The organism is Acidimicrobiia bacterium (assembly GCA_041393965.1).
In the GTDB taxonomy this organism is placed as follows: domain Bacteria; phylum Actinomycetota; class Acidimicrobiia; order Spongiisociales; family UBA5794; genus UBA5794.
Genome location: JAWKJB010000001.1, coordinates 513,496 through 569,184, shown reverse-complemented (window position 1 = coordinate 569,184; position 55,689 = coordinate 513,496). Strand labels below are relative to the sequence as shown.

Below are 55,689 nucleotides of genomic sequence, written 5' to 3'. Positions count from 1 at the left end.
AGACACTCGGCGAGGTGTCAGACCGACTGGGTACAGTACTTACGGAAGTGTCATTCGTCGGCAGGAAGGCAGGGCATTGGACCAACTCACAGTCGACCGACTCAAGAGCGAGGCCAAGGACTTTTGTACGCAGTTGACGGGTCGGGCGATCCCCGAGCTCTACGGAGCTACCGACGGCAAGGCGGTCGGAACCTACGTTGAGCATGCGTTCCGAGACCACTTGGCCCGCCAATACGACTTCGAGTTGGGTAGCTCTGCATCCGGCATCGACTTCCCATCGTTGAACGTTGATCTGAAGGTGACCTCCATCAAGCAACCGCAGTCCTCAAGCCCCTTCCTGGACGCTACGCAGAAGGTCTACGGACTCGGCTACCACCTCTTGGTCCTCGTGTACAAGAAGGAGGACGACCAGTCCGCTGAGGCCGCTCGCCTAGACATCCTCCATGCCTTGTTCATCGATGCGAGGCGGACGTCGGACTATCAGACGACAACAGGGATTCTCGGCATTCTCGACCGTGACGGCAACAACGACGATCTGACTGCCTTCTTCGAAGAACGCAACCTTCCATTGGACGAAATAGGCCGTCGCCAGCTTGCTGACCGCGTCCTGAACGAGGCGCCGAACCAGGGCTACCTCACTGTCTCGAATGCACTCCAATGGAGACTCCAGTACGGCCGGGCTATCGGCCTTGCCGCAGACGGAGAAGCAGAAGGCTTACAGGAGCTGCTGTCGTGAGTAGGGACCTTGGCGATTGGCAGACTCCTCCAGAGCTATCAGCGTCTGTGCTCAACTTGCTGGCGCGCCGAGGAATCAAGTGGTCACGTGTTCTCGAGCCCACATGCGGCACCGGAAGCTTCCTCATGGCAGCCCTCAGGGCGTACCCGGAGCCTGACGAGGTGATCGGAATCGACGTCCAGGCTCGCCATCTCGCCGAGGCGAGGGAGGCGTTAGGGAATCCGACTACACAAGTGCAGCTTCTGCAGCGCGACATCTTCAGTACCGATCTCGGGCGGGATCTCGACTGGCGTACAGACGGACCCATGCTGATTGTCGGTAATCCGCCGTGGGTCACCAACGCGGAACTTGGCTCGCTTGGGAGCAACAACCTGCCTCGGAAATCGAACGTCAAAGGCTTGACTGGGCTGGATGCCGTTACAGGCTCCGCGAATTTCGACATCGCGGAGTACATAACACTCAAGCTGATGAACGAGCTTTCCTCTGAACGGCCGACAATCGCGCTGCTTGTGAAAACGATCGTTGCTCGGAACGTTCTCAGGCACTCGAAAGAGATGGGGTGGCCCATCGAGAGCGCATGCATCTACCGCTTCAATGCTCACAGGGCATTCGGCGCGGCTGTAGATGCCTGCTTGCTGGTCATGGAGTGCGGCGGAAGCGATGTGATTCGGGAGATACCCGTCTACGCCTCGCTTGAAACCGACGAGCCATCACATGTCATGGGCTTCTCTAACGGAGATCTGGTGGCGGACATTCATTCATACCGACTGGCACGCCGCATGGATGGAGCGTCACCGCTCACTTGGAGGCAGGGTGTGAAGCACGACGCGGCTCCCGTGATGGAGTTGGAGAGCACACCGAGCGGGCTGCTGCAAAACAAACTCGGCGAGGTTGTGGACGTTGAGGCCGACTTCGTCTTTCCACTTGTGAAGGGCACACAACTCAATAGGGGTGACACTCACGACACGCCGCGATGGGTCATCGTGCCGCAACGACGGCTGAGCGACAACACACTGTGGCTCCAGCACAAGGCCCCCAAGCTATGGGACTACCTCACGAGCCACCGTGATGTGTTCGACGGACGACGATCCAGCATCTATCGCGGCAAGCCGCGATTCGTCATATTCGGTGTTGGCGACTACACGTTCACCGACTTCAAGATCGCCGTGTCTGGACTCCACAAGGAACCGCGGTTCCGACTGCTGGGACCAATCGCGGGCAAGCCGGTGGTACTGGACGACACGTGTTACATCCTGCCTTGCCACGACCGGGATCAGGCCGATCTGCTCTTGCAGATTCTCAACGGTCCTGATGTCAGGCATCTGCTCGAGGCACTGATGTTCCCCGATTCAAAGAGGCCGATCACGAAGCGTCTGCTTCAACGGATCGATCTCGGGGCTGCTCTCGATTGTGCGGGATATCTGACCGCGCGGCCCGATACCGTAGACCGCCTGAAAGAGCGGATACGTGTTCGAGACGAAACGGAGGCATCGCGTGGTCAATTGGCTCTTCACATGGACTGAGTGACCGGCGGGCCTTCGAGCAGGAGCCCAGGAGGCGGGGTCGTTCGCATGCTCGTTGTAAATAGCGGCGTGCAACGCCGTTCGCCACGAGCCGTCAGTCAGACCCCGGGCGACCGAGGACGGCCCGCTAGGGCCGCCCGCAGGCCGGCCTCTTGATTCTGTAGAGAAAGTCCTCACAGGCGGGGTCGCGCCTCGGCTCGATGTGCCGTACGGTGGGAGGCATGGAGCTGAGGACATGGGCGGAGGCTCACGCCGGAGGTCTATTGCGGCCACTGCGACGACGTTGGCGGCATGTGCAGGCGGTGGCCGAGGTGGCACGGGAGATGGCAAGCGGCTTGACGCCGGAGGACGCCGACGTTCTGGTGGCGGCGGCGTATCTCCATGACATCGGCTACGCGCCGGAGCTTGCCGTCACCGGATTCCATCCCCTCGATGGCGCTCGGCATCTGCGGGCGCTCGGACAAGAGCGTCTCGCTGGCTTGGTCGCTCACCACACACGATCGCTACACGAGGCTCGGTTTCAAGGTCTGGAGTCAGCGCTCGCCGACTTCGATGACGAGGACAGCCTCGTTTCGGCGACGCTGGCGTACTGCGACCTGACCACGGGACCGAGCGGACAGCGGATGACGCCGGAGCGGCGACTCATCGACATCGAGGCGCGCTATGACTCAGGGAGCCCGGTGACCCGAGGTCTACGGACGGCGTGGCCTGAGCTGATGGAGGCAGTCGAACGGGTGGAGGCGCTCGCACGAGTCGACGCTGGTGCGGTCGTCTCTCAGCCGAGGTAGGGCTCCGCTCGCTTCTCCAAGAAGTGCTCGATTCGCAGCCGGATCGAGGGGTGGATGTTCAAGTCCTTGAGATCGGCGGGGCTGAAGTAGCCGATTTCGCTGGTCTCGTCGCTCGCCGCCAGTTCACCGCCGACACGTCTGCACGTGAAGCAGACCGAGAACTGCTGGCGCACCTCGCCGTCGGAGTACTCGACGATGTGATTCGGGTTCGAGTAGATCCCGACCAGGGACACAACCTCGACCTCGAGTCCGGTCTCCTCTTTGACTTCTCGGATTGCCGTCTCAGCAATCGATTCGCCCGGCTTCATCGTGCCTCCGGGGATCGTCCAGAGCGAGTTGTCGGTGCGCTTCGCCAACAACAAGCGTCCTTCGTCATCGACGACCACTGCCGAGGCGGCCGGGACAAGCCTGGTCGGGCGAGGAGCGCCGGGGTCGTTGAAGTGGTCGATACGTGTCATGGTGTCGGGATCGGCTCTGAGACCCCCCAGACCCGCTCGAAGTGAGCCCGGAGGCCGTCGAACATGCCATCGTCGGCGAGACGCCGGATGTGGAGCAGGGGCGCGCGGTAGCCCTTCAGACCGTAGAGGTGGGGGGTCACGAGCATCTCATCGTCTCCTCGGAAGACCGAGTTGTACATCCTCGTCTGGTGAAACCGCAGATCGACGCCTTCCACCCCGAACAGCGGCTTGAAGTGGTCGATGGTGGTACGTATCCGATCGGAGAGAGTGCCGCCCAGGCATTCCTCGTCGTCGCGGTCGGCCACGTAGGGGGAGTCAGGGTTGGCGAGGGCAATGCGGATTCGGCATCCGGAATCCGCCTTGTCGATGAGCAGCCGGTCGAGCCGGGTGTGGTCTTCGGGTAGGAACTGCATGGCATAGCCCAGCAGGTCGATGCCGGTCTCTGCTGCCGCGAGCACCGTCCACCAACGCGACTTGGGAGCGTCGGCACGATGTGCCCATACGGCGGCGACCTCCTCGGTCACCTGACGATCCTCTGGGACCGAACCGTTCCGTGTCGTTGCCGGCCACAGGTCGGCCTCCGCGACATTGAGCACGTCCGCGACTCGCGTCTTCAGCCCAATCCGTCGCGGGACGACTCCCTTGTTGGTCCAGCGCCACACGGACTTCGGGTCGACGCCTACAGCCTCAGCCAGGCGGTCGGCCGATACACCGGCCTGCACCATCACCTCACGGAGTCGGTCGTTGCGCTCCACTCGAGCCTCCAAAGACCTAAGGGGCGCGCGGGAAACGCGATCGCGACGCGAACTCGCGTCTGCAGACGTCTCACATCCGCGGTTGTGCCGTCCACTGCACCTGGCGTATCTCGTCGGAAGGCACCGAACATGCGCCGGGAAGGAAGGTGGAGGTGAAACTCCCGATCGACACCGCGGGGATGACGTTCCTCGCGGCCGGACCACCCGAGCCGGTGCTCGACTTCGAGTCGAAGGCACCCAAGGTGGACGAGAGCGGCGCGCCACTGCACTCGGTGCAGGTGGTGGCGCTGAACGACGGCGGGGCCGAGGTGATCGCCGTCAAGGTGGCCGGTCAGCCGAAGGGTGTCACCCAAGGCAGCACGGTGAAGATCACCGGACTGGTGGCGACCCCGTGGACCATGGGCGACCGCAGCGGCGTCGCCTACCGGGCCGACCAGATCGAGCCAGCCCAGGCCGCCAGGTCCGGGTCGTAATCGAAGGTGGCCTCGATGACTCGCCCTCGTGTCACGTATCTCAGAGTTCGCGACCATGCGTAGCCAGGAAGAGGATGTGGCTGAGGAGATCATCGAGGCCTTCCTTCGCGCCCTGTGGGCATTCCGTGTCGAACTGGGTCTCGCTCTCATCGGTGCAGCGCTGTGGTTGGTAACCCGGCACTACAACGGCGAGACGGAAGCATGGATCGCGGATGCCGTCGCCGTGACCCTGGTGCTGGCGGTGCCGCCGATTCGCCGCCATGTCAGACGCCTCTTGCGCCACGCGCGGGTGCGACGACAGTGGGCTCGGGCCGTGCGTTCAGCCCGGATTGCATCCCTCGAGGACCGCGTGCCGACGGTGCGCAGACTGAGAGACATCCCGGCAGGGGAACGGTTCGATGTGCGGGTCCCGGCCGGAAGCAGCGTGCCGGAGCTCGAACGAGCCTCCGAGGTGATCGCCGCGGCCTTGCGTGTCCGTGACCTGCGCGTGCGTCGCCATCTCGGCAACGCCTCCCTCGCCGAGGTCGTGATCGCCCGCCGAGACCCACTCGCCGTGGGGCCTCCACTGCGCTGGCCACATACGGACTTGCCCCAGCCAAGCCTGTGGGAACCCATTCCGGTCGGTGTCGGTGAGAACGGCGAGATCGTGACGGTTCTCCTCCCGGAGCGAAACCTGCTGCTCGGGGGCGAGCCAGGAGCGGGTAAGTCGGTTGCCCTCTCGATGCTGGTCGCGACTGCTGCGCTCGATCCGACATGCCGGCTCTGGCTACTCGACGGGAAGCTCGTCGAACTCGCCATCTGGAGGCGGTGCGCATCGGGGAACGCCGGCGTCAGCTGCGCAGAGGCCATCGAGGTGCTGCACAGCTTGCAGGAGGAAATGGACCATCGGTATGCACGGCTCCTCAGCTCGGGACGACGCAAGGTGTCCCGCGGCGATGGGCTTGCTCTCCACATCGTGGTCATCGACGAGCTGGTCCACTACCTCACCGCTTCGGACCGGAAGGAGCGCTCCGAGTTCGCCGAAGTGCTCCGTGACCTCGTGTCGCGGGGCCGAGCAGCCGGGATCATCGTGCTGGCTGCCACCCAGAAGCCCTCCGCCGACGTCGTTCCGACCTCGATCCGCGACCTCTTCGGGTTCCGCTGGGCGATGCGCTGCTCGACGCCTCAAGCATCGGACACGATCCTCGGGTCCGGTTGGGCGTCGGCGGGCTACTCGGCCGCAGACGTCGACCCTGCAACGCGCGGTGTCGGCTACCTGCTCCACGAGGGAGGCATTCCACAGCGGATCCGCTCCTTCTACCTCGACGACTCTGATCTGGCGGCCCTTTCGAAACGGGCCGAGGCCCTCCGCGCCCACCCATCGATGCCCGAGGAGGCGTGACGTGTCGGCCGGGTCGTCAGGTCTCAACTCGCTCCTCAAGCGGGCAGCCGACCCGGAGTCGTTCGAGCGATGGCTCGAGCTGGCCCGGTCCACCGGCTGGTGCGAACACCCGGTCAGGCTCGCCGGCACCACGCACCAGATCGACCCTGCGACCGGTGAGCTCTACGCCAGCTACTCCACCGACATCGAACCCGACGGTCATCTTCTCAAGGCCTGTGGGACAAGGAGGGCGACGGTGTGTGAGCCGTGCTCAGCGAGGTATCGGGCGGACGCCTGGCACCTCATCGTCGCCGGGCTGCGCGGCGGGAAGGGGGTTCCGGAGGATGCCTCAACGCACCCAATCGTGTTCGTGACCTTCACGGCACCGAGCTTCGGGCCGGTTCACTCACTGCGGATGGGGGATGGCTCGGCCCGGAGGTGTCACCCGAATGGGCGCGAGCGATGCCGCCACGGACATTCGATCCGCTGCCGGGAGATCCACGAACCGGACGATGCTCGTCTCGGTGAGCCGCTCTGTGTCGACTGCTTCGACTACGAAGCGGCGATCCTATGGAACGCCCACGTCACTGAGCTGTGGCGTCGCACCACCATCGGCATCCGCCGCGAGTTGGCCAAGGAGATGGGCATCGGCAGCTCGCGGTTCGCCGATCACGCCCGGGTGTCGTACGCCAAGGTCGTCGAGTACCAGGATCGGGGACTCGTCCACATCCACGTCGTGGTCCGCCTCGACGGGCCGTCCGGACCGATCTGAGCCGCCCCCAGGCGAGCTCAGCATCGGCCACTTCGAGGCCGCGGTCGTCCGCACGACCCGGCGGGTCCAGGTCACCTATCCAACTACGCCGGGGATCAGCGGCACAGCTCGATGGGGCGAGCAGGTCGATGTCCGGAGAGTGGCCCTCGAGTCGACGTCTCCTCGCGCGGTGGCGGCGTATATCGCCAAGTACGCCACCAAGTCGACCGACGCCTTCGGTCGTCTCGACCATCGCCTCCACGAGTCGGACCTGGTGTCGCTCGATCTCCGACCACATCTGAAGCGCCTCGTGACCACGGCATGGGACCTCGGCGTTCGGCCCGAGCTCGAACATCTCAGACTCCGCCAATGGGCACACACCCTCGGGTTCAGAGGCCACTGGCTCACCAAGAGCCAGCGCTACTCGACCACACTTGGAGCCCTCCGCGCCGCCCGTGCCGAATGGGCGAGGACGCGCCGAGCTTCAGCCGATCGGCCCTCGGCGGCAACAGCTATCAAGGACTGGCGCTACCTCGGCCGTGGATGGGATAACCAGGGTGACGCCTGGCTGGCACGGACCGCGGCGGCCGAGGCTGCCGAGGCGCGGAAGCTGGCACGCGACGCGCGACTGGCCGAGAGAGGGCTTCGACGGTGAAGATGGACAAGCTCCTCCTCACCCCCGCCGAAGCCGCCCAGGTGCTTTCGATCAGCCGATCCAAGCTCTACGAGCTGATCGGCCAGGGTCGGCTCGACACCGTGCTCATCGACAGCTGCCGACGTGTCCCGAAGCAGGCGCTCGACAAGTTCGTCGGCCATCTTCAACACCAGGAGGCCAAACGTGAGAGGTGAGCCGCAGAGTCTTCTCGGGACAGGCGCATGTCCAATGCGAGATAACACTTTACACGGTCAAGAGTTAGCGCGTATGCTCCCCTCCATGACCGATCATCTCGTCGGACTCAGCGAGATCGCCTCGATGCTGGGACTCACCCGCCAGCGAGCCAGTCAGCTCGTCCGGGACTACCAGGACTTCCCGCCACCCGTCGCTGAGCTCGCAGCCGGTCGGGTCTGGGAGACGGCAGCCGTGGAGACCTGGGAGAAGGCTCATCCCGAGAGGCCGCCCGGTCGGCGGGTGAAGGAAACGGGATCGTGACGAGGAACCGGCGAGGCTGGGGCGAGGATTCGGTATACCAGGATGGCGATCGGTGGCGGGGAGCAATCTCGCTTGGCCGAACACCTGATGGTCGCCGCCGCCGAGTCAAGGTCTCCGGCAGTACGAAGGCCGAGGTCATCGCCAAGCTGAAGAAAGCGCGCCGCGCCCTCGACGCCGGAGTGGAGAACCCGACCAGTCGCCTCACCGTCGGTGCGTACCTGGATCGATGGATCGAAGGCGTGCCGGCACGAGTCGAACAGTCCACCGCAGCCGACTACGCCGACACCGTTCGCCTCCACCTCAAGCCGGCCCTCGGCTCGAAGATGCTGACCAAGCTGTCCGTCTCCGAACTGAACGCCCTCTGGGCTGCGAAGCGGAAGGCCGGGTACAGCGCCAACAGCATCCGCATCATGCGCACCGTGCTCCGATCGGCGCTCCACCAGGCCGAACGGGAGGGCCTTCTCGTTCGCAATGTGGCCGCGCTGTCAGATCCACCCCAGCTCGACCCACCTGACGGACGATCTCTCACCCTCGCCGAGGCGAAGAGCCTGCTGGGTGCAGCGAAGGGCGACCGTCTCGAATCGCTCTACGCGGTCACATTGACATACGGTCTCCGGCGTGGTGAAGCCCTCGGTATCTCGTGGACCGATGTGGACTTCGAGGCCGGTTCGCTGCACGTGCGACATCAGCTGCGGAGGGAGTGACTCTCGCCGGAGGAGGCGCAGCGGGCGGGCAGGCGAACTCAGCTCGTCCTGCGTCGACTGAAGACCAAGCGATCGCGACGAACGCTCCACATCACACCGGCGCTCGACAGTCTCCTCCGAGCCCATCGAGTACGGCAGGCACAGGAGCGACTCGCCGCAGGACCGGAGTGGGCAGACTCGGATCTCGTCTTCACTACAAAGAAGGGCACGCCCGTCGATCCAGACAACTTCGCCCACTACTTCCACCGCCTCTGTGCCCGCGCCGAGCTCGGACACTGGACCCCGCATGAGCTCAGGCACTCCGCAGCCTCGATCATGCTCGCCCAGGGCACACCGCTGTGGGTCGTCTCCGAGGTGCTCGGGCACGCCTCGCTGGCTCTTACCAAGGACGTTTACGGGCACCTCCTCGGCGAGGAGAAGAAGGGGGCGACGGAGGCGATAACGGACGTGCTGTTCGGCTAACGCGACGCCTCAGCTGCGGCCCGGGCTCAAGGTAGCGACCACATCCTCGAAAAGGGACCTGTCTTGCCCCAGTCCATGAGCAACACCTCGCCGACCGCATTGGTCCAAGAACCAACCAGGACGGCCACCTCCACGGGCGCGGCCAGGAAGAGGTCGGCCCGGTCAATGTCGGATCGATCCGCCAGCGTCACGAGCGTCGCACCGATCTGGTGCGCCCAGGAGTCCGCTGTGTCGGATCCATCGACGGCACTGCGCGAAGGGCCTCCCACCGGCTTGAGTGTCAATCGGTGTCTATACCGGTTGCCCTGCCTGACAAACGCCAGCACTCCCGCCTCCACATCCCGACTGATGGAGGCCTCGAGAGACGCCACTCGCGCCTGGACTGGCCCCTTCAGAGCCTCCTCACGTATCAGATCGTTCTCACTCATGTGAACTGCGCATGCAACCCAGTCATCCCCATCCCGACGGTGGAGCCGGATGGTGCACCCAGTCGGTCGGGCGAAGGCATGGCCCAATGCGACAGCGAGCGGCAGATGTGCTTTGACGGCGAGCGTCACCTCGCAGGGGTTTCGCGCAGCACGCCCGGAGGGACTCGAACCCCCAACCTTCTGATCCGTAGTCAGACGCTCTATCCAAATTGAGCTACGGGCGCCGGTGAACCCATACGGTAACGGTCAACCGCCACAGAAGACAATCGTTTCGAGCGCCATGTGCCACAGAGAACCTTGAGCCAGGGTTTCACATTCCGCTCCGTCGGGTAGACCGAACCATGAACGCTGCACTTCACCAACGCGAACCACTCCGTATGCCCCTTCGCCCCGTGATGCTCATCGTCGGCGCCATTCTGGCCCTGGTCGGGCTGACCGCCTGCACCACCGTTGGTGACACCGAGATCGACGCGGACGATAGCGGTCAACTCCCATCTTGGATCGACGAGGTACGACCCGCCCCAGGTGCCGACATCAGTGCCGCTGACGGTGTCGCGGTGCACTACCGGCTCACCGATCCCGACCACGACGTACGGCTCTTGATCGACGGCGTCGATGTCACGGCCAACAGCGTGGACGCGGCCGGTCTCCTCCGTTACACCGACGACGGTGTCGCGATCGTGATTCTCGGTGTCGGAGAGCACACCGCAGAAGCCCAACTCGTGACACACGAAACAGCAGGGGTCGATGCTGTCATCACCGACTCGTACCTCTGGACCTTCCGAGTCACATGATCGCGATTCAGCCGCGCGCCGACGGCGGGAGCCTCGCGCTCGGGTTCGGAGCCATCGGGCTCTTGATGTCAATCGTCGTCGCCGTCGCGGCCTGGCTCCTCGTCGATGCAGCCATCGACACTATGGCTGAGTCGCTGGATGTGACGGCCGATGTGCTCGTCACGGTGGACGACAGCATCGTTGTCATGTCCGATACCCTCGACCGCTCCCTTGCAACGCTCGATGAGATCGTTCTCCTCTCGGAAGATGTGCGGAACACGATCAAGACGACATCGTCGATTCTCATCTCCGCAGATGTGACAATTTCACAAACCGTGCCGTCCGGCATCGACGCGATCCGAGCGCCTCTTCCCGAACTGCGCTCTGCCCTCGCGAGGGTGGAACAGGTTCTCGGCTCGCTGTCGTTCGTAGGCATCGACTTCACACCTGAGCCGGGCATGACGGAGTCGCTTGATCGGATCGATGACGAGCTCGCGGATCTTGCGGCACAGTTGACGGATCCCGACCTTCGGCTCACTCAACTCGAGCCTGAGCTTGCCGAGATCACGCACCGGCTCGAAGAAGTTGAGACACGCATCGAATCCCTGCGTATCGAAGCGGAAGAAGGCGACAGCTTGTTCGAGGCCTACGAGGACTCCGCATCACGAGCAAGCCTCGTCGTGGAGGACAGCAGACGGGCGATGGATGATCGACGGACGCTTGCAAGGGCGCTGGCTGTTGCGGTCGGGCTCGCCCTCGCGCTCGCTAACGCAGGTGTCGTCCTTTCCAACCGGTAGGGTGCTCGCGGGGGACTCGTGGTGGCTCACCGGTCACTCAAGCACATGTCTGGATCAGCTGACAGACCTGCGTGTCACCCTTCGTAGCCGCTGGCTCTGATCGCTCGACCCTGCTTGTCGGCCTTGGCCTTTGCAGCCTCGCGACTCTTCTGATTGCCCGACTCGTAGTGGTACTTCTTTCCGGAGTCCCCCCACTGGTAATAGGGGCCGTCCTTGTCCTTGCCGCGATGGACCGGCATATCCGACTCCTTTCCGTTCGGAGCGTGTCATGGCGTCAAAGAAGCCCGAGGAACTCGATTCCTGCGCCGGCATGATCCGGTTCAGGTTCAACGGATATCCTCGCTCGTTTACGAGGTCTCAGCCGGGAGATCCCGACTCTCCGAAAGCCCCTCGGGCTTCAACTGATGTCATACCCGCAATCGAGGAGGCCCAAACATGGCTTCTCGGGTATTTGGAGTCTCTTGCTTCTTCTGCGCGACAGAACCCGCCGACGAAATGGCGGGTCCTGTGTCTTGGAACGATCTACCAGTAGTGGCCTCTCGGGCCAACCTGGCGACCCATTGCACCGAGAAGCCACAATATGACACCGACGACGGCGAGCACCGCACCGATGGTGTAGAGGATGCCAATGTTCAACAGTATTCCTAAGACAATGAGAATGACCCCAAGGACGATCATGCGTGTCTCCTTTCATCGATGATCCCCAATGCTCTACCCTCTCGGCCCCGCGTCCAAACAACCATCGGCGCTTGCGGGTCGATGCCTGACTGAGCCGGGAGCCCGGGGATGGGTGAGTACTGCCGAGATCCGATCCAATGATGAGACACATCCTGGGATGCCGATGCCGCCGAGCAGGTGGAAGCCATCCGTCGGATGCGCGAGCTGCTGGCACCGGTCGAACCTGAGATCGTCATCTGGAGCTTCCTGTGGGACCCACTCGCCGTGGTCCCTTTCGACACGATGGGTCTTTTCGACGCCGGGACTGATCCGTCGTCTCCGGCTTGGGACGCCTGGCGCAACCCGCAACCGCCCTGACCCCTTCGCTACCCGCGACCTGTCAACCTGCCAGGACCTCGCCCAGCGACGGCCAGATCACACGGCGGTCCAGCGGATCGCTCGCAGCGTGACGCGGACCGAACCGGACTCCGAGGTGAGCTCAACACCCGCGAACAGGTCCTGGAGGCTGACGGTTCCTCGCAACTCGACCTGTTTGATCGACGCGCCTGCCGAGCAGGGTATGTCAGGGTCCCCGAAGTCGGGTGCTCCGCCCCGATTGATATCGACCACGATGGCCACATCGTTCATCGTCGAACCCACATAGGGCACATGGATGCCCGGCCGAATCCCGTCGTCGGCGTTGGTGATCGACAACGGTCCGGCCGACGGCAGACCGCACGCCCAGGAAACGCCGCCGCATGCACGGGAGAAGACGGACCAGCCGCTCGCTCCGACTTCGGATTGCACCCCGGGCAGTCGCAGCCAATCCACCTCGGTCGAACCAGGGAAGAGGAACCGGCGGGGCGCGTCCGTTCCTGCCAAATCCGGAGTGATCGAAAGGGGGCTCATCCGCAGATGGTGCCAGAACCCGTCCGATGGCGGCGTGACCTCGAGCGTACCGACCATCTCGAGCCGCAGCGCGGGGGTGAGAGCATCGAAGGTGTTGGTCGTCCAGTCTCTCGTCGCAGGATCGAGCAGTCTCGTCGGGCGACCCGCAGCATCTGCTCCGTTCACGACGATTCGGTAGCTCTCGAACAGGCACAGGTCGTGGAAGGTGAAGCTGTGGGTCGTGGCGGGCTCATCAGCGCGGTAGGAGCTCGGCAGACCAACGAAGCAGGCGTCGCCACCTTCAGCGTCCGAGACGATGTCCATGGACAGCGTCACCGGCCGGTCGGCCCTCACCGTCACATCGAGCTTCGCGCTCGCCGGGGCCCCCGTTGTACCATCGCGAACGACCGATGCGGTGGATGACGCGTCGATTCTGGGGTCCTCCGGTACCGGTGGGGGTGTATCCGTGAACCCCTCCGTGTTGCCGATGCTCCAGCGGGTGGCGCCGTTCCCCGGGGTGGCGTCAAAGGAGATCTCGATCAAGGCGTTCCCGGCACTTCGCATCGGGATCTCGTCGTCGCATCCAGAACCCCACCCTGATCCGCACAGTCTCCGTACGGTGGGCACATCCGGCAGCGGAACCAGCGCGATCTCGCTCGAACGGGCGGGACAGGGGGCAGTGACACACGACAGGTTGACCCGGAGACGGTTTCGTCGCTCGAGGCTCCCTCTGCTGACCTCATTGGCGATGGTCGAGATCGGGATGCCGTTGAGGTTCCAGTCGGTGAGCTGTGTCGAACGCTCGCACAGCACGACTGACGGGTCCAGCCGCCGTTCCGACTCGAACCGTCCCTCGAACGCCATGTAGTGGCCGGAACAGTCAAGGTCCCACATGGCCGCCTGTGCACCCTCCACCTCACCGAACAAGTTGACGAATCCGTGCAGCCGGATCGTTGGTCGATACGCTTCGGGCGTCGAGACATACGCAGCTTCTGCCTCCTCGACAGCGACAGGCTCGAAGCTCGGACCGCCGACGGACAGCCAGTACACGCAGACGAGGTAGTCCGTTCCCTCGGTGAGATGCATCTGGGTGAGCACGCTGCGGGAATGCTCTCGGAAATAGGGATACTCGGGATCGGTAAGGACATCGCGAGGGATCTCGTCGTCGGCGATCAGGCGCCCATCGAGCCTGCCTTCTTCCCTCAATCGGAGGCTCGCTGGGTCGCCTCCGGTGTCACACGATTCCGTGCCGTCGCGTTCGTAGGCGGCGACCTGGAGGACCTGATCCGGCTTTCGGGTCGCAGCCACATAGAGCCGATCGATGCCGTATCCGACGAGGGAGACGGGTCGACGTCGGAGGACGCGCACGGCACCGTCGGCATCGGGGACACGGAACCGCATCGGGCTCCTCGTGTACACGATCGTTGGGTCGTACTTGTCGGTGAAGATGAACCGTGCGATGTAATCGCCGGGGGCAAGATCGGAAATCTGCCTGCAGTGGTGGATCCAGTAGCGGGGATCGTCATAGCCTGCGGCTTCGTCCTCGACCCATGCCACCCACGGGGCTTCCGCCGCGGTGGGTGTCATTACCTCGAAGGACTCGATCGGAAGGTCGGGGTGGAATGCGCCCCAACTCGTGAGCCCGTCAGGTGGTGGGGGAAGCAGGTGGGGACTCGTCGGGTGGTATTCGACCCGCGTAGTTGCCGGCCGGTTCGTTGTGATTCCGAGTTGCACGGTGCCGGCCGTGGGAGAGACGGGGGGGCATTCCGGGTAACCGTTGTATGGGGCGGCTCCGGGAGGTGAAGGCTGAAAGACTCCCAGCCCGACAAGGTCGGGGAGTGACCTGATCGCAAGGACGGTTCCGCCCACCCCTTCGGGGCACGACGCCGGGGTTGGGTCCTCCGCACAGCCGTCCTCCATGTGGGTGTCGGCTGGATCGGTGTCACCGGGGGGATGCATCGGGATCCCGCCACCGTCCGGCTCATCGACCGGGCCTCCTGCGGGGTCCCCAGGAGCTGCGGGGTCCGTCGGATCAGGCGGAGTTCCCGAACCCGCGGAGGCAGAACCGGGCGACCCGTCGTGCGCCGGCACGACGGGCTGGGCCACCATGTCGCCTTGTTCGAGGACGACGCCGAGCTCGCTTGCTGCGGTTCGGCTCGCGTCGTCGATCGCCGCCAGCTCGAGACCCGCTTCCCACGGATGGTCCCCAAAGACAGGGGTCGGAACCACGACGAGCTCGTATTCCCCGAACTCCGGAAGGGCCGCGGGAGGTAGAGCGGTTTCGCTTGTGAGGGTGGTCGCGATCCAGAAGGCGAGCGCACCCGCCGCGATCATCGACACCAAGGTGGCTGCGACGGTGACGAGTCGGCGGCTCATATGAAGCATGTCCCGACTTCGGTGACGGTGACCTCGACCTGTGCCGCCGCGGTGTTCCCGACAGCGTCCTTGGCCGTGATCGTGATCGTGACCTGATGCTCAAAACCGGGCTCCCATGGAAACGGGTCCCACGTGTCAGCCTCGTACGGACCGAAGACCGTGGTGCGGGTGACGCCGCCAGCCATAGGCACCGTCTGGGTCCCTGACGGGTCGGTCCACGATGCGGTCACGGATGCGACGGCCACATTGTCGGTGACGGTCGCCGAAATGATCGACTCACGGGGTGTGTTGGGTGGGCAGCTGATGAAGTCCGTGTCCTCTTCCCAGATGACTTCCGGGACCGCGGATGTGTTGCTGATCCGGGGAGCGGTCGTATCGGGCACCGTCGTCGTCGGAGCTGGCACGGTCGTCGTCGGAGCCGGCACGGTCGTCGTCGGAGCCGGAATCGTGGTCGTGTCCGGGATCGTCGTAGTGGTCTCCGGGACGGTGCTCGGCGGGGCCGTGGTGGGAGGCGGCGAGCCGACGACGAGGATGCCGTGATCGTCGCAGTCGCGCTCGGGGAGATGCGCCACATCCGAGTCTTCAACAACATGGCTGGCCCGGATGAACACCGCCTGCCCGGAACCGCGCACATTGCGCACTGATAGCCACGACCCATCCGCCGTGCGGCCCGTGATGAAAATCCGGTCGCCACGGTGGAGCGTGCCGACCTGACCATCTCCAGGGCAGGCGTAGACCGCAACACCGTCAAGACCGACCACCGCCGGTGCAGGTGCACCACCGCGGGCGGACAGGCCGAGGACCGCACCGAGGATCGCAGCCGCTACCACACCGATGGCGATCCACATGCCGGCACCGCCGAGCCCGGGACCGGGGGCGGGCCTCGAAGCAGCCTTGATGATCTCGTCGGCAAGCCCGTCCCGAGGTTTCGCCGGCGGGAACGCGTCGTGGATGGCTTCGCGCAAGCGGTCGTCGAGGTTCATGGTCGTGCCTCCAAACCGAGGGCTTCACCGAGCGTTGCTCGCGCACGGTGGAGTTGGGTCTTGACCGTTCCGCCCGAGATCCCCATCGATGCAGCGATATCGGCGACCGACGCGTCCAGGTAGCAGAAGAGCATGACGATCTCTCGTTGACGATCCGGAAGGTCAGCGATCGCCTTGCGAACATCGGTCGCAACAGCAACCCCTTCGAGGCCCCCATCGGCGGGTTGAGAGGTTCGTGGCGAGACACGGCGTTCGGTGAGTTGGCGGCGCTGCACCCGGCGCACCTCGTTGGTTGCAACAACCGTCACCCACGCAGCGAGATTGTCAGGGTGGTGACCATCGCGAAGCACCTTGACCAGCGCCTCTTGCACCGCGTCTTCGGCGCCGTCGGATCGTCCCGTCGCGGCTCGGACAGCAGACACGACCTTGCCGTACTCGGTGTCGACGAAGGCCCGAATCCGTTCCTCCATGGCGAGACCTCCGATCCGCTCCAACCGTACGCGCCCGAATGCGGGATGGCAATGCGCCGTGATGGTCATACCCCACGATGCACGAAAGGACGCTCCGGGTTGACAGGCATTTGGACGCCAATCGCAAAGGAGACGACTTGTGATCCAATAGGCTGGAACGCGACCGCCACCGGAGGATGAATGAACAACGACCTGCGGGCACTTGCCGACGAGTACTGGGAGTACTTCCTCGAGCGCAACCCCACCGAAGCGCACCTGTTGGGGGACTACCGGTACATCGACCGGATCGAAGATGCTTCGAGGGAAGCCGAGGACCGCGACATCGCTGCCTATCGCCGCATCGCGCACGAAGCGCAAGGCATCGACCCCGGTTCGCTCGATGCGCCAGACCAGGTGACGCGCGAAACGCTCATCTACGAATGCAGCACCGCAGCGGGTGTCACCGAGACGCGCCAGGCGGAGTTCGGTATCGACCCGACATTCGGGCCTCACATCGTCTTTGAGATCCTGATCCCGCAACTGTCGGTCGAGACTCCAGAGCACGCCGAGGCGATGCTCGACAAGTATCGCGCCATCGCAACGATGTTCGACCAGCTGTCGCAGCGACTCCGTGAGGGCATCGCGACTGGTCGCGTCAACGCGAGGTTCGCCGTCGACAAAACCGTTGCGGCCATCGACACGCTCCTCGACACGCCGGTCGCCGACGATGCGTTCCTCAGGGCTGCCATGCCCGACTCGTTCACCGATACCGACATCGCGGCGTGGAAGGAACGGGCTGCTGCCATCGTCACCGACACGGTGCGCCCCGCGCTCGGCAGGTACCGTGATGTCATCCGCGACGAGGTTGGGCCCGTCGCTCGATCCGACGATGAAGCGGGCCTTGCCTACCTCCCCGACGGCGACCTCGTCTACGCACGGCTCCTCGAGAAGTACACCACCATGCCAATGCAGGCAGGGGAGATTCACGAGATCGGCCTTCAGCAGATCGATCGCCTCGCCACCGAGTATCGAGCGATCGCGGGTCCGATCATCGGCACCGACGATCTCGCCGGGATCTTCACCGCGCTCCGTGACGATCCGGCGCTTCACCACACGAGCGGCGCCGATGTCGTCGCCCAATCCGAAGAGGCGTTCGCCGCAGCCAAAGCGGCGATGCCAGACTGGTTCGGGCGTCTCCCACAATCGAACTGCTTCGTGCAAGAAACCCGGCACGGCGCCGTCGCCTTCTACTACCCGCCAGCCGAGGACGGTTCACGCGAAGGCACCTTCTTCATGAACACGGCGGATCCGACCTCGTGGGCGACCTACGAGGTGCAGTCCACGGCGTTCCACGAGGGAATCCCCGGCCACCATCTCCAGATCGCCATCGCGCAGGAACTCGGTGACGCGGTCCCCGCCTTCCAGCGCAACGGGTTCATCTCCGCGTACGGCGAGGGGTGGGGCCTGTACACGGAACGCCTCGCCGACGAGATGGGCCTCTATACGACCGACCTCGACCGCGTCGGGATGCTGTCGGCAGATTCGATGCGAGCGTGCCGGCTCGTCGTCGATACCGGCATGCACGCCCTCGGGTGGTCGCGACAGCGGGCGATCGACTACATGGCCGACAACTCGCCGATGACCATGCATTCGATCATCGAAGAAATCGACCGGTACCTGTCCGACCCCGGCCAAGCCGTGTCCTACATGATCGGTCGGCTCGAGATCCAGCGGATGCGAGCCGAAACGCAACTGGCGATGGGCGAGTCCTTCGACATCAAGGGGTTCCACGACGCGGTGCTCGGGTCGGGGCTTGTCACGCTCCCGACCCTTGACCGTATCGTCACCGAGTGGAGTACCCGCGCCGCGTCACCGTGACGGGATTCAGCCGCCATCCCCAGTGTCGGCGTGGTCGGATGCGGCCACAACCTCCGAGACATCACGCATCCCGAGACCGATCAGGATGAACAGGATCCCGACAAGGATCGCCATGCCAGCCACACCGAAGGCGACGACCGAAGTGAACAGCGACGCCTGGAGGAACGCCGAGTTCATGGCAACCTGGCGGAGCGGATCGTCGCGGTCGAGCTCGGCGTAGGTCTTGCCACCGGTGGACTCGAGGGTGTGGTCGTTGATGACCTTTGCTTGGCAGTAGGCGCTGAACGGTCCGTTGACATCGTCCCCTGCGAGACAGCTCGCATCGTCGGCGACGGTGATTTTCTGATCCGCGAGGGTGTTGCTCACGACGATCCATGTTGCGACGCCCCCGATGATGAGTACGACACCGACAACGATCGACGCGATGAATGCGGTCTTCCTCATGATGACTCCTTTCTCGCGCCAAGTCTACGCGATCGCGGGGCAGGATCCCGTCACAGCACGGGTCGTTGGTCGGCTTTGACTTGTCAGGGACCAACGACGAAGATCGACACCCACCGAGGCCAAATTCTGTCAACTCCCCTGGAGGTAGCGATGGATCGATGCTGCGGTTACTCGCAGACCGCCGGTATCAGGCCAGCGCGCGTCATGGCCGATCAGGCCATGCCACCTTCAGGCGACGATAAGACTGCGAGGTATGTTGGGACGGAGCGGTGCTCGGACGCTGACCAGGAATCCGTTGTGGCAACAACCATCGAACGACAGGTGTACACCGCCGCGATGCGGGCTGACATCAGATCGTTGTCATGAGACGCTGGGTTGTCCTCGCGGTCGTCGTCGCGATGCTCGCGGCTGCGTGCACCCGCACCTCGTCGGTGACCACCACAACCGCACAGCAGGGACCGGGCCCAACGGTCGAGAACCCAGCAAGCAACCCCCCGCCGCCGCCAGCCGAGATCGCCCCCGTGCTTCGTCGACCGGGTGTGCCTGGGGACCTCTTCTCCGGAATCCCGACGCTGCTCGACACGATGACCTTCGCCGCGAACCCGATCGTGCGCGTCGAGCTGTGGAACGCCAATGATCTGATCGAGTCCTACGAACCGGGCGAGCCCGTCACCGAGCTCCATCACATCTGGGAATGGACGCCGCAAGGTGCCGGATTCCAAGGGATCGTCCTGCGGGCGTACGACACGACCGGCGCCTCCGCTACCTCATTACCCCTGTGGACGCGCATCCACGAACCTCCCGCCGAACTCGCACTTCAAGCGTCGGTGCCTGCGCCGATGCCGGCACAGCGAGCGAACAACCTCATTGCCCCGCAGCCGGCGATCGCGATCGACGCCAAGACCTGCATCGCCTCGGTGAACTTGCCCGCCGTGCAAGACGCCACAGGGATCCTCGTCAACGCCGCCGCGTTCGGTTCTGCCGGGTTCGTCCCCCTTCCACCCGTGGGAGGGGACGGCGGTTTGGTGAGTATTCCGCTCGGCGCATCCCCGGTGATGCTGTTCGTCGAGCCCTACGACGAAGCCGCTCGCAACCCCGGTCCGCCGACGCTGATCGAGCCTCCGGCGGAATGCGCAGACAGTGGCTGGTCGGGCGACCTGGACTTCTCCGACGGGCTGCTCCACGCCGCGGTCGATCGGGCCTATCTCTATGTGACCACTGATGGGAACACCTGGGATCGGGTCCCACAGCAGGAGGGCGCCTTCGTCTCCAAGGGGCCCGACGGTGCTTTCAACTTCGGTCCCCTACCGAGCACCGACACCGGAACGGGGCCGGTGATCGTGGAGGGTTGGGGATGGTCGGACGGCACGCTTGTGCCCCTCGGGCGCTCACAGTGGCAACCGTCGACGGACGGTGCGACCAGTGGGTTCGGTAACGCCGTGGAGATCGCCGACCTGGGATCGGTGATACCCGACAGCAGCCTCGACTGGATCATCAAGAGCACACCGGTGAGGACCGGGACCATCTGCACCTACGACCCTCCGGCTCCGACCCCGACAACAACGACGAACCCGATCAATGTCGTTGGCAGCACCGCGGCCCCACCCACAACGGCGCCTTCGTACATCGCGACGCTTCCGGAGCCGTGCACCAACTACCTCCCTGGCTCGTATACGAACGCCTTCCGTTGGGCACCACTCGCAGGCGGCACCGGGCTCACCCACGGGCTTGTTCAGGTGAGCACGACGCCTCCCCCGGCGGATCCGGCCCTCAACTTCCCTGGCATGGTCCTCACCCAGACCGTTCCACTTCCGCAGGGGGAATCATCAACCGACTTCTCGGTGGATCTCGGGCCAGCGATCGATCCTCCCGCAACCGAGGTCACCTCCCAGGATGTGTGGCAGACGATGACCTACAAGGCCTTGCCCGGTCTCGGGAATCCAACAGACTCGAACGCTCCGACGAGGAGCGCGGCCGTGGCCATCGACCTGCTTCCTCTCCTGCCGTGGCTCACCACCGACACCCTGTGGGTGCGGGTGGTCCCGTTCGCCGGGAAGCAACTCGTCGCAGGGGAGTCGAACGAGGTCGTCATCGACCTACTCCGAGAGCCGCCACCCCCGGAGCCGGATTCGTCGCAACCCGCCTCGATGAGCATTCAGGTGCGGATGACACCTCCGAGCCTTCCGAATCCGTCGTACTCGCGCTGTGTGCGGGTGGTGTCGAATCCGTTCGGGAGCAACAACCCGGCCCCGTACGAGACTCCCTTGTGGTACATCATGAGGGGCGAGCCGGTCCCGACCCAGGGTGCGTTCGACAAGTTCTACCAATGGGCAGAGGACCAGGCTTTCGTCTACGAGAACGGTGTCAAGGTCCATAAGGGCATGGTGCCGGGGTCGACCGTCTGCGCAGGCAAGCTGTCACCTCCGTCCAAGCAGTGGTGGGACTACATCGGGGACGCCATCGGCTATGTCGGTTGGGTGTGGGACCAGTTCGTCGCCGTGTGGGAGTTCGCAAAGGACCTCACCGCTGAGCTCCTCGCGACCGTGACGGGCTGCAACACGATCGTGGCTGCGACCGGCAAATCAGACGAAGACGCCAAGAAACTGTGCAAGGGCTGGAGCAAGACGGCGATCAACGGGGTGCTGATGTACTTCGGGGTGCCGCCAACGATGCCCCAGTTCAAGGGCCTCGCCGAGATCGGGAAGGGTGAGCTCGAGGCCTGGCTCGTCAAACAGGCCGAAGCGCAGGGCCTGTTCGACAACTGCAGCGTTCTTGCATCCGAGTGCAAAAAGCTCGCCGAGGACCTTGTCGACAAAATGCTCGACGAGATGCAGATTGCCGCGACGAAAGCCGTCACACAGGCAGCGACGACGGGTAGCCAGTGGATTCTCAACATCCATCCCGGCATCTATGTGGTTCCCGAGCCTGCCGGGACGATGGCACCCGCCATGTTCGAGGTCACGATCACCCGCAGCGCCGACCCGAGTGCCCCTGCGCCTCCCGCGTTGTGCACCTACACGGGACAAGTATTCGGACAGAAGAGCTCCTACTCGTGGCAGAACTACGGCACCGGGAAGTGGATCCAGAGCCAGCCGGTGGGAGGCTATGTGATGTTGCCCGAGTCGATCTCGATCGATCTCAGCGGCCTTGCTCCCGGCGAGAGCCGCAAGACGGTGCTCGCCCTCGACCAGATCGCCAAGTGGTATCTCCCCGGTCAGAGCCCGCAGCTGCCCAAGACACCGTGGAACATCGACCCGAAGCCGTGGATCTTCCTGACCTGGACCGGTGAAGGTGCGACCACGCTCACGACGAGCCTCGCCGGATCGGCGGGATGCGGATGGGCGAGCCAGACCCATCCCGTCGACGGGAAGTACACCGAACCGTGGGAGATCCCGTACCCATGAGACGCACCACCGCCGTCGTCACCGCCAGCCTCGTCGCCGCCTCGGTGCTCGGCATTGCGCTGCGGTCCGGGGCTGCGACGCCCGGAACGAGTCGCTCGTGGATCGATGCACCACTCGACGGGACCGTCGTGACCAAGGCCGCGGTCGAGGTGACCGCGCACGCAACCGACCCATCCGGTGTCACCGCTGCCCGACTGACCGTCAACGGAACAGACGCTGGCGAGACAGACCTCGGTGGCGAAACACTCCACACCGTCGCATTCAGTTGGACCGCACCAGGTTCGGGACTGTATACCTTCGAAGTGGCAGCCCGAAACGCTGATGGAGAGTGGGGCGCAAGTGCCGCCGTCGATGTCCTTGTCAACCTTGGCGACCTCGTGGACACCACCACGACAACCGACGCTTCGACGACCACGACCGTCCCAACGACGACAACGATCCCACCAACCACCACAACGATCTGCGCGCTTGGGGTGCCCGTACCCGGTTCGGTCACCGGTACGGTGCTCTTGACACCGACCGTGCATTGGAGCTACAGCGGCTGCCGGGAACCGGAGGAGTTCGAGATCGAGGTCTCCCGTGACCCTGGCTTCCTTCGCAACGAGTGGCTCGGGTACGCGGGAGGAGAGGAGCGTCAGGTCACGATCTCGGTTGGCACCTACTGCGCGACCTACTACTGGCGGATCCGCACCCATGACCTCGGTGATGAGGGACCGTGGTCACCGGTCAACTCGTTCTTCGTCGGGAACCGCTGCTAGCGGATCCCGGGCATCCGATAGCACAGCGAGACCTGCACGCGGTTCGAGCCTTCCGAGCATCTGCGGGTCAACCAGATGGGTCACCGAAAGCATCGTAGGGGTGAGCACAACCAACAAAGGAGTGCCAATGGCCTATCGAAATAGGCTCGCTGTCATCACCCTCGCCCTCGCTGTCTTCACTACCGTTGCTGTCTTCGCGATGGCTCCGAAAGCCATCGCTGACTCGGTGTTCGACGGGATCCCCATTGGGGGTGACCGCCCTTGGCATCACGATGAGCGTGTGGACCCAGATGCCTACGACGCTGTCGTGTTCGAGGGCACCATGACCATCACCGACTACGAATGGATCGGCGCCAATGAGGTCGGGACCGACTTCTTCTACAGCTCCGTATCCGTACTCGACCCTCCCCGCCCAGGACACCCAGCCATGCCGTTCAGTGCGATCGTCGCGCGGCCCTGTGTCGGAGGAGACCCGAACCCACCGTTCCGTCGATAGAGATCCCTCGATGGCGGCATTCGACATCCTCGGGCGACGGACCCTGAAGACAGTTGTCGCGTACGCTAGGTGGGTATAAAGGAGAGCCATGGCAGAAGACCAATACCGCTGGATGGCCGAAGCGGGCAAACAGGCGTCCAAGAAAGTGCAGGTGCCAGGGGTAGCCGAGGTCCTCGGACACTTGGCCGTTGCTGAGTCCATCCATCGACTCGCCGCAGCCATCGAAGCATCCAACCGGAATCGCTAGGGCCGCCGCCACGACGGCTTCATGCCTCGGGCGACAGACCCGTGGATCTCACTCGCCACGAACCGAGGGGTGACATGCCGACATGTCGCCCCTCGGTGTGATCGATGCTCTGGTCCCTAGGAGGAAGTGGTTTCGAGCACCTTGTGGCTTCCGGTACCGATTTCGATCTTCTGCGGCTTCGCCTCTTCCTTGACGGGTAGCACGACGGTCAGAATCCCAGCGTCGTAGTCGGCTTCCACAGCAGATGCGTCGAGGCTGTCGCCAAGACGAACCTGACGGCTGTTGATTCCGGTCGGACGCTCACGCAGAATCCAGTTCGCTCCCACGGTGTCCTCCATGGTGCGTTCGGCGGTGACCGTCAGAACCCTGTCTTCCACCGTGACTTCGATCTTGTCGCGATCGACGCCAGGGACATCGAACCGGAGAACATACGCGCCGTCCTTCTCGTACGCATCGAGGGGCATGACCCCTCCGCGCCAACGGCTGCCAGCGCCTGCAAGCATGCGGTCCATCTGTTCGAATGGATCAACAAAGCGTGCCATTGAGCTCCATCCTTTCCTGTGTCTCGGCGGGCGCAACTGACGCCCACGCTCGGTTGCTCATCAGAGATTATAGTACCACTGCCTAGATAACTTGACAAGTGTCCGCTTAGATTTCATGGTCTAGAGTTTGGGGTATTTCGATGCCAGACGCGGTATCCCCACCATCGAGAGGGGACGCGAACCCCGACGCGAACCCCAAAGTCGCAACCATCCTCCACCGTGATAGCCACGGACGGAGCGTGCGATGAGTCGTGCAACACGAATCGACAGCGCAGCCCGTCACCCACATCGACAATGGGCGATTCTCGAATGGAGCCTTGCGTGAGCGGAGAGGGAGGGATTTGAACCCCAAAGTCGCAACCATCCTCCACCGTGATAGCCACGGACGGAGCGTGCGATGAGTCGTGCAACACGAACTTGTGTCGCAGCGGTTTCCCACACTAACAATGGGTGATTCTCGAGGGAAGCCTCGCGTGAGCGGAGAGGGAGGGATTTGAACCCCAAAGTCTCGACCCAAGACATGCCGTGCCCCTCAACGACCTTCACAATGAGTCGTGCAACACGAATCCACAACCACCATCCGGTCCACATCGGAGGGCGGTGGGTCTCGAGGTGAGCCTCGCGTAAGCGGAGAGGGAGGGATTTGAACCCCAAAGTCTCGACCCAAGAAGTTCCGCACCCTCTCGAAGACGCGCACAATGAGTCGTGCAACACGAACTTGTGTCGCAGCGGTTTCCCACACTAACAATGGGTGATTCTCGAGGGAAGCCTCGCGTGGGCGGAGAGGGAGGGATTTGAACCCTCGAGGAGGCTTAACACCCCCTACTCGCTTAGCAGGCGAGCGCCTTCGGCCACTCGGCCACCTCTCCCGGGTGGATGGCAGGATATCAGGGGTCGTCACCGACGCGGCGAGAATCGTGCTACTCGCCGACCACCTGCCAGGTTTCGCTGTTCCAGGTGAAGCGCGATGCGGTCCCGTTGTGGACGGCGCCGGTCACGGCTTGGTCTGCGACGAGAAGGAAGCTCGACCGAATGAACAACGGGATGACCGGCAGCTCGGTCGCGAGGATCTGGTCGGCCTCGGCAGCGAATGTCGCGAATTCCACGGGATCGACGGTGGATCGGGCCAGTGAGACGAGTTCTGAGAACCTCGAGGATGCGTCCTCAGAGATCGTTCCCCACCCGTTGAGGCCCGCACCCGCACCAGCAGGATCGAAGCGGTCGAGGAGCTCAAGGGTCGCGGCGTAGCCGCCGTCGTTCTCCCATGCCCACAGACCGAGATCCCAAGCGCCAGAGGGGAGCGTATCTCCGTAGAACTGGATCGAGTCGAGCAGCTTCGTGCTGTACCGGACACCGGTGTCGGCGAACGCCGACGCGAGCGCATCGGCAATGGCGGGACGGTCCGGTCCGTTGTTCGTGGTCGATAGGACGCTGGCGACATCGGTGGGGTTCGGCAGATCCATGATGAAGTCCGTTGCGAGCGCGGCGTTGTGCACATATGCGGCCCATGGCGAAACGCCGGTCGGCGCGATGAGGCCGGGAACGGTGGCCGCCCATGGGACACCGGCCTCATCGAGGGTGGCTGCACGGTCGACGGCGTGTGCGATTGCGGTCCGGAACGACAGGTCGTCATTGCGCGATGCAGGGTTGGCACGGTCACGGTCACCGATGAAGTTGAACGAGAGCTGCTCGATGAACGGTGTCGGTGCGGATTGCATGCGGCCGATCCCGTCGAGTTCCGCATCGGGGATCCCGGTGAGCTCCTCGACCATTTCGACTTCTCGGTCCTTCACAGCCTGAATCGGGTCGCTGACCACCCGGAACTCGATCGCGTCGGCGTATGGGAGCTGTCGATGCCCGTCGGTCTTCCAGTAGTTCGGATTCCTGACCAGCGTGGTCGGGTCTTGTCCGCTGACCATGAACGGGCCACCCGCAGGCCACGAGGTCCCGTCCGATGCCGTGACGCTCTCCCCTGCGAGGACATGGGACGGCAGGATGATCCACAGAGCATCCTCGAAGGCGAGGGAGGGATGGTCGAAGGTGATCCAGGCGACCTTCTCGACGGCGTCGGCATCAACGACCGAGGCCATCACCGGATCAACGGCCGGATTCCCCGCTCGCGCGAGGTCACGGAGGGTCTGCGCGGTGAACGCGAGATCCGCGCCCGAGATGGGTACGCCGTCGCTCCATGTCGCTCGCGGAGCTATCTGGTATTCGACCGTGACGGTGCCGTCGCCGTTGTCGACGACCGCGCCGGGAACCTGCGTCGGGAGGGAGGTGACGGTGTCGGGGATGCGTTCCCAAGTTGTCGGATCGATGTCGTAGACAGTTGCCCACACCGCTGCACCGATCAGTGAGGTTTCGCCGGTCACCGTCGTCGAGAAGGGGTTGAGGGAGCCCACCGGCGCCTCGATACCAACCGTCACCGTTCCTCCGAACCCATCCGGCGGTTTCGTTGTGGTGGTGGTCGACGGGTCGAGGGAAGAAGGTGTCGACGAGACCGATGTCGTGGTGGTTGCTCCTCCCGATGTGCACGCCGACATCGCGAGCGCGATCGCTACGAGCAGCTGGGCAGATCGTGACATCGGGCCACAATACTGACCACACCAACCCGAGCGATTCCTTCCGCAGGCGGCCTGGCCACCGGTATCGGGTTCAGGTCCGCTCGGGACGACCCGTAGGCTTGTGTGGTGCCACCTGAGCTCCCAAGCATCCCGGATACTCGAGTCGTGATGCCAGCGACCGCGGCGGGAACCAACCGGGAAGCGTTCGGATCCGCTGAATGGGGTCTTGCGGCGGCGATCGCACTGATCTGGGGATCGTCGTTCATGTGGATCGACATCGGCCTCGAAGGTCTCCATCCCGGTGTGATCACCCTCGTGCGGATTGGTCTCGGCATCGCAACGCTTGCTGTGTTCCCACGGTCCCGGGCACCGGTTGACCGGGAGCACCTGTCGCGCATCATCGTGCTCGGGGTGATCTGGCTTGGCATTCCGCTGACCATCTTCCCGGTGGCGCAGCAGTGGATCGACTCGTCGGTGAGCGGCATGCTCAACGCAGCGATGCCCATTTTCTCCGCGGTGTGGGCGACGATCCTGCTTCGTGCGTTTCCCGGTTGGAGACAGGTTGTCGGAATCGCCGTGGGGTTCGTCGGTGTGACCGCGATCCTGCTGCCGGAACTCGCCGACTCGTCCGCGACGGCACTGGGCGTTGCGCTGGTCCTCGTGGCGGTGATCCTGTACGGGCTGGCAGCGAACCTCGCCGTACCGCTCCAGCAGCGCTACGGGGCGCTCCCGGTGCTGCTGCGCGCCCAGCTTGCCGCTGCGGTGATCATCACGCCGTACGGTTTGCTTCAGATTCGAGGTTCGACCTGGGAGTGGGACTCTGTCCTTGCCATGATCCCGCTCGGGGTTCTCGGAACCGGCCTTGCCTATGTCCTGATGGGGACCCTGGTCGGGCGGGTCGGGGGAGCAAGAGGATCGATAGCTATCTACTTCGTCCCGATCGTCGCGGTCGCACTCGGTGCCACCTTCCTCGGCGAGGAGATCAACCCGATCGCGATCGCAGGGACCCTCCTCGTCCTCGCCGGAGCCTGGATCGCATCCCGCCGCGAAATCTGAGCCCTGTTCACGCGTACCCAGGGTTCCCGTTCGACGAAAAGGTACAAACTGGCCCACAGAACGGGCTGCTATGCGTCGAGTTCTGCCAGGACGCCTCCAAGCCACTCGATCGACTGAATCGTGATTGGGTCGACGACGAGCTGCACCTCGTCGATACCGATTGCAGCGAATCCGCGCAGCACATCCGCGAGCTGTGTCGTGGAGCCCGTGATCGGGTCGGAGGTCGCTCGGTTCGGGCTGCCGATGGGTCGGCCACCGGTGCCAGGAGCACCGACGAGGACTGCCACGGTCCTCCCCACGGATTCGGGCGGTACGCCAGCTTCGACGCATGCTGTGTCCACCTTGGCCATGAGCCGCGCCGCGCCGTCAGCGGAGTTGCCGTACCAGGCGTGCCACCCGTTCCACAACCGGACATGGGGAAGAGCCGCTCGCAGGACGCGTGGTCCTTCCGATCCGATCATCAGTGGAATCCCCTCGGCTCGAGCCGGGGGCGCAAGGATGCAGTCTCGCGCTGTGTAGTACCTGCCTTGGAAGTCGATCTCGCCGGTTGTGAGCAGGGTTCGGATGATCGTGAACGCCTCCTCGAATCGGCTCGCCCGGTGATCGAAAGGAAAACCGTAGGCGTCGTACTCGATCTGGTTCCATCCGGCACCGAGACCGAGGATGAATCGACTATCGGAGATCTCGTCGATCGTCGCGGCCTTCTTCGCAATCATTGCCGGGTTGTGGAACGAGGTTGCCGCGACGAGAGGCCCAAGCTTGATGCGTTCGGTGCACGCGGCGAGAGCGGCCAGAACGGACCATGCCTCCCAGGGACCAGTGGGGCCAGCCGCTCCTTTGTAGAGCAGGTGGTCGCCGACCCAGATCGAGTCGAAGCCGGCACTTTCCGCAGCGCGGGCCATGTCGCGCATCTCGGGCCATGGGACAAACCGTTCGACTTCCGGCAGTTGCACACCGACCCTCAACGGTCGAGCCATCTCGGACCTCCCTTCTTCTTCGTTCTGTGGGCCAGTTTGTACCTTTTCGTTGAATGGGAACCCTGGGTACGCGTGAACGCGGAGGGAGTGGGATTCGAACCCACGGAAGCTTGCGCCTCGCTGGTTTTCAAGACCAGTACTTTCGTCCGCTCAGTCATCCCTCCAGATGCGCAAGGGTACTTGGGTGTGCCGAGCGAGTATTTCCTTCCGGCGCGCCGAATCCCAGCGTTGGCTGCGGCGCGGAAGAGGAGCGCCGGCCGGCGCTCCTCCTGCCTTTGCGAACAAGTCTCCCTCTAGGAGAGCAACTTTGCCTTCTGGGTATCAAACTCGGCACTCGAGATCACACCCTTGTCGCGAAGATCGGCGAGCTTCGCGAGCTCGTCGGCGGTTCCTCCCCCTCCGGCAGCTTCTTGAATGTACTTACGCGCCGCCTTCTCTTGGTCAGCCGCCTGCTGCATTGCCCGTTCATGCATCGAGTTGCCATTGACGATGATGTAGATGAGCGTTCCCAGCAGCGGCAGGATGATCACGAAGAGGACCCAGAGCGCCTTGACCCAGCCGCTCATCTCCTTGTTGCGGAAGATGTCGCTGAAGATCGTGATCAGCAGCCAGATCCAGATGACAAACATGAAGAACCAGAGCATGGTCCAGAACAGGTTGAACAGCGGCATGGATTTCCCTTCGTCTTCTTGGTGCCTCGCACCAAACCTCTTGGGTTTCCACTATATAGGAGTCGGGAATGCCAGTGGTGAGTCCGTGTGGCGGAGGGGGAGGGATTTGAACCCCAAAGTCGCAACCATCCTCCGCCAGACAGTCACGAACGGAGCCTTCGATGAGTCGTGCAATACGAATCGGCAGCGCAGCTCGTCACCCACATTGATTATGGGTGATTCTTGAGGAGAGCCTCGTGTGGCGGAGGGGGAGGGATTTGAACCCCAAAGTCGCAACCATCCTCCGCCAGACAGTCACGAACGGAGCCTTCGATGAGTCGTGCAATACGAATCAGCACGCAGCTCGTCACCCACATTGATTATGGGTGATTTTGAGGAGGCCTCGTGGCGGAGGGAGGGATTTGAACCCCAAAGTGCAACCATCTCGCCAGACAGTCTGAGCAGGCCTTCGATGGGTCAGTCTGTACGAATCAGAAAGCATCAGCTCAAATCACCCGGTGACAATGGGTGATTCTTGAGGAGGCCTCGTGTGGCGGAGGGGGAGGGGATTTGAAGACCCCAAAAGTCGCAACCATCCTCCGCCAGACAGTCAGAACTGGAGCCGCTGGATAGTCGTGCAATGCAGATGCGACATCGCAGCTCGTCACCCACATTGACAATGGGTGATTCTTGAGGAGAGCCTCGCGTGGCGGAGGGGGAGGGATTTGAACCCTCGGGACCCCGGAAGGCCCAACGGTTTTCGAGACCGTCACATTCGTCCGCTCTGTCACCCCTCCAGAGTGAGCGAGTGTACCGGGGTACGATCGTCCAGAGCAGCCCCGTTCTGTGGGCGTGCGCGTACCTTTTAGTTGAACGGGAACCCTGGGTACGCGTGAACCTACCGGCCGGAACGCTTTGCCTCGAAGAAGTCGGCGATGAGCGCGCGGCATTCGGCTTCCCGGACTCCGGCCGTTACCTCGATCTGGTGGTTCAGGCGCTCGTCCTGGGGGATGTTGTACAGCGACCACACCGCACCAGCCTTGAGGTCGGCGGCTCCGTACACGATCCTGTCCACCCGTGCCCACACCGCCGCCATCGCGCACATCGCGCAGGGTTCAACCGTCACGACGAGGGTGTGGTTGATGAGGCGCCAATCCCCGAGCTCACGAGACCGAGCCGAAAGCACGAGCATCTCGGCGTGAGCAGTAGCGTCCCCGAGCTGTTCCCGACGGTTCCGGTCGGCGGCAACGATGCCTCCGGCACCGTCGACCAACACCGCACCGATCGGAATGTCCCCATGTTCGGGGGCTCTTCGTGCCTCACCGAGCGCGACCCGCATCGCCTCGTCGTAGGCCGCTACCTGGTCTTCCACTTTCTCCCATCTGAGGGCGTATAGTCTGCTGTCGCACGCCTGGAAAGCGTGTATGCGGAAACGCATCGAGGGTTCAAATCCCTCTCCCTCCGCCAACGCGGGGCCCCATCTGAGAATCACCGACTGCCAACCTGAGCACCCGGTACCACCGTTCGCCACGCCTCGAGCGGTTGGTCTTCAGCGTGGAGGATGGTCGAGACTTTAGGGTTCAAATCCCTCTCCCTCCGCCACGTGGGGCCCCAAATTGAGAATCGCCCTTTGTGAACGTGGGTGACGGGCTGCGATGTCGATTCGGGTTGTACGACTCATCGGACGCCCCGCTCGTGACTGTCAGGTGGAGGATGGTTGCGACTTTAGGGTTCAAATCCCTCTCCCTCCGCCCACGCGAGGCTCCCCTCGAGAATCACCGACTGTGAATGTGAGTGACCCACTGCGATGCTGATTCGTAGTGCACGACTCATCACCATCGGGATTCTGGTATGTGTCCCGTGAAGTGGTGGAAATTGGGTAGGTCCTTTTCTTGAAGGGGTCACCGTGTGACTCTCAGCGAGTTCATCCACGAGCTCGTAAGGAGATACACGATGACCCGCCATGATGATGCCTCAACGTTTGCTGATGTGCTTGCACGTTTCGGTGATGACGGCACCAAAGAGCTGTTCGGGCCTTTTAGAACAACGCTCCAGGACCTGATCGAGCCGAGGTGACTGCCAGATCGGTGCCGGCGCGAACACGAGTCTGTTCGAATTATCGCAACGGGACCCGTGAGCGTGCCTTGTCGACTCAGGCAGGCGATGTCGGGTTTGCGGATCGAAGCTGCAGGCGGGTCGTTCTTCCGTCGCTTCTTGAACCCGCCGCCGGGTCGACAAGGCCCTGTGCGGTGATTATGACAGCGTATGTCACGGGCACCTCGACGAGAGATTGATCTCGTCAGCGCTCCGGTGTGACACCGGGGTGTCGAAATCCACTGTCGTCGTATCTGGGCGAGATCGACCAACGCATTGCCGTGTTCCGTACCCGGTCACTGGATCACCTGGGATTCCCATACGTATATCTCGTACTATGTCAAGCCTGCGTCGATCACCACGTCGTGTCAAGGGCTGTAGTGATCGCAGCCAGTGTCGCTTCGGACGGAAACAGGAAGTGTTGGGCTCGATGTTGGCGATTCAGAAGACGAGGTGTTTTGGACCCAGTTCCTGCGATCGTTAAAAGACAGGGGTCTTGGCGGTGTCAACTCGTGATTCAAGACGCCCACCCGGACTCAAAAACGCCATCGGGCGAGTGTTCCAGGCGCAGCGTGGCAACGATGCAAAGGCATCTGTGCCTGCCTGATAGCTCACATCCCCAGGACAAACAGATGATCGGAGCAACGTGCGGACCATCTTCGTACAACCAGACCCGAATCGCTCGTACCCAACTCGGCAGGTCGCCTCGATGCTCGAAACCCGATATGTGGCTGCCGGGCTTCCTCACCGATGCGGAACACGATGTCTAGCGTATGCAGAGTTCCCGCAACCACACTGGTCAAGATGCCATAACAAACCCACTCGAGCGGGTCAGCAAGAGATCAAACGTCGTTCCAAGTCGTAGGAATCTTCCCCAACGACGAATCCGTGATCGCCTCGTCGGTGCCGTGCTGAAACGAAACCCACGACGAATGGCGACACCGAACGCCGCTACCTCTCAGAAGGATCCTGGGCCGTCGGACAACCACCACAGGAGGTCAACGCGCCCTACACACCAGAACTACCCGCCGCCTAACATGACAAACAACCGCTGAGAGGCACAACCTCATTTACACCACTCAACGGGACACTGCCCACGCGAGGCTCCCCTCGAGAATCGCCCATTGTGAACGTGGGTGACGAGCTGCGCTGTCGCTTGCCGTTCCACGACTCATTGTTCGCGTATTCGCGAGCTCACGCGCTCGTCGGGTCGAGACTTTAGGGTTCAAATCCCTCTCCCTCCGCAACGCGAGATTCCTCCGATACCGAATCGTCGATCATGGTACCGACCGGCTCCGTCGCGGCGATGGTGGGAACGGCGCCTGCCGCGAGCCGTCAACCCGACACCCCTGATACCATCGCGGCAACCGTGCTAGGTGGGGCGCTAGGGGTGCCCTGCATCCGAAACCCTCTTCATGCGGAGCTGAACTCCCCGCCTGAGAGTGCAAGGTCAGTGGGTCAAGCACTGGTTCGATTGATGTTGACAACGGGGTCCCGGTGCGGCGGAGCGTCGTGAACCGGGTCAGGTCCGGAAGGAAGCAGCCCTAAGCGATGTGCTCTGGGTGCGTCGGGGTGGCTTCGGACGAGTCGATCAACCAGAACGCGCCACCGGCTGAACACTCGAGGGCGGGGTGCACGGTCCCCAACCGCTGGCTATTCACACCGCCTGCTTGCACAGGATCGCACCCCACACGAATCCGAGCGGCCCCATCCGCCATGTGTGCACCAACTCGAGCGGACTGTCGGCGAGCAGAACTTCAGGTGCCGGGTGCTTGTCGAGGCTCTCATGCAGATACCGGTACTCGTCACGCGCGCCGATCGTCATTCCCGCCAAGGGAAGCACCACGGCCGTCCCGACGCGATGCACGCGGGCAGCGGCCCTGCCGACGGGCCGGCCGAGATCGACGATCCCTGCCATCCCGCGAGGGCGCAGAACCCTCGCGATCTCGCGCATCGTCGCATCGACAGAATCGAGGTTGCGAAACACATATGCGGAGAACACCGCATCGAAGGTCTCATCCCGAAACGGAAGGTGCTCCCCCACAGCGAGGATACGATCATGCGCCTCGTTGAGGCGCAACATCTCCGGTGCGGGATCGAGCGCCACCGTCTCTCTCGGAGCAAGCACCTCGTTGGCCGCTCCGGTGCCGGCACCGAGGTCGAGGACGCGGCCACGGGGAAGCCTTGCCGCCACCGCACGACGCCACATCTGGTCCCGGCCGAGCGACAGGACCGCATTCAGCCGGTCGTAGCGATCGGCGATGCCGCCGAAGACGGTTCCGTTGCTCATCAGGGCACGACTACGGCCCGGCGAGGCGGTCGAAGCCGGTATAGGCGACCAGCGCAGTCGGAATGCGGATCGAGCCATCGGGTTGCTGATGGTTCTCCATGAGCGCAATCAGGGTCCTGCCGACAGCGATCGCGGTGCCGTTGAGCGTGTGCACGAACTCGTTCCCCGACTCGGCACGAAACCTGATCTTGAGTCGGCGGCTCTGATAATCGGTCGTGTTGGAGGTGGAGGTCACCTCGCGATACCGGTCCTGTGACGGGAACCAGGCCTCGATGTCGTACTTCTTGGCCGCAGAGGAACCCAGATCCCCCGCCGCCACATTGACGACCCGATACGGGAGTTCGAGACCGCTGAGCAGCTCCTCTTCGCGCTCGAGGAGAAACTCGTGTTCAGAAGCACTCTGGTCGGGATGCACGAACGAGAACATCTCGACCTTGTCGAACTGATGGACGCGGAAGATTCCCCGCGTGTCCTTGCCGTAGGTCCCTGCCTCGCGCCGGAAACAGGTCGAATAGCCGGCGTAGCGCAGCGGGAGCTGGTCGGCATCGAAGATCTCATCCTGGTGGAACGCCGCGATCGGCACTTCGGAGGTGCCGACCAGGAACAGGTCGTCACCGGGAATCGCGTACACCTGCTCTGCGTCACCGGGGAAAAAGCCTGTGCCGTACAGGGCGCTCTCACGAACAAGGACCGGCGGGACCACGGGGGTGAACCCGTGCGGGATGAGCGCATCCATGGCGTAACGCACCAGCGCAAACTCGATCATCGCCAGACCGCCGAGCACGAAACCGAATCGCGACCCCGACACCTTCGCGGCACGCTCGACATCGAGAACACCCAACCGGGCACCCAGCTCGACATGGTCCATCGGTTCGAACCCGAAGGTCGGGGGCGTGCCGACCCGCTTGATCTCGACGGCGTCGTCTTCGTCAAGGCCGTCGGCAGCCGACGGATCGGTCATGTTCGGCAGCTGTACCCAGATGGCGTCGAACTCCGCGTCGAGCGTGTCCGCTTCCTCGATGAGGCCCTTGTACTGCTCCGCAAGTCCAGACACCGCACCGACCGCTTCAGACTTCGCCTCCCCTTCGAGCGTCGCTATCTCCTTACCGGCAGCCTTCTGTTGCGCACGGAGCTCCTCGGCGCGCGCTCGCACGACGCGTCTGCGCTCGTCGAGATCTGAAAGGGCCACAAGGTCGAATTCGCATCCTCGACGGTCGAGGGAAGCGATCAGTGACTCGCGGTCAGAACGGAGGAGCGCAACATCGATCATGGATGTGCAGGTTACCGACCGAGAGCCCGATCCACGGCTGCGGCCTCCTCGGGCGAGAGCTCCTGCGCCCCCCGCCCGCCGGTCACCTGCTTGGTGAAGAACACCGTCTCGTCGCGGGCAACGAGCAGCGTGATCATGAGGCCATCCCCTCGCTGGTTCAACAGTGCGATCGACCGCGACTGGTTCCCGGCGATGTTCCCGAAGGCGTCGTACGCCACGACACCGATATAGCTGATGGCGTATGGGAGCCTGCCTTCGAGGGCACCGACCCGCTCGATGAGGTCAGCGACACGCGACTGGTTCGCTTCCGTCGTCGACGAGACACGCTGAAGCATCCCAACGAAGTCACCATCGGTCGGAACCGAGTCGATGCGTCGCCGCATCCCCTGAACCTGCACAACGGCGAGGAGTGCACCGACGATCGCGATCACAGCGATCACGAGGGCCGCATCGTTCATGCTTGTCCGCTCCGGATGAACCGTATGTCCCAGGTATCGTCCTCGGGACGACTGTCTCCGTCGATTGTTGCCGTGATCTTGATCTGATACAAGCTGTCGGATTCGACTTGGAGGTCGCTGAAGACAACCGACGCGGAGGCCCCGCCTTGGATCGTGTCGATTGTTCGGGTCGCCGTTTCGGACGCGCCGCTGTCGGCGTTGACGATCTCGAGCGTCACCAACACATCAGCTTCGTCTTCGTTTCCCGAGTTGGTGACGATGGCCGTGACCCCGAGCGTTTCTGAGAACGGGACAACGGGAACACCACCTTGGGCACCCACCGGTTCAGGATCGAGTTGGCCGGTCACCCCAACATTGTGGTGTGGAGCAAGCTCGTAGGAAGACGATACGGACAGGATCAGCTCCACTGGACTGTAGAGCATGGGATCGGCGGGTTCGGCTTTGATGTAGGAGATCGGGCCAAACCCGGATGTATCAACATCGTCCACCGGTTCATCCAGAGACCGCAGGAAGAGGGAATAGGCGGCATCACCGGCCCGCAGTTCGTCGAGTGCCGCCCCCAACGCAGTGGTGGCGGCCGCGGCCGGATCACCGTTCATCAGACCGACCAGCACCCGCTGCACCTCGGTGACACCGGTCACCCACGACACCGACGCCGTTGAAAGCGACCCGTACGCCTGAGCGATTCGTTGCGAAACCTCGACATCGAGAAGCGCATCCGCCGAGACCGCTGTGGAGACGATCCGTTCCAGGCGGTTCAACAGATCCTGGCGCGATGTCGCCCCGATCGATTTGAAGGCCGATTCGAGCTCGTTGGCTGCTGTGGCGTGAAGGTCGGCCGCTTGATCGGCAACCGCGAAGAACTCAACGGCGCCACGCTGCTCCGTCTGGCGCGTTACCAGATACGCAACAGCGGCAATGGCCGCAGCGAGGGTGACAATGATCAACAACCAGCGCCGCCGTTGCGCGCGACGGTCTGGCCGGTAGGCCCGGTAGGTCATCGTCGCAGAACGGTAACCGCCAATACCCGATAAGTCCCGTGGACCGACCCACACCGCTCCGGCGAGTAATCCCAGACGGCCGCCCGCAACGGCCATGATCGGCTGCCGGACCCGACCTACTCAAGCCGATGCGATCGATTCAGAGCAAGGACGGCCGACCCTCGGGCGCGACTGGCGAAGACCAGCTCCCCAAGGGGGATACCGCTGAGAACCCTCGGGATGCCAGCCAGCTGGCCGAGATCAGCCTCGTCTGCGTGACCGAAACCAACCTCGGCGTGCTCGGCGAACCACAGCTCGTCGATCTCCGCCTCGTTCCACACGATCGTCGGATAGGCGGCGTCAGGGGGGCCGTCGAACGAGGCGATGTACTTGTAGCCAAGCCACGGTACGGAGTTGACCCTCTTCTGAGCGGTTCTCCTCACAACCACATTCTGCTTGCGGAATGTGGTCGCCTCGATCCGCATCACCTCGTGGCCCCAGACGGCAGCGGTCGCCCGGAATGTGTCGTCAACCACCCCGCGAATCGGGGAGATGTCAGCGTGCATCTTGGGAATCCCGATCAACTCCCGGCCGGTCACGATCGGAAGGGTCTCGTTCTCCCACATCACGAGAATGTGGAGGCCGTCGACGGTTTCCTCGCCCTCGAATCGGGCAGAGACGCCGGCGTAGGCGACCCGATACCCTCCGCCCGCCATGAAGTCGACCTGGTCGTAGTCACCGAAGCTGATCGTGATCATCGGATCTTGCGGGACTTCGAAACAGTCGGGCACCAGGGGCAGAACTGCGTCGCGGTCAGTACGGAACGAAGCCGCCAGCGTCTCGAGCCTCCAGTAGACCCGGCCCGGCCGTGCTTGCCGATCGAACACCGGACCAACGATGAGCGGCATCGTGTAGACCTGTGAAGGGTCCGTCACGAGCATGCGCCACCTCCCAGCCCCTTGCGTCATGATAGTCGGCGACTTCCCCGAGCTCGAGCAGGAGGACATCCGGGCATGTCGGGCGTTCGCTGCTGATCGCGAACGCAAGCTTGTCTCCGGCGCGTGAAACTGCTCCTCGATGACGAAACGGCGCCCTTCCTCACCCTCGAGGGTCCCAGGCGAGCCTGATCGCACACTCGTGCGATTGAAACGGTTGCAATCGGGGGTTCCCTGACGCCGGTCAGAATCCCCTTGGAAGCCGAAAGCCCTGGTGGGCGAGGGGGGACTTGAACCCCCACGAGTGTTACCTCACAGGAACCTGAATCCTGCGCGTCTGCCAATTCCGCCACTCGCCCGTTCGGACGGGAAGGGTACCACGAGGCTGTCGTAGCGGCCCGTGCCGATCCTCGGCCCTTCCGTGCTGTAGCCGTATTCGGAACTATCCGGATCGGTTCATACAATCAACGCCATGAACCTCGCTCGCGGCCTTGAACGGCGCCTCGAAAACCTCGTTGACGGTGCGAGTGCGTCCGTGTTCCGGGGACGGATGCACCCGGTCGTGATCGGCAACAAGATCATCCGCCAGCTGGACTTCCTCGTCGCCGAGTCGTTGGCGGGGCCGCAAATCCCCAACGACCTCGTCGTGTCCCTCAACCCCTCCGACATCGACAGCGGTCACGATCGGGCAGCTCTCATTGCCGAACTCGAAGGGGTTGTCACGGAGACGGCGAGGTCGAACGGTTGGCGCATGGTCGGACCGCCTTCGATCCATCTCCGCACGGACCCAGCAGTGCCAAAAGGTGTTCTCGCATGTGCAGGGGAACCCGTTCCGGGACCGCTCAACCCGTGGATGCACCTGATCGCCGACGACGGGTCCGCCGTCCTTCCCGTGTCGATGAACCGCACCCTCATCGGACGCGGCCTCGATTGCGACATCAGGCTCTCGAACGAACAGATCTCACGACGCCACGCCATCGTCTTCACAGAAGGTGCGAGCGCGGGGATCATCGACCTCGCCTCGTCCAACGGGACCTTCGTGAACTCCCGCAGGGTCGGCGTGGAGCCTCTGACGGTCGGACCCGGAGACCATGTCGTCCTCGGTGACCTGTCGTTCACGGCACGGCTGGTGGCCTGACATGCCAGCACTGTTTTTCAACATCATCAAGCTGTTGTTCCTCGCGATGCTGTTCCTGTTCCTCTGGCAGATCGCCCGCGCCGTGAGGGCTCATGTGGGATCAAACCCCGGGACGCGTTCGAACGGGTTCGCTGCCGAGGTCGTGATGCTGACCGGTTCGGGCGCAACCCAACGAGTTCGTCTCACGCCGAAGGGCCATGTCTTCGGGCGCTCGGCAGAAGCCGACATTCCGATCGATGATCCCTACGCATCGGAGTTCCACGCCCGACTCGGAGTGCAGGACAACAAGGTCATCGTCCACGATCTCGGATCCACCAACGGCACCTATGTGAACGGGAGGCGGGTTGCAAGCCCTACAACCGTCATCAGGGGCGATACCGTCCAGATCGGCAAGACCATTCTCGAGGTGCGATGAGGTACATCTGGGGCGCCGGGACCGACACCGGCATGGTGCGCGAACACAACGAGGACTCCCTGTATCCCGCGGTCGCCGGGAGCAGCGAAGGCCCCGAGCTGTTCATGGTCGCTGACGGCATGGGAGGCGCCGTGGCTGGCGAAGTCGCGTCACGCCTCGCGGTCGAAGCTGCCACGAAGGAACCGGCGGAGGACTCGATCGACCCGGTCGAACGGGTCAAGGCCGGGAACGCTGCGGTGATCCTCGCAACCGAGGAGGACCACTCCCTTTCGGGCATGGGCACGACGCTCACAATGCTCCGGCTCGACCCCGACGGTTCCGGCGTCGTCGCCCATGTCGGCGATTCGCGGGCCTACCTGTTGCGCGACGGTGAACTGTCCCAGATCACCACCGACCACTCCCTCGTCGGTGAGCTCGTGACCCTCGGCAAGATCACCAAGGAAGAAGCCCGCCATCATCCCCACCGGCACCTCGTCACCCGCGCTCTCGGGCTCGGGCCGATCGCCGTTGACACGACCGACCTCACGATCCAGCCGGGCGACCGCATCCTGTTGTGCTCGGACGGCCTGACCGACATGGTGCCCGACGCGGAGATCCACGACATCCTGGCATCGGACGAAGGCGTCGAGCCGACCGTCTGGACACTCATCGAACGGGCCAACGCAGCAGGCGGGGTCGACAACACGACCGTCGTCGTGATCGACGCAACGGAATGACCCGCGCCGCAGAAGGTGGCCTCATTGTCGCCGGGGCGGTCCTCGCCGCGGTCGGCGTTGGCATCGTCGAGTTCACGCGGGAGAACTGGCTCAACGCCCAAGTGGTCGTGACCTTCGTGGTGTTCCTCGTCGCATTCGGTGGGCTCCACCTCGCGGTGAGACGCTGGGCGCCAGGGGCATCGAGTCTCCTCCTCCCAACGATCACCCTCCTCACCGCCGTGGGATTCATCGAGATCTATCGACTCGATGGCCACCTCGCCGCCATTCAACGATGGTCGCTTCTGATCGCCGCCGCTGCGGGGTCTGGCCTGTTGTGGCTCCTCCGTAACACCGGCGTCGGGGTGCTCCGGCGTTACCGGTATGTGCTGCTGGGCGTCGGTGTCGCATTCCTCATGCTCCCGTTGCTCCCCGACAGCTGGCCGATCCACGGAGCGGCAGTGAACGGTTCAAGACTCTGGGTGCGCCTCGATGTCCCCGGAGTCGATCGGGTGCTCAGCTTCCAGCCCGGCGAGATCGGCAAAGTCCTCATCACGGTCTTCCTCGCCTCGTACCTCGCGGAACGCTCGGAGGCGCTCGCAACGATCGACCGGACCATCTGGCGATTCCGGATCCCCGAACCGCGCCACCTCGGCCCTGTGCTCGTCGCGGCAGGGATCTCGTTCCTCGTTCTCATCTACCAGAAGGACCTCGGGGCGTCACTTCTGCTGTTCGGGCTCTTCATCGCGATGCTGTACATTGCGACGGGACGCATGTTCTACCTGCTGTCGGGGGTTGTGGCCACGGTGACGGCGGGTGCGCTTGCGTACTCGATGTTCGACCATGTCCAAAGAAGGGTCGATGCATGGCTCGACCCGTTCGCCCATTTCTCAGACGCCGGGTACCAGTCGGTTCAGGCCCTTTTCGCCATGGGCTCCGGCTCGCTGACGGGGGCGGGGATCGGGCTCGGGCGTCCTGATCTGATCCCGGCCGCGGAAACCGACTTCATCTTCGCTGCCATCGCCGAAGAAATGGGTCTCGCCGGATCCATTGCGGTGCTCGGGGGTCTCGTCCTTCTCGTCGCTGCCAGCTTCGGGATCGCGATCCGGTCCCGCGACCTGTTCCGGAAGTACCTCGCGGGGGGACTCACCATCGTTGTGGCGCTCCAGGCGATCATCATCCTCAGCGGGGTTCTGCGCCTCATGCCCGTCACGGGAATCACGCTGCCGTTCATGTCCTACGGCGGTTCCGCCCTCCTTGCGAACATCGTGATTGTGGCGCTTCTGTTGCGGATCTCGGACGAGGAACGACTGTGAACACGGCCCTGCGACGCGCCGCATACGCCCTGCTCGCCATGTTCGCCGTCCTTGCCCTCTCGGTCACCTATGTGCAAGCGATCAACGCCCCCGAATACCGCGAGGATCCCCGCAATCCCAGGCTCATCGCGTCGAGGATCGGACGCGAACGGGGGCCCATCGTCACCGCAGACCAGGTCGTCGTCGCCCTCTCGGAACCTTCCCCTTCCGACCCGAAGCTGTGGCAGCGGACCTACCCGCTCGGTGACCTGTATGCGCACACGGTCGGCTACAGCTCCGTCCTGTTCGGGTCGCGGGGCCTCGAGCGCAGCCACGCCGACGACCTCACATCGGACCGGGACAGCACGATCTCGGGGGTGCTCAACGGCATCCTCGGTGGCGACACGCGCCCGAGGGGGCTCCGACTCACGATCGACCATCAACTCCAGACGATCGCTGCCGACGCGCTGGGCGCCCAGAAGGGTGCGATCGTCGCGCTCGATCCCGCAACCGGCGCCGTGCTCGCCCTCGTGTCATACCCGAGCTTCGATCCCAACACGCTCGTCGGATCCGACGCGTCCGATGCCGGAGACGCCCTCGAACACGACCCAGACGAACCGCTGCGCAACCGGGTATCCGACGAGACCTACGCACCGGGCTCGGTGTTCAAGATCGTCACCGCCGCGGCCGGGCTCGACACCGGACTCGTCAGCCCTTCGACAACCTTCGACGACCCGGTCGAGCTCATGCTTCCCGGCTCGGAGTCGACCATCCGCAACTTCGATGGGGAGGTGTGCCGGGACGGCACGACGGTCACCCTCGAGTACGGGTTCGTCCACTCGTGTAACACGACCTTTGCCGATCTCGGCATGCAGGTCGGAGGCTCCGGGCTGTCGAACCAGGCGAACCGTTTCGGGTTCAACGACTCGGTGCCGTTCGATCAACCGGTCCTGACAAGCGTCTTCCCCGATGACGGGAGTCTCGACGACAACCTCCCGGCGACAGCCCAATCGGCGATCGGACAGCGCGATGTCCAGACAACACCTCTCCTGATGGCGCTTGCAGGGGCCGCGGTCGCAAACGGGGGTGAGATCATGGTTCCCCACCTCGTGCACGATGTCTTCACATCCGACGGCGAGATCGAAACGACAACGGCGCCCCGATCATGGAGGCGGGCGGTGAGCCCGGCAACGGCGTCGATCCTGACCGATTTGATGGAGCAGGTTGTCGTTTCGGGCACAGGCAAGAAGGCCGCCGTTCCCGGGATCCGCATCGCGGGAAAGACCGGAACGGCCCAAGTGTCGGACGCTGCTCCCCACGCCTGGTTCGTCGGCTTCGGGCCCGTTGATCCGGGCCCGGACGAGCGCTCGATCGTCGTCGCGGTCGTCGTCGAGTCCGGTGGCGAATTCGGCGAATCGGCAACCGGCGGCAGCGTGGCCGCCCCGATCGCCCAGAAGATCCTCGCAGCGTTCTTCGGCTGAGGCCGCGGCGTCCTTCCGTGGTCGCCACAACACCCTGTGTGCCCGTTACGGCGGGCCGTGCCAAACCCGGGGCTGGTACTCGGCTCTATCCGACTGGCAGCCCCGGGTTGAACCCCGGGTTGCGTGTGTCGTCCGTCCCGCCCACGCCGGCGATCCCTTGCACCGTCGATGACGCTTCGCTCGTGTAGGTCCATATCCAGGGGTCGTGTGTACCCTCCGATCCGTGGAGGATCGCGTACTTTCTGACCGGTATCGGATCGTCCGGCACCTTGCCCGAGGGGGCATGGCCGATGTTTTCGAAGCCGAGGACACCCTGCTGAACCGATCGGTTGCAGTCAAGGTGCTCCATGCCAATTTCGCATCCGACGAGGCGTTCGTGACCCGATTCCGTCGCGAAGCCCAGGCGGCCGCGAACCTCTCTCACCCGAACATCGTCGCCATCTACGACTGGGGCCATGACAACGGAACCTACTTCATGGTCATGGAGCTCATCAAGGGCAAGACGCTCCGGGATGTCCTCAAGTCCGGATCCGTCATCCTCCCGAGGAGGGCCGCCGAGATCGCGGCCGGTACCGCAGCAGCGTTGTCGGTTGCCCACCAGCACGGTGTGTACCACCGCGATGTGAAACCCGGCAACATCATGCTCACCCCGGACGGTGCCGTGAAGGTCACCGATTTCGGCATTGCGAGGGCTCTGGACGATTCCGAGGAGCTCACCCGCACAGGTGCGGTCATCGGGACGGCAACCTACTTCTCGCCCGAACAGGCACAGGGCCTTCCAGCAGACGAACGGTCCGATGTGTACTCGCTCGGTGTTGTGCTCTACGAGATGCTCGCGGGCAAGCCTCCGTTCTCCGGTGAAAGCCCGGTGGCGGTTGCGTACCAGCATGTTTCCGAGAGTGCGACACCGCCGGAACAAGTCAACCCGGACGCACCGATCGAGCTGGCCGCGATCGCATCCCATGCGATGAAGAAGCGGCCCGAGGACCGCTACCAGACAGCGGAGGACATGCGCAGCGACCTCGTGCGCTATCTCCGGGGTTCCGAACCGCTCGCGGCCGGCGCGGTGTCTGCCGCGGCAGCAACGGCGATGATCCCTCCACCTGCGGGGATGCCTGCCGGTTCGCACCCTGCGGCTGCCACGACCTCTGGCACGATGATGTTCGACGAAGCAGTCGAGGAGCGGTCCCAGACCGGGTACTGGGCCGCCGTGGGGGGACTCGTCGTGATCCTGTTCCTCGGCGTCTGGCTTCTCATCAACCTCCTGTCAAACGACGGAGCGACGGCCGCGACCGTCGAAGTGCCGAACCTCGTCGACATGCCTGCGGATCAGGCATTCGAGGAACTGCAACGCCTCGAACTGAAGCTGCGCTCACGGGAGGAAACAAGCGACACGATCGCGGTGGGCCGGGTCACCCGTACCGACCCGCCTGCTGGGAGCAGTATCGCCGTCGGTGAGTTTGTGACCGTGTGGGTGTCCCTCGGACAGGAGGAGTTCGGGGTACCGAATGTCCTCAACGAGAATGTCGACATTGCACGGGCACGCATCCGCGATCAGGGCTTCGAGGTCGGCAACATCACCTATCAGCCGACGGACGACATCGACGAGAACATCGTCATCAACCAGTCACCTCCCGGCGGGACCACCGCTCCCCCCGGCACGAAGGTCGATCTGGTCGTATCCGCGGGTCCCGCAGCGATCGAGATCCCCGATGTGGCAGGCAAGTCACCCGAGACCGCGGTCCTCGAGCTCGCACGGGAAGGGTTCACCAACATCGAGACCCAGCACGATTTCTCACCCGAAGTCCCAGAGGGGTTCGTGATCGAGACCAACCCTGCGGCGGGCCAGGTTGTCCCCAAGGAGGCGACCATCATCGTGATCGTCTCCGATGGTCCCGAACCGGTTTCGGTTCCGGACCTCGTCGGCAAGACTGAGGGAGCCGCACGCAGTCAGCTCAATGGGCTCGGGCTTCAGCTCGTCGTCAGCACCGAGACCGTCGAGGTACCTCTCGGATCCGGCCTGGTCGGCAAGGTTGCGAGTCAGGACATCCCGGTCGGGACGGAGGTCGAGGTCGGATCGTCGATCACGGTCAAACTCGGAATCGTCAGGAAGGTCGAAGTCCCTGATCTCTTCCAGATGACGGTCGAGCAGGCAGAGACGGCGGCGGGAGCGGTCGGTCTCACGATCGACATCAGTGTGGAGGATCCGCCAGAGTCGACGCCGGACTCGACGCTCAACGGGAAGGTCGCGTCGCAGGATCCCCTCGCGCACGAGATGGTCGACGAAGGCTCGATCATCATCGTGGTGCTCTATCAATGGGACGGAACCACGACCACGACCACAACCATGCCTTGACCGTGGGGCGGTCCACCTCAGCTTGCACGCGAAACGCGGATCTTCTCGCGTGGTACGCCCAGCATGGTCGCTCCCTCCCGTGGCGCACCACCAACGATCCCTACCCGGTCGTGGTGTCGGAGGTCATGCTCCAACAGACCCAGGTGTCCCGCGCCATTCCCCGATACGAGAGATGGCTCGCCCGGTGGCCGACCGAGCACGACCTTGCGGAGGCGACGAACACCGAGGTACTGAGAGCATGGTCAGGGCTCGGTTACAACAGCAGGGCCATCCGACTCCGCGACACGGCGGCCATTGTGTCCCGGGATGGCTGGCCGACCAGCCCCGACGGGCTGCGAGACCTCCCGGGAATCGGCCCCTATACGGCGAATGCGGTTGCTTCGATCTGCTTCGGGTGGACCGTCCCTGCGGTCGACACCAACCTCAGGCGGGTGCTCACACGGTGGCTGGGAACGATCCTCGACGGCCCCGAGCTCGACGCATATGCGAACCGGATCGTTGCGACCCCCGCCGGTGACTGGAACCAGGCGATCATGGACCTCGGGGCGACGATCTGTCTTCCTTCCGACCCTCGCTGCGAGCTGTGTCCCGTGGCGGGGGACTGCGCCGATCCGTCGATTCGTCCTCGTGTCCCAGCCCAGTCGCCGTTCGAGGGGTCACACCGCCAGCTCCGAGGCGCCCTCGTCAAGGCTGCCCTCGACGGCACCGATCCCGTGGAGGTGGGCATCTCGCTCGGTCGTTCCCCCCAAGAGGTCCGCACCGCGATCGACACCCTCCACTCCGAAGGGCTGATCGTCGAAGACCATCTGCCGGTTTGAATCCGGGCGTCCGGTGCCGACCAGTGGCCTACCGCTCAGCTCGCGGTCCGCAAGAAGTTGGCAAGAATCGCCTTGCCGTATCCGGTCATGATGCTCTCGGGATGGAACTGCACGGCCTCGATCGGCAGCGTCCTGTGACGCACCCCCTGGAGCACTCCGTCGTCGGAATGGGCCGTCTGCTCGAAGACAGCCGGGACCTCGGTCGCCGCGAGGCTGTGATACCTCGTCGCTTCGAACGGGCTCGGGATACCGACGAAGATTCCCTTCCCGTCGTGGCTGATCATCGATGTCTTGCCGTGACGGGGCTGGGGCGCCGAACCCACCGTCCCACCGAACGCCACGACGGCCGCTTGGAGCCCGAGACACACACCGAGGGTCGGAACCGAGGCTCCGAGGGTGGTGATGTAGTCAACCGAGTAGCCGGCATCTTCGGGGCGGCCCGGGCCCGGTGAGATGACAAGCCGGTCCGGTGCGAGCGCGAGAGCATCCTTCGGCGCGAGCATGTCGTTGCGATAGACGATGGGCTCCGCACCGAGCTCCCCGAAGTACTGGGCGAGGTTGTAAGTGAAGGAGTCGTAGTTGTCGAGGATCAGCACCCTCATTGGATGGATCCACCCGAATCGAGCAGGGTCGTTCCCATCCAGTCGTAGATGACGAGCAGGAGAAGCAGCACCACCACCACGATCACCAACGCGAGCAGAACCTTGACCGGCATGGGGCCGGGGAGTCGAAGGAACAGGGACTTCATGAGTCGAGGATAGCTGCGGCGTTCGGGCCCTCGATGAGGTCGGCGAACACGACGAGACGCTGACGCGCGCTGAACTTCGGATGGCATGTCGTGAGGGTGAGCGTGGCGGGCCCCCGGTATTGGGTGACCCACAGGTCGCGTGGTGAGACGATCTCGGTCCCCGTCACGGCATACACATGGACCCCTATCGCGGTTTCGACCTCGATGAGGTCGCCGACTGCGAGCGTGTCGAGTTCATGGAACGGTGCCCCGTAGGTGGTTCGATGGCCCGAAACGACGGCGTTCCCCGGTTGTCCCGGGAGCGGCGTCGACGGCATGTGGCCAGCGCCAGCCCGAAGCGTCCGGCGCGACACGCCCTCCACGACGGTCCACCCATCAGCGAGGCGCTCGATCTTCGGGATCCGGATGATCGCAAACGCTTCACCGGGTTCTGGCTCCGGTTCGACGAGGATGGTCGGCACGATGTCGTACGGATCCCGTTCCGGTCCGGGCACCGTGTCGATGGTGGGGTCCTCGTACGGAACCTCCGTGACTTGCACCGTGTCGAACCGCTCGGTCGCCTCGACGAGGAGACCGTCGTTTGCCTGCTGCGCGAACCAGGTGGTCACGAACAGCTGATGGGCGACAAACCCGAGCAGGAACAGGCCGACTCCGATGCTGGTCCATCCGACCACCCGGACCGTTCGTACCACGCGCCCACGCCGGCTCGGCGTCGCCGGTTCCTCCGACTGTCTCGTGATCGTCCGATTCCCCATCTCGGCGAGGGTACTCCGCGGGGTGCGTTGTGGGCCTGCGCGAAGCGACGCCGCGATTCCAACGGTTCACTGTCGACGCCGACAGTGAACTGCTAGGAGTTCACCGGTAGTTCATCGTCATCGTGAAGCCGACACCGATGCCGGCAAGTCCGATGAGCAGATAGGTGTTCGATGTCCCGCCGGGCAACAGCCCGATGTAGTTGGCGAGAATCACCAGGATGCCGATCGCCATCAGGCCGAACATCGTCACGACATACCACATCGGGGAAGGCCCCTTTGTGTCGATGGCCGTCGGTTTGTGCGATGGTGGGGTCGGACGCTTGTTCGCCTTCTTGCGGCCTTTTGATACCGGCATGGGGCCATCGTACCGTTCACGGTCGACTGTTGCCTGCGAACGCTTCCCTGCCAACCGTGAACCGTGTCCCGCTATATCGCTCGGACCATGTCCTCGCGGCAGTGGCGAGGCGGCTCGATCTCGGCACCGACCTGCGCCTCGGTGACCGTGAGCGATAGCCCGCACACGGTGCACAGGTACGGCACATCGACCGCTTCGATGGCGTTCGGGTCGAGCTCGGGCGGCGGGCCCGCCGCGATGAAACGGATGCTCCACACGGTCAGGACGATGATCAGCAACCCGATGAGGGCCGCGATGAGAACGATCATGCAAGAGACTCGATGATCGTGCCGTTGGCGAGCCCCCCGCCCTCGCACATCGACTGGAGGCCATATCGGCCGCCGGACCGTTCGAGCTCGTTGACAAGGGTCGTCATCAGCCTCGCGCCGGAAGCGCCGAGGGGATGACCAAGGGCAATGGCACCACCGTTGACATTGACCTTGTCCCAGTCGCCGCCCGTCTCACGGAGCCACGCCGCGATCACCGCTGCGAAGGCCTCATTGATCTCGTACCGGTCGATGTCATCGTGCGTAAGACCGGCCTTCGCCAGCGCCTTGTCAGTGGCGGGGATCGGGCCGGTGAGCATCGTGATCGGATCTGTTCCCGCAAGCGAGAACGACACGAATCGTGCCCGTGGGGTCAGACCGAGCTCTTTCGCCTTCGAAGCTGATGCGATGAGGATCGCGGCCGACCCGTCCGTGATCTGCGACGAGTTCCCAGCGGTGACAACACCATCGTCCTTGAAGGCGGGACGCAGCGTTGCAAGCTTCTCGACCGTCGTTCCCGGCCGGATCCCCTCGTCGCGCGTCAGTGTGCTCGGCACGCCTTCGATCTTGACATCGATCGGGATGATCTCGTTGTCGAAACGGCCCTCCTCGGTTGCGCGCAATGCCCTTGCCTGGCTGTCCGCACCGATGCTGTCGAGTTCCTCTCTCGAAATCCCCCACTTCTCGGCGATCAGCTCGGCCGACAGGCCCTGCGGAATGAGACCGTTGTGGTATCGCTCACGCATCTTCTCGCCGAAAGGCTGACTCGTCCCCATCGACGAACCCATCGGAACACGGGTCATGGACTCGACGCCCGCAGCGACCACCACATCGTACGCACCAGCCATCACACCCTGTGCCGCGAAGTGGACGGACTGCTGCGACGAGCCGCACTGGCGGTCGATGGTGACGCCGGGGACGGACTCCGGCCATCCTGCGCCGAGGACAGCGTTCCGACCGATGTTGTAGGTCTGCTCTCCGACCTGGGAGACGCACCCCATGATCACATCGTCGACGAGGACCGGATCGAGGCTGTTTCGCTCTGCGAGGGCCTTCAGCGGCTCAGCGGCAAGGTCCGCTGGATGCCAGTCGGAGAGGCCCCCGTTGCGCTTGCCGAGCGGCGTCCTCACCGCATCGATGATCACTGCCTCATGCATCACGCACATCCTTGGTCGGGGGTGGAGACGATCGGACTCGAACCGACGACCCTCTGGTTGCAAACCAGATGCTCTCCCAACTGAGCTACGTCCCCGAGACACTCAAGTGTAGAACCCCCAACCCCGTTCGCGTACCCAGGGTTCCCGTTCAACTAAAAGGTCGATCTCAGCCCACAGAACGGCAGGTAGATGGCGGGATGCATCTCAGAACTTGAAGACCATCGCGAACATGCCGACCGTCACCAGCAGTGTCTGGAAATGGCCAGCCATCTCGATCTTGCGTGCAATTACTCCCGCCTGCGGATCGTCGTAGCCGTTCGATTCGACCAATGCGTTGAGCCTCTTCCCTTGCGGCGTCAGCACAAAGACACCCATCACAATCCCAACGATGATCACGAGGAACCCGATCGAGATGAACAGGTCGCTGAACTCCCAGGCCGGGCTGTCGATGACGAGCCAGATACCGAACACGAGGGCCATCAACGCGGCAACAGGCATGATGCGGTTGCTCGCCCTGGTCGCGGAATCAACATATCGGGTGACCTCCGACGGATCTCCTGTTCGCTTGGCGACGGCACCGAGCCCCTCATAGGCAACGGCTCCACCGAACCAGATCGTTGCGCCGATGATGTGCCCGAACAGAATCCAGTTGTACAGCTCGTCCATGGGTTGCCTCCCTCTCCGTGGCCGACACAGCGTAACCCCACGCCTGGCGCCTGAGCACGATGAGATGAGGCCGACGATTCCTGCATGCATGCGGTCCTCGACCGCCACCGGTCCATTCCGTTTTGGTGGCACGACGCGGTAATCTCGCGACTTCGCAAGGGCCTATAGCTCAGCCTGGTGAGAGCGCATCCCTGATAAGGATGAGGTCCCTGGTTCAAATCCAGGTAGGCCCACTGATCGCACAGGCACGCCGCTCACCGGCGATTGGGGCGGCGGTGCCGACGATATTGGTGTCTATCGATCCTCGAACCAGGCCCACATAGGACTCCGGAATCGTCCACAGCCTGAGGAGAACCATATCGGTGACTCACATCGCCACCGCCGAAGCCTCAGCCGGCGACCCGAAGAGCCTCGCCGTCAATGGGCCAGCGACAGCCATGATCAGGACATAGGTGGCGGCAAGCGCCGCGAGGCTCTCGCCAGACGCCGCAATCGGCGCCGCGAGTCCGGCGATGACGATCGAGAACTCCCCGCGTGCAACGAGCAGCGTGCCCGCCCGAAGCTGGCCAGCTCGCCCGATGCCAGCCCTGCGAGCCGACCACCATCCGGTTGTCACCTTGGTGGCTGCGGTGATCACGGCAAGGACCACCGCCGGGAGAAGGACCGGCGGGATCGCGGCAGGATCCGTCGAGATCCCGAACACGATGAAGAACACGGCGGCGAACAGATCGCGGAGCGGCGAGAGGACACGATTGGCCTGCTCGGCGACCTCTCCTGAGACCGCGATGCCGACCAGAAAGGCCCCGACGGCAGCCGAGACGTTCATCTGCTCGGCGATCCCCGCGGTGATGAGCGTCACACCGAGGATCGACAGCAACAGCGCCTCCTGGGACGGCGCGAAGACTGCCCGGCTGATCTGTGTTGAATAGCGGTCGGCGGCCAAGAGGATCGCGGCGACCAAGCCGACGGCGATGACAATGGAGGCAATACCCGCTCCGACGCCCGCGCCAATGGTCAGCACCGCAAGCACGGGGAGAAACACCGCCATCGCCAGGTCCTCAAGCACAAGCAATCCAAGCACGATCGGCGTCTCGCGGTTGCCCAACCACCCGAAGTCGGAGAGCAGCTTGGCGATGATGCCGGATGACGAGATGTAGGTGACCCCTCCCATCGCCACGACCGCAACGGCATCCCACCCGAGAGCGAGGCCGAAGACCACGCCGGGAACGAAGTTGAGCAAAAGGTCGACGACTCCAGACGGAGCACCGCGCCGGAGCTCTCCCATCAACTCGCGCGCCGAGTACTCGAGTCCGAGCAAGAACAGGAGGAGTACGACGCCGATGGAAGCGCCGATCTCGATGAACTCCTCCGAAGTGACGACAGGGAGCACCCCGCCCTCCCCGATCGAGAGTCCGGCGAGGAGATAGAGGGGGATGGGCGATAGCCCGAGCCTCGCCGCCAATCTGGCGAGGATCGCCAGCCCGAGGAGAATGGCGCCAAGCTCGACGAGGACCAGCGCCGAGTCGTGCATGTCCGGTCAGCCAGTCCGGAGTAGCTCGCGAACCGTTTCGATGCCGGCGGCCGTGCCGACCACTACGAGGATGTCACCGGCAGCGACGTGGAACTGCGGCCCCGGCGCTGGGATCGGTTCGTCGTCGCGCACGACGGCGACCACGGACACACCCGTGCGAGTGCGGATCTGAGCATCCCCGATGGTGCGATCGTCGTACGGCGTGCCCTCCTCGACGGGAAGCCAGTCGATCAGGAGCCCCTCGATCTCCTGCTGCAACTCTGCGAGGCTCTCGGCGATGCTTGTCCCACCGAGAAGCTCGGCGAGTGTCCTCGCGTCGTGTCCATCGACATTGAGCGAGACGACACAGAGATCGTGATCTCCCGGCGCGGACACGAAGACCTCCTTGCGGCCAGACTTGTGGTGTATCACACCGATTCGGCGGTCGTCGCCGGAGGTGAACTCGTAGCGCCTGCCGACTCCAGGGAGGTCTGATTCTTCGATCCGGTCCATCGCCGTGTTCACATCTCGGGGATCGGCAAGATACCTCCCCCCCAAGGCTTACCGAGACGGCCTACACGGTTTCAGCGGGATATCGCTCGCGTGCTCGGTATCGGCGAGTCCTTTCGCGGGTGACAACGAGAGCTGCCGTGTTGAGATCGCCACCCAGCAGCGTGAGATGCCGGTGCTCAGCGTTCGACACCGATGTCGCCACCCGAGTTGAAGACGGCGACTTCTCCGAACTGATTGTCGAGGCAGCTCAACGCGAGCTCGACCCCCTCGGGGACGGTGTACTCGGCAAGATCGGCCTCCTTGTGGTATCCGCCGCCGCCGTACACCCGATCACCGTCGTGCACCAGAATCCCGTTGGGCAGCTCGATGGCTGACTCATCACGATTCCACGAGCTCCCGTGCGGCCACACAACGGGATAACGGGTGTCGATCTCGGGCTGAAGCAGGTAGATGCAGCTCCCTTCGATGACCACAACACCGCCTACCTCGGCGTCCGTACCTCCGGTGCGGCGGTTGCCCTCGATCACCGGACCCTCAACGCTCCCCGCACAGCCAGACAGAAAGAGGAGCGTCGCAACGGCAACAACGACTATTGGCAGAATCCCTCGCATGATCCGTTCCCTCTTACACCCAACGATACGGCTTGTCTGTATGTTTCAAGCCAAGAACGAGACAGACCTGTCCTATGGAAGGGAGAGAGATGAAGACCGCGGCATTGGGAACCGGCCCGGTTGGAAGGTGCCCGGTTGGAAGGTGCCCGGCCGCAACGCCGAGCGGTTTGCGTCACGATGCCGCCACCGGGAATCCAGCATTCAACACCAAGGCCGTGCGATGAAGGCCAGTATCCAGGTGGCCAACTTCACCTGGCCCGGAGGCGACGCAGCCATCGCCCCGTCACTGCGGGCGATCGGTGAGGCCGCCGACGCCAGCGGCCTGGACACGGTGTGGGTGATGGACCACTTCTTCCAGCTGGAACCGATGATCGGCCCCGCCGACAACGCCATGCTGGAGGGCTACACCGCCCTGGGCTATCTGGCTGCGGCCACCGAACGAGTCAGCCTTGGCACCCTGGTGACCGGGGTCCACCACCGGCCAGCCGGTCTGCTGGCCAAGACGGTGACGACGCTCGACGTGCTCTCGCAGGGGCGCGCCTGGCTCGGAATCGGAGCAGGCTGGTACGAACGGGAGTCAGTGGGGCTCGGGATCCCCTTCCCCTCCACCGCAGTCCGATTCGAACAGCTCGAAGAGACGCTGCAGGTCGTTCTGCAGATGTGGGAGGGCAACCGGAACCCCATCAACGGCAAGCATTACCAGCTCGCCGAGCCGATCAACAGCCCCCAAACACTCACCAAGCCGCATCCGCCGATCCTGATCGGTGGGTCCGGAGAGAAAAAGACGCTGCGGATGGTGGCCCAGTATGGGGATGCTGCCAACCTGTTTGCCTTCGGCGGCACCGACACGGTGCGTCACAAACTCGATGTGCTCAAGGCGCATTGTGATCGCCTTGGCCGCGACTACGACGAGATCTCCAAGACCGCCGGTGGGTTCTTCTACACGGGCCAACCAGTCGCCGAGATCGTGGACCAGGTACGGCCGCTGGTCAAAATCGGGTTCGACCACATCATCTTCAATGTCTACGACGACTACCAGGGCACCCCCGTGGAACGGCTCGGTTCCGCGGTGCTGCCCGCCCTTGCCGAGTTGTGAGTCATACCCTGTTCGATATCGATCGCCACAGTGTGATCGTTCTCACCACTACCGGCAGGGCGAGCGGACATCCCCACACCATTGAGATCTGGTTCGCCCAGAAGGGTTGGACTCTCTACCTGCTCTCCGGTGGCGGTCACCGCTCCGACTGGGTTCGCAACCTGCTCCATACGCCTGCCGTTGCCGTCCGCGCCGATGCCATTTCCTACTCCGGGACCGCCCGGCTGGTCACCGACGCTGAGGAGGAACGGATGGCTCGAGACGCCGTGTACGACAGGTACGCCGCCGACCATGCCGGGGACCTCACCCGATGGCGGGAGGCGGCGCTTCCAATCGCGATCGACATAGATGTCGCGATGTCAGAGAACGATCAATGAACGATCCCCAGATGATCGATCCGGTGTTCAACCTGGGGTGTACTACAAGGTTGAGTTCTCTGAACGCGGTGATCCATGCGTGGAACCCCTTTGCGAAGCGAGCACCGTGCTGGCTTGTCGGCCGTGGAACATCGGGGATGCATCCCGAGCGAGACCTCAGGGAAGGTATTGCTCGACGAGTTCGGTGGCGACACCGCCGTTGACGAACAGCCAGGCCGAGCAGAACTCCCCCGGGCACGGAACATACGGGGTACCCGATGTCACGGGCCAGTCACCCATTGGAACAGGGAGCGGGGAAGTGACATCCCCTGAGCTATCGATCCAATACGCCGTCCCGGTCGGCGATGTCGCAACAACCCGGATGCTCGGGTTAGCGTTGCGAATGTAGAAGTCACCGATGTCGTCGATACCGTCGTCGGCTGCGGCGTTCACAGCGGCCTCCCCGGTGAAAAAGCAGGCGCGATCGAAGGTCACCGATCCGTCATCGACCCCCTCGACGCTCCCGAACCACACGCCGTCAGGCAGCGGCCCCGCACCTGCGCTGCATCCCGACCCGTGGGCCCCACCCGATCCGGCGAGCGGTGCAGGGAAGAACCCGAGAAGGTCGACGGTGAACTCGGGTGCTGGGGGAACGGTCGTCGTCGAGGTGGTCGGCGGTGCCGGTGAGGTAGTGGTCGTCGAAGCAACCAAGGTGGTCGTCGCAGCGGGACTGGAAGTCGTCGTCGCTGCCGCTGCCGAGGTGGTCGTCGCGTCGGGCGCGTCCGTCCCGTCCGAGGAACAACCCGCCACCACAAGGGCGACCACCACAGCAACGCCTAGCCCTCTCATTGCAGGGCCAAGTCTACCGACACGAGCCCTATCGACGCAATCATCAGATGTCCACGACGACGGCCGGAGGCGCGTCACACCGTGGCGTACCGCCGCCGGTTGCTGTAGCCGCCTCCGGAATACGACATGAGGTCCCCCAAAACGGCGAGGGCGATCACGACATAGTCGAAGCCCCGAACACCGTCAGGTGCGACGAGCACCCACGCGAGGGTGAGCCACGGGACGAACAGGAACCCGATCAACCCGACCCAGAAGCTGTCGAAGGTGGCGCTCCAACGGTCGGTGTCGAACAGCCACCAGAAGAACGCTGCCACCCGCGGGCCGATCAGCGCCATGACGGCGAACAAGCAACACATCCGTGACCTCCTCGACTTCCAAGTGACCCTACCAGCCGCCGCCCATGGCGTCTCGGGAAAACACCGGGTCCCCCACTACCGTGCCTTTGTGTTCAGCTTCGCTGATGCCGATGTGGCCGTTCGACCCGATATCGGGGCGAGCCACCGCCGCTTCTGGAGACATCTCGCCCGCCCCGGAGGGAGCCTGCGTGGTGCCGAACGGGTCGCGATCGCGGCCACCGCGCGGACCGCCACCGCCGGTGACCGAGGATCATTCTCCCCGTCACTGACCGACCTCGCGATCCGCTTGATGGCCGAACCGGGGAGCGTTCGCGCATCCCATGTCCTTACGGCCTGTGACGCTGCCGGTGAGGCTCAGACCGTCGAGACGATCGGCATCGTCTCCCACCTGTCTGCCATCGACGGATTCCACCGCGCGCTCGGCGTCGACCTCCCCACCCTTCCCGAACCCGAACCGGGACCGCCGACGGGCGAGGTCACACCGGGTCTGAAGAGGAGACGCAGCCACATCCCCATGCCGCCGGGCCCGATCCCCGTGGCTCTCGACCTTGTCCCAGCGGAGGCCCGCATGCTCGCGACGCTCCACGGGCCTCACTACATGACCTTCGAGGAGATGGATCACAACGACTTCGCAAGGGTCCCCGGTCTCGATCGGGCACAGAT

61 protein-coding genes, 7 tRNA genes, 1 other RNA gene and 1 riboswitch (1 of these 70 only partly in view) are annotated in these 55,689 nt (G+C 63.8%); of the genes, 32 read left to right on the top strand and 37 right to left on the bottom strand.

Features of this window, described 5'->3' with window-relative positions; translation table 11 throughout:
• Positions 1-76 precede the first annotated feature (76 nt).
• From R2823_03035 to R2823_03025, 3 genes are all read left to right on the top strand, one after another.
• Positions 77-736, top strand: a complete 660-nt coding sequence (locus R2823_03035; GenBank protein MEZ5175161.1) for a restriction endonuclease — start codon at positions 77-79, stop codon at positions 734-736.
• Positions 658-2,259, top strand: a complete 1,602-nt coding sequence (locus tag R2823_03030) for a methyltransferase domain-containing protein (GenBank protein MEZ5175160.1) — start codon at positions 658-660, stop codon at positions 2,257-2,259. The genes R2823_03035 and R2823_03030 overlap by 79 nt, the downstream gene beginning before the upstream one ends.
• 200 nt (positions 2,260-2,459) lie before the next feature.
• On the top strand, positions 2,460-3,047 hold the full coding sequence (locus tag R2823_03025) for an HD domain-containing protein (GenBank protein ID MEZ5175159.1): 588 nt from the start codon (positions 2,460-2,462) through the stop codon (positions 3,045-3,047).
• On the opposite strand, the gene R2823_03020 is transcribed toward R2823_03025, so the two are convergent.
• Both R2823_03020 and R2823_03015 read right to left on the bottom strand, forming a co-directional pair.
• The gene (locus R2823_03020; GenBank protein ID MEZ5175158.1) at positions 3,035-3,505 is read right to left on the bottom strand and encodes an NUDIX domain-containing protein; all 471 of its coding nucleotides are present in this window, start codon (positions 3,503-3,505) and stop codon (positions 3,035-3,037) included. The two genes, R2823_03025 and R2823_03020, sit on opposite strands and share 13 nt — an antisense overlap.
• Positions 3,502-4,260, bottom strand: coding sequence for an XRE family transcriptional regulator (locus tag R2823_03015; protein MEZ5175157.1), 759 nt, complete (start codon positions 4,258-4,260; stop codon positions 3,502-3,504). Before R2823_03015 ends, R2823_03020 begins: the two co-directional genes overlap by 4 nt.
• A gap of 152 nt (positions 4,261-4,412) precedes the next feature.
• On the opposite strand from R2823_03015, the gene R2823_03010 reads away from it, so the two are divergent.
• The 8 genes from R2823_03010 to R2823_02975 all read left to right on the top strand — a co-directional run bounded on the left by R2823_03010 (position 4,413) and on the right by R2823_02975 (position 9,160).
• A complete protein-coding gene (locus R2823_03010) occupies positions 4,413-4,733 on the top strand; it encodes a hypothetical protein (GenBank protein MEZ5175156.1) in 321 nt (106 codons plus the stop codon).
• Positions 4,734-4,788: 55 nt separating this feature from the next.
• Entirely contained in the window at positions 4,789-6,114 is a 1,326-nt protein-coding gene (locus tag R2823_03005) for an FtsK/SpoIIIE domain-containing protein (GenBank protein ID MEZ5175155.1), read from the top strand.
• A 1-nt stretch (position 6,115) separates the two neighbouring features.
• A complete protein-coding gene (locus R2823_03000) occupies positions 6,116-6,865 on the top strand; it encodes a replication initiator (protein ID MEZ5175154.1) in 750 nt (249 codons plus the stop codon).
• Complete coding sequence (locus tag R2823_02995) at positions 6,762-7,499, top strand: replication initiator (GenBank protein MEZ5175153.1); 738 nt, start codon at positions 6,762-6,764, stop codon at positions 7,497-7,499. Before R2823_03000 ends, R2823_02995 begins: the two co-directional genes overlap by 104 nt.
• 2 nt (positions 7,500-7,501) lie before the next feature.
• Entirely contained in the window at positions 7,502-7,693 is a 192-nt protein-coding gene (locus R2823_02990; protein MEZ5175152.1) for a helix-turn-helix domain-containing protein, read from the top strand.
• 85 nt (positions 7,694-7,778) lie between these two features.
• The gene (locus tag R2823_02985) at positions 7,779-7,994 is read left to right on the top strand and encodes a DNA-binding protein (GenBank protein MEZ5175151.1); all 216 of its coding nucleotides are present in this window, start codon (positions 7,779-7,781) and stop codon (positions 7,992-7,994) included.
• On the top strand, positions 7,991-8,698 hold the full coding sequence (locus R2823_02980) for a hypothetical protein (GenBank protein ID MEZ5175150.1): 708 nt from the start codon (positions 7,991-7,993) through the stop codon (positions 8,696-8,698). The genes R2823_02985 and R2823_02980 overlap by 4 nt, the downstream gene beginning before the upstream one ends.
• Before the next feature lie 48 nt (positions 8,699-8,746).
• On the top strand, positions 8,747-9,160 hold the full coding sequence (locus R2823_02975; GenBank protein MEZ5175149.1) for a tyrosine-type recombinase/integrase: 414 nt from the start codon (positions 8,747-8,749) through the stop codon (positions 9,158-9,160).
• A 26-nt stretch (positions 9,161-9,186) separates the two neighbouring features.
• Here R2823_02975 and R2823_02970 read toward each other — a convergent pair whose 3' ends face one another.
• Positions 9,187-9,717: an SAVED domain-containing protein gene (locus R2823_02970; GenBank protein MEZ5175148.1), complete on the bottom strand. Its 531-nt coding sequence runs from the start codon at positions 9,715-9,717 to the stop codon at positions 9,187-9,189.
• 20 nt (positions 9,718-9,737) lie between these two features.
• A tRNA-Arg gene (locus tag R2823_02965) sits at positions 9,738-9,812 on the bottom strand.
• A gap of 117 nt (positions 9,813-9,929) precedes the next feature.
• Here R2823_02965 and R2823_02960 point away from each other — a divergent pair.
• Positions 9,930-10,382: a hypothetical protein gene (locus R2823_02960; protein MEZ5175147.1), complete on the top strand. Its 453-nt coding sequence runs from the start codon at positions 9,930-9,932 to the stop codon at positions 10,380-10,382.
• Positions 10,379-11,158: a hypothetical protein gene (locus R2823_02955; GenBank protein ID MEZ5175146.1), complete on the top strand. Its 780-nt coding sequence runs from the start codon at positions 10,379-10,381 to the stop codon at positions 11,156-11,158. The genes R2823_02960 and R2823_02955 overlap by 4 nt, the downstream gene beginning before the upstream one ends.
• Before the next feature lie 74 nt (positions 11,159-11,232).
• Here the strand turns inward: R2823_02955 and R2823_02950 are convergent, their stop codons facing one another.
• The 5 genes from R2823_02950 to R2823_02930 form a co-directional block, all read right to left on the bottom strand.
• Entirely contained in the window at positions 11,233-11,397 is a 165-nt protein-coding gene (locus tag R2823_02950) for a hypothetical protein (protein ID MEZ5175145.1), read from the bottom strand.
• 40 nt (positions 11,398-11,437) lie between these two features.
• A riboswitch (TPP riboswitch) is annotated at positions 11,438-11,550 on the bottom strand.
• A gap of 130 nt (positions 11,551-11,680) precedes the next feature.
• Positions 11,681-11,836 carry a DUF6131 family protein gene (locus R2823_02945; protein ID MEZ5175144.1) on the bottom strand — a complete coding sequence of 52 codons (156 nt, stop codon included), beginning with the start codon at positions 11,834-11,836 and terminating at the stop codon, positions 11,681-11,683.
• A 414-nt stretch (positions 11,837-12,250) separates the two neighbouring features.
• Positions 12,251-15,079 (bottom strand): hypothetical protein, encoded by a 2,829-nt coding sequence (locus R2823_02940; GenBank protein MEZ5175143.1) that lies wholly within the window; start codon positions 15,077-15,079, stop codon positions 12,251-12,253.
• Positions 15,076-16,062, bottom strand: a complete 987-nt coding sequence (locus tag R2823_02935) for a hypothetical protein (GenBank protein ID MEZ5175142.1) — start codon at positions 16,060-16,062, stop codon at positions 15,076-15,078. Before R2823_02935 ends, R2823_02940 begins: the two co-directional genes overlap by 4 nt.
• Positions 16,059-16,601 (bottom strand): sigma-70 family RNA polymerase sigma factor, encoded by a 543-nt coding sequence (locus tag R2823_02930; GenBank protein ID MEZ5175141.1) that lies wholly within the window; start codon positions 16,599-16,601, stop codon positions 16,059-16,061. The genes R2823_02935 and R2823_02930 overlap by 4 nt, the downstream gene beginning before the upstream one ends.
• A gap of 111 nt (positions 16,602-16,712) precedes the next feature.
• Between R2823_02930 and R2823_02925 the strand changes: the two genes are divergently transcribed.
• Entirely contained in the window at positions 16,713-18,389 is a 1,677-nt protein-coding gene (locus R2823_02925) for a DUF885 domain-containing protein (protein MEZ5175140.1), read from the top strand.
• Positions 18,390-18,395: 6 nt separating this feature from the next.
• On the opposite strand, the gene R2823_02920 is transcribed toward R2823_02925, so the two are convergent.
• A complete protein-coding gene (locus R2823_02920; protein MEZ5175139.1) occupies positions 18,396-18,833 on the bottom strand; it encodes an aromatic ring-opening dioxygenase LigA in 438 nt (145 codons plus the stop codon).
• 362 nt (positions 18,834-19,195) lie between these two features.
• Between R2823_02920 and R2823_02915 the strand changes: the two genes are divergently transcribed.
• The 4 genes from R2823_02915 to R2823_02900 all read left to right on the top strand — a co-directional run bounded on the left by R2823_02915 (position 19,196) and on the right by R2823_02900 (position 23,738).
• Positions 19,196-22,237, top strand: a complete 3,042-nt coding sequence (locus tag R2823_02915; protein MEZ5175138.1) for a hypothetical protein — start codon at positions 19,196-19,198, stop codon at positions 22,235-22,237.
• Entirely contained in the window at positions 22,234-22,995 is a 762-nt protein-coding gene (locus R2823_02910; GenBank protein MEZ5175137.1) for a hypothetical protein, read from the top strand. The genes R2823_02915 and R2823_02910 overlap by 4 nt, the downstream gene beginning before the upstream one ends.
• A 127-nt stretch (positions 22,996-23,122) precedes the next feature.
• Positions 23,123-23,491, top strand: coding sequence for a hypothetical protein (locus tag R2823_02905; protein ID MEZ5175136.1), 369 nt, complete (start codon positions 23,123-23,125; stop codon positions 23,489-23,491).
• Between the two features lie 88 nt (positions 23,492-23,579).
• Positions 23,580-23,738, top strand: a complete 159-nt coding sequence (locus R2823_02900) for a hypothetical protein (protein ID MEZ5175135.1) — start codon at positions 23,580-23,582, stop codon at positions 23,736-23,738.
• Positions 23,739-23,854: 116 nt separating this feature from the next.
• Here R2823_02900 and R2823_02895 read toward each other — a convergent pair whose 3' ends face one another.
• The 3 genes from R2823_02895 to R2823_02885 all read right to left on the bottom strand — a co-directional run bounded on the left by R2823_02895 (position 23,855) and on the right by R2823_02885 (position 26,865).
• Entirely contained in the window at positions 23,855-24,280 is a 426-nt protein-coding gene (locus tag R2823_02895; GenBank protein ID MEZ5175134.1) for an Hsp20/alpha crystallin family protein, read from the bottom strand.
• A 779-nt stretch (positions 24,281-25,059) separates the two neighbouring features.
• Positions 25,060-25,149 (bottom strand) — tRNA-Ser (locus R2823_02890).
• Positions 25,150-25,200: 51 nt separating this feature from the next.
• Positions 25,201-26,865, bottom strand: coding sequence for an ABC transporter substrate-binding protein (locus R2823_02885; protein ID MEZ5175133.1), 1,665 nt, complete (start codon positions 26,863-26,865; stop codon positions 25,201-25,203).
• 147 nt (positions 26,866-27,012) lie between these two features.
• Here R2823_02885 and R2823_02880 point away from each other — a divergent pair, with 147 nt between their 5' ends.
• A complete protein-coding gene (locus R2823_02880; GenBank protein ID MEZ5175132.1) occupies positions 27,013-27,900 on the top strand; it encodes a DMT family transporter in 888 nt (295 codons plus the stop codon).
• Positions 27,901-27,968: 68 nt separating this feature from the next.
• Here R2823_02880 and R2823_02875 read toward each other — a convergent pair whose 3' ends face one another.
• The 5 genes from R2823_02875 to R2823_02855 form a co-directional block, all read right to left on the bottom strand.
• A complete protein-coding gene (locus R2823_02875; protein MEZ5175131.1) occupies positions 27,969-28,877 on the bottom strand; it encodes an LLM class flavin-dependent oxidoreductase in 909 nt (302 codons plus the stop codon).
• A 79-nt stretch (positions 28,878-28,956) separates the two neighbouring features.
• Positions 28,957-29,041, bottom strand: a tRNA-Ser gene (locus tag R2823_02870).
• 129 nt (positions 29,042-29,170) lie between these two features.
• Positions 29,171-29,548, bottom strand: a complete 378-nt coding sequence (locus tag R2823_02865) for an SHOCT domain-containing protein (GenBank protein MEZ5175130.1) — start codon at positions 29,546-29,548, stop codon at positions 29,171-29,173.
• Positions 29,549-30,234: 686 nt separating this feature from the next.
• A tRNA-Ser gene (locus R2823_02860) sits at positions 30,235-30,324 on the bottom strand.
• 101 nt (positions 30,325-30,425) lie between these two features.
• Entirely contained in the window at positions 30,426-30,899 is a 474-nt protein-coding gene (locus R2823_02855) for a nucleoside deaminase (protein MEZ5175129.1), read from the bottom strand.
• A gap of 581 nt (positions 30,900-31,480) precedes the next feature.
• Between R2823_02855 and R2823_02850 the strand changes: the two genes are divergently transcribed.
• Both R2823_02850 and ffs read left to right on the top strand, forming a co-directional pair.
• Positions 31,481-31,603 carry a hypothetical protein gene (locus tag R2823_02850; GenBank protein MEZ5175128.1) on the top strand — a complete coding sequence of 41 codons (123 nt, stop codon included), beginning with the start codon at positions 31,481-31,483 and terminating at the stop codon, positions 31,601-31,603.
• 1,385 nt (positions 31,604-32,988) lie between these two features.
• Positions 32,989-33,260, top strand: an RNA gene (gene ffs / locus R2823_02845) — signal recognition particle sRNA large type.
• Between the two features lie 18 nt (positions 33,261-33,278).
• Here the strand turns inward: ffs and R2823_02840 are convergent.
• From R2823_02840 to R2823_02815, 6 genes are all read right to left on the bottom strand, one after another.
• Complete coding sequence (locus R2823_02840; GenBank protein MEZ5175127.1) at positions 33,279-33,911, bottom strand: class I SAM-dependent methyltransferase; 633 nt, start codon at positions 33,909-33,911, stop codon at positions 33,279-33,281.
• 10 nt (positions 33,912-33,921) lie between these two features.
• Complete coding sequence (gene serS, locus R2823_02835) at positions 33,922-35,181, bottom strand: serine--tRNA ligase (GenBank protein ID MEZ5175126.1); 1,260 nt, start codon at positions 35,179-35,181, stop codon at positions 33,922-33,924.
• 11 nt (positions 35,182-35,192) lie between these two features.
• Complete coding sequence (locus R2823_02830) at positions 35,193-35,639, bottom strand: DUF4446 family protein (protein ID MEZ5175125.1); 447 nt, start codon at positions 35,637-35,639, stop codon at positions 35,193-35,195.
• A complete protein-coding gene (locus R2823_02825; protein MEZ5175124.1) occupies positions 35,636-36,640 on the bottom strand; it encodes a hypothetical protein in 1,005 nt (334 codons plus the stop codon). The genes R2823_02830 and R2823_02825 overlap by 4 nt, the downstream gene beginning before the upstream one ends.
• A 116-nt stretch (positions 36,641-36,756) precedes the next feature.
• On the bottom strand, positions 36,757-37,560 hold the full coding sequence (locus R2823_02820) for an acetoacetate decarboxylase family protein (GenBank protein ID MEZ5175123.1): 804 nt from the start codon (positions 37,558-37,560) through the stop codon (positions 36,757-36,759).
• 266 nt (positions 37,561-37,826) lie between these two features.
• Positions 37,827-37,913 (bottom strand) — tRNA-Leu (locus R2823_02815).
• Between the two features lie 113 nt (positions 37,914-38,026).
• Here R2823_02815 and R2823_02810 point away from each other — a divergent pair.
• The 7 genes from R2823_02810 (at position 38,027) to R2823_02780 (ending at position 45,749) form a co-directional block, all read left to right on the top strand.
• A complete protein-coding gene (locus R2823_02810; protein MEZ5175122.1) occupies positions 38,027-38,692 on the top strand; it encodes a DUF3662 domain-containing protein in 666 nt (221 codons plus the stop codon).
• Position 38,693: 1 nt separating this feature from the next.
• The gene (locus R2823_02805) at positions 38,694-39,107 is read left to right on the top strand and encodes an FHA domain-containing protein (GenBank protein ID MEZ5175121.1); all 414 of its coding nucleotides are present in this window, start codon (positions 38,694-38,696) and stop codon (positions 39,105-39,107) included.
• Entirely contained in the window at positions 39,104-39,823 is a 720-nt protein-coding gene (locus R2823_02800; GenBank protein ID MEZ5175120.1) for a Stp1/IreP family PP2C-type Ser/Thr phosphatase, read from the top strand. The genes R2823_02805 and R2823_02800 overlap by 4 nt, the downstream gene beginning before the upstream one ends.
• A complete protein-coding gene (locus R2823_02795) occupies positions 39,820-41,115 on the top strand; it encodes an FtsW/RodA/SpoVE family cell cycle protein (protein MEZ5175119.1) in 1,296 nt (431 codons plus the stop codon). Before R2823_02800 ends, R2823_02795 begins: the two co-directional genes overlap by 4 nt.
• Positions 41,112-42,575, top strand: coding sequence for a penicillin-binding protein 2 (locus R2823_02790; GenBank protein ID MEZ5175118.1), 1,464 nt, complete (start codon positions 41,112-41,114; stop codon positions 42,573-42,575). The genes R2823_02795 and R2823_02790 overlap by 4 nt, the downstream gene beginning before the upstream one ends.
• A 223-nt stretch (positions 42,576-42,798) precedes the next feature.
• On the top strand, positions 42,799-44,931 hold the full coding sequence (gene pknB / locus R2823_02785; GenBank protein MEZ5175117.1) for a Stk1 family PASTA domain-containing Ser/Thr kinase: 2,133 nt from the start codon (positions 42,799-42,801) through the stop codon (positions 44,929-44,931).
• Complete coding sequence (locus tag R2823_02780) at positions 44,892-45,749, top strand: A/G-specific adenine glycosylase (GenBank protein MEZ5175116.1); 858 nt, start codon at positions 44,892-44,894, stop codon at positions 45,747-45,749. The genes pknB and R2823_02780 overlap by 40 nt, the downstream gene beginning before the upstream one ends.
• Positions 45,750-45,784: 35 nt before the next feature.
• On the opposite strand, the gene R2823_02775 is transcribed toward R2823_02780, so the two are convergent.
• From R2823_02775 to R2823_02740, 8 genes are all read right to left on the bottom strand, one after another.
• Positions 45,785-46,351 carry an aminodeoxychorismate/anthranilate synthase component II gene (locus tag R2823_02775; protein MEZ5175115.1) on the bottom strand — a complete coding sequence of 189 codons (567 nt, stop codon included), beginning with the start codon at positions 46,349-46,351 and terminating at the stop codon, positions 45,785-45,787.
• Positions 46,348-46,497, bottom strand: a complete 150-nt coding sequence (locus tag R2823_02770) for a hypothetical protein (protein ID MEZ5175114.1) — start codon at positions 46,495-46,497, stop codon at positions 46,348-46,350. Before R2823_02770 ends, R2823_02775 begins: the two co-directional genes overlap by 4 nt.
• Entirely contained in the window at positions 46,494-47,252 is a 759-nt protein-coding gene (locus R2823_02765; protein ID MEZ5175113.1) for a sortase, read from the bottom strand. Before R2823_02765 ends, R2823_02770 begins: the two co-directional genes overlap by 4 nt.
• Positions 47,253-47,352: 100 nt before the next feature.
• Complete coding sequence (locus R2823_02760; GenBank protein ID MEZ5175112.1) at positions 47,353-47,607, bottom strand: cell division protein CrgA; 255 nt, start codon at positions 47,605-47,607, stop codon at positions 47,353-47,355.
• A gap of 71 nt (positions 47,608-47,678) precedes the next feature.
• On the bottom strand, positions 47,679-47,915 hold the full coding sequence (locus tag R2823_02755; GenBank protein ID MEZ5175111.1) for a hypothetical protein: 237 nt from the start codon (positions 47,913-47,915) through the stop codon (positions 47,679-47,681).
• Positions 47,912-49,069, bottom strand: coding sequence for a thiolase family protein (locus R2823_02750; GenBank protein ID MEZ5175110.1), 1,158 nt, complete (start codon positions 49,067-49,069; stop codon positions 47,912-47,914). The genes R2823_02755 and R2823_02750 overlap by 4 nt, the downstream gene beginning before the upstream one ends.
• A 22-nt stretch (positions 49,070-49,091) precedes the next feature.
• A tRNA-Ala gene (locus R2823_02745) sits at positions 49,092-49,164 on the bottom strand.
• A 109-nt stretch (positions 49,165-49,273) separates the two neighbouring features.
• Positions 49,274-49,735: a DUF2269 family protein gene (locus R2823_02740; protein ID MEZ5175109.1), complete on the bottom strand. Its 462-nt coding sequence runs from the start codon at positions 49,733-49,735 to the stop codon at positions 49,274-49,276.
• 158 nt (positions 49,736-49,893) lie between these two features.
• On the opposite strand from R2823_02740, the gene R2823_02735 reads away from it, so the two are divergent.
• A tRNA-Ile gene (locus tag R2823_02735) sits at positions 49,894-49,968 on the top strand.
• 134 nt (positions 49,969-50,102) lie between these two features.
• On the opposite strand, the gene R2823_02730 is transcribed toward R2823_02735, so the two are convergent.
• From R2823_02730 to R2823_02720, 3 genes are all read right to left on the bottom strand, one after another.
• On the bottom strand, positions 50,103-51,266 hold the full coding sequence (locus tag R2823_02730; protein MEZ5175108.1) for a cation:proton antiporter: 1,164 nt from the start codon (positions 51,264-51,266) through the stop codon (positions 50,103-50,105).
• 6 nt (positions 51,267-51,272) lie between these two features.
• Positions 51,273-51,758: a cation:proton antiporter regulatory subunit gene (locus tag R2823_02725; protein MEZ5175107.1), complete on the bottom strand. Its 486-nt coding sequence runs from the start codon at positions 51,756-51,758 to the stop codon at positions 51,273-51,275.
• 176 nt (positions 51,759-51,934) lie between these two features.
• Entirely contained in the window at positions 51,935-52,369 is a 435-nt protein-coding gene (locus R2823_02720) for a hypothetical protein (GenBank protein ID MEZ5175106.1), read from the bottom strand.
• A 220-nt stretch (positions 52,370-52,589) separates the two neighbouring features.
• Between R2823_02720 and R2823_02715 the strand changes: the two genes are divergently transcribed.
• Positions 52,590-53,465 carry an LLM class F420-dependent oxidoreductase gene (locus R2823_02715; GenBank protein ID MEZ5175105.1) on the top strand — a complete coding sequence of 292 codons (876 nt, stop codon included), beginning with the start codon at positions 52,590-52,592 and terminating at the stop codon, positions 53,463-53,465.
• Positions 53,462-53,842, top strand: a complete 381-nt coding sequence (locus R2823_02710) for a nitroreductase family deazaflavin-dependent oxidoreductase (GenBank protein MEZ5175104.1) — start codon at positions 53,462-53,464, stop codon at positions 53,840-53,842. The genes R2823_02715 and R2823_02710 overlap by 4 nt, the downstream gene beginning before the upstream one ends.
• A 156-nt stretch (positions 53,843-53,998) precedes the next feature.
• On the opposite strand, the gene R2823_02705 is transcribed toward R2823_02710, so the two are convergent.
• Entirely contained in the window at positions 53,999-54,670 is a 672-nt protein-coding gene (locus R2823_02705) for a hypothetical protein (protein ID MEZ5175103.1), read from the bottom strand.
• A 74-nt stretch (positions 54,671-54,744) separates the two neighbouring features.
• Positions 54,745-55,026, bottom strand: coding sequence for a hypothetical protein (locus tag R2823_02700; GenBank protein ID MEZ5175102.1), 282 nt, complete (start codon positions 55,024-55,026; stop codon positions 54,745-54,747).
• Between R2823_02700 and R2823_02695 the strand changes: the two genes are divergently transcribed.
• On the top strand, positions 55,004-55,689 hold the 5' portion of the coding sequence (locus tag R2823_02695) for a hypothetical protein (GenBank protein MEZ5175101.1). The gene runs 49 nt beyond the window's last position; the window shows 686 of its 735 coding nt (coding positions 1-686); it begins with the start codon at positions 55,004-55,006; its stop codon lies beyond the right edge, outside the window. The genes R2823_02700 and R2823_02695 overlap by 23 nt on opposite strands.

Coding starts and splice junctions, on each gene's coding strand:
- R2823_03030 (MEZ5175160.1), top strand. CDS start 658: ATGGAGACTCCAGTACGGCCGGGCTATCGGCCTTGCCGCAGACGGAGA.
- R2823_03025 (MEZ5175159.1), top strand. CDS start 2,460: ATGTGCCGTACGGTGGGAGGCATGGAGCTGAGGACATGGGCGGAGGCT.
- R2823_03020 (MEZ5175158.1), bottom strand. CDS start 3,505: ATGACACGTATCGACCACTTCAACGACCCCGGCGCTCCTCGCCCGACC.
- R2823_03005 (MEZ5175155.1), top strand. CDS start 4,789: ATGCGTAGCCAGGAAGAGGATGTGGCTGAGGAGATCATCGAGGCCTTC.
- R2823_02990 (MEZ5175152.1), top strand. CDS start 7,502: ATGGACAAGCTCCTCCTCACCCCCGCCGAAGCCGCCCAGGTGCTTTCG.
- R2823_02985 (MEZ5175151.1), top strand. CDS start 7,779: ATGACCGATCATCTCGTCGGACTCAGCGAGATCGCCTCGATGCTGGGA.
- R2823_02960 (MEZ5175147.1), top strand. CDS start 9,930: ATGAACGCTGCACTTCACCAACGCGAACCACTCCGTATGCCCCTTCGC.
- R2823_02955 (MEZ5175146.1), top strand. CDS start 10,379: ATGATCGCGATTCAGCCGCGCGCCGACGGCGGGAGCCTCGCGCTCGGG.
- R2823_02950 (MEZ5175145.1), bottom strand. CDS start 11,397: ATGCCGGTCCATCGCGGCAAGGACAAGGACGGCCCCTATTACCAGTGG.
- R2823_02945 (MEZ5175144.1), bottom strand. CDS start 11,836: ATGATCGTCCTTGGGGTCATTCTCATTGTCTTAGGAATACTGTTGAAC.
- R2823_02940 (MEZ5175143.1), bottom strand. CDS start 15,079: ATGAGCCGCCGACTCGTCACCGTCGCAGCCACCTTGGTGTCGATGATC.
- R2823_02935 (MEZ5175142.1), bottom strand. CDS start 16,062: ATGAACCTCGACGACCGCTTGCGCGAAGCCATCCACGACGCGTTCCCG.
- R2823_02930 (MEZ5175141.1), bottom strand. CDS start 16,601: ATGACCATCACGGCGCATTGCCATCCCGCATTCGGGCGCGTACGGTTG.
- R2823_02925 (MEZ5175140.1), top strand. CDS start 16,713: ATGAACAACGACCTGCGGGCACTTGCCGACGAGTACTGGGAGTACTTC.
- R2823_02920 (MEZ5175139.1), bottom strand. CDS start 18,833: ATGAGGAAGACCGCATTCATCGCGTCGATCGTTGTCGGTGTCGTACTC.
- R2823_02915 (MEZ5175138.1), top strand. CDS start 19,196: ATGAGACGCTGGGTTGTCCTCGCGGTCGTCGTCGCGATGCTCGCGGCT.
- R2823_02910 (MEZ5175137.1), top strand. CDS start 22,234: ATGAGACGCACCACCGCCGTCGTCACCGCCAGCCTCGTCGCCGCCTCG.
- R2823_02905 (MEZ5175136.1), top strand. CDS start 23,123: ATGGCCTATCGAAATAGGCTCGCTGTCATCACCCTCGCCCTCGCTGTC.
- R2823_02900 (MEZ5175135.1), top strand. CDS start 23,580: ATGGCAGAAGACCAATACCGCTGGATGGCCGAAGCGGGCAAACAGGCG.
- R2823_02895 (MEZ5175134.1), bottom strand. CDS start 24,280: ATGGCACGCTTTGTTGATCCATTCGAACAGATGGACCGCATGCTTGCA.
- R2823_02885 (MEZ5175133.1), bottom strand. CDS start 26,865: ATGTCACGATCTGCCCAGCTGCTCGTAGCGATCGCGCTCGCGATGTCG.
- R2823_02880 (MEZ5175132.1), top strand. CDS start 27,013: ATGCCAGCGACCGCGGCGGGAACCAACCGGGAAGCGTTCGGATCCGCT.
- R2823_02875 (MEZ5175131.1), bottom strand. CDS start 28,877: ATGGCTCGACCGTTGAGGGTCGGTGTGCAACTGCCGGAAGTCGAACGG.
- R2823_02865 (MEZ5175130.1), bottom strand. CDS start 29,548: ATGCCGCTGTTCAACCTGTTCTGGACCATGCTCTGGTTCTTCATGTTT.
- R2823_02850 (MEZ5175128.1), top strand. CDS start 31,481: ATGACCCGCCATGATGATGCCTCAACGTTTGCTGATGTGCTTGCACGT.
- R2823_02840 (MEZ5175127.1), bottom strand. CDS start 33,911: ATGAGCAACGGAACCGTCTTCGGCGGCATCGCCGATCGCTACGACCGG.
- serS (MEZ5175126.1), bottom strand. CDS start 35,181: ATGATCGATGTTGCGCTCCTCCGTTCTGACCGCGAGTCACTGATCGCT.
- R2823_02830 (MEZ5175125.1), bottom strand. CDS start 35,639: ATGAACGATGCGGCCCTCGTGATCGCTGTGATCGCGATCGTCGGTGCA.
- R2823_02825 (MEZ5175124.1), bottom strand. CDS start 36,640: ATGACCTACCGGGCCTACCGGCCAGACCGTCGCGCGCAACGGCGGCGC.
- R2823_02820 (MEZ5175123.1), bottom strand. CDS start 37,560: ATGCTCGTGACGGACCCTTCACAGGTCTACACGATGCCGCTCATCGTT.
- R2823_02810 (MEZ5175122.1), top strand. CDS start 38,027: ATGAACCTCGCTCGCGGCCTTGAACGGCGCCTCGAAAACCTCGTTGAC.
- R2823_02805 (MEZ5175121.1), top strand. CDS start 38,694: ATGCCAGCACTGTTTTTCAACATCATCAAGCTGTTGTTCCTCGCGATG.
- R2823_02800 (MEZ5175120.1), top strand. CDS start 39,104: ATGAGGTACATCTGGGGCGCCGGGACCGACACCGGCATGGTGCGCGAA.
- R2823_02795 (MEZ5175119.1), top strand. CDS start 39,820: ATGACCCGCGCCGCAGAAGGTGGCCTCATTGTCGCCGGGGCGGTCCTC.
- R2823_02780 (MEZ5175116.1), top strand. CDS start 44,892: ATGGGACGGAACCACGACCACGACCACAACCATGCCTTGACCGTGGGG.
- R2823_02775 (MEZ5175115.1), bottom strand. CDS start 46,351: ATGAGGGTGCTGATCCTCGACAACTACGACTCCTTCACTTACAACCTC.
- R2823_02770 (MEZ5175114.1), bottom strand. CDS start 46,497: ATGAAGTCCCTGTTCCTTCGACTCCCCGGCCCCATGCCGGTCAAGGTT.
- R2823_02765 (MEZ5175113.1), bottom strand. CDS start 47,252: ATGGGGAATCGGACGATCACGAGACAGTCGGAGGAACCGGCGACGCCG.
- R2823_02760 (MEZ5175112.1), bottom strand. CDS start 47,607: ATGCCGGTATCAAAAGGCCGCAAGAAGGCGAACAAGCGTCCGACCCCA.
- R2823_02755 (MEZ5175111.1), bottom strand. CDS start 47,915: ATGATCGTTCTCATCGCGGCCCTCATCGGGTTGCTGATCATCGTCCTG.
- R2823_02750 (MEZ5175110.1), bottom strand. CDS start 49,069: ATGCATGAGGCAGTGATCATCGATGCGGTGAGGACGCCGCTCGGCAAG.
- R2823_02740 (MEZ5175109.1), bottom strand. CDS start 49,735: ATGGACGAGCTGTACAACTGGATTCTGTTCGGGCACATCATCGGCGCA.
- R2823_02730 (MEZ5175108.1), bottom strand. CDS start 51,266: ATGCACGACTCGGCGCTGGTCCTCGTCGAGCTTGGCGCCATTCTCCTC.
- R2823_02725 (MEZ5175107.1), bottom strand. CDS start 51,758: ATGGACCGGATCGAAGAATCAGACCTCCCTGGAGTCGGCAGGCGCTAC.
- R2823_02720 (MEZ5175106.1), bottom strand. CDS start 52,369: ATGCGAGGGATTCTGCCAATAGTCGTTGTTGCCGTTGCGACGCTCCTC.
- R2823_02715 (MEZ5175105.1), top strand. CDS start 52,590: ATGAAGGCCAGTATCCAGGTGGCCAACTTCACCTGGCCCGGAGGCGAC.
- R2823_02705 (MEZ5175103.1), bottom strand. CDS start 54,670: ATGAGAGGGCTAGGCGTTGCTGTGGTGGTCGCCCTTGTGGTGGCGGGT.
- R2823_02700 (MEZ5175102.1), bottom strand. CDS start 55,026: ATGTGTTGCTTGTTCGCCGTCATGGCGCTGATCGGCCCGCGGGTGGCA.